General features: G+C 70.5%; 62 protein-coding genes and 1 tRNA gene (2 of these 63 cut by a window edge). 30 read left to right on the top strand and 33 right to left on the bottom strand.

What is annotated here, in order from left to right:
* Both ACBJ59_RS37005 and ACBJ59_RS37000 read left to right on the top strand, forming a co-directional pair.
* Window positions 1-1,064 carry the 3' portion of a sensor histidine kinase gene (locus ACBJ59_RS37005; protein WP_375114835.1) on the top strand. 55 nt of this gene lie to the left of the window's left edge, so only the last 1,064 of its 1,119 coding nucleotides appear in the window; its start codon lies beyond the left edge, outside the window; the stop codon is at window positions 1,062-1,064.
* Complete coding sequence (locus tag ACBJ59_RS37000) at window positions 1,061-1,708, top strand: response regulator (RefSeq protein WP_375114834.1); 648 nt, start codon at window positions 1,061-1,063, stop codon at window positions 1,706-1,708. The genes ACBJ59_RS37005 and ACBJ59_RS37000 overlap by 4 nt, the downstream gene beginning before the upstream one ends.
* On the opposite strand, the gene ACBJ59_RS36995 is transcribed toward ACBJ59_RS37000, so the two are convergent.
* Genes ACBJ59_RS36995 through ACBJ59_RS36975 form a run of 5 tightly spaced genes read right to left on the bottom strand, consistent with a single transcriptional unit; the run spans window position 1,705 to window position 7,421 of the window.
* Complete coding sequence (locus ACBJ59_RS36995) at window positions 1,705-2,709, bottom strand: ABC transporter ATP-binding protein (RefSeq protein WP_375114833.1); 1,005 nt, start codon at window positions 2,707-2,709, stop codon at window positions 1,705-1,707. The genes ACBJ59_RS37000 and ACBJ59_RS36995 overlap by 4 nt on opposite strands.
* Complete coding sequence (locus ACBJ59_RS36990; RefSeq protein ID WP_375114832.1) at window positions 2,706-3,683, bottom strand: ABC transporter ATP-binding protein; 978 nt, start codon at window positions 3,681-3,683, stop codon at window positions 2,706-2,708. Before ACBJ59_RS36990 ends, ACBJ59_RS36995 begins: the two co-directional genes overlap by 4 nt.
* Window positions 3,680-4,561: an ABC transporter permease gene (locus ACBJ59_RS36985; protein ID WP_375114831.1), complete on the bottom strand. Its 882-nt coding sequence runs from the start codon at window positions 4,559-4,561 to the stop codon at window positions 3,680-3,682. Before ACBJ59_RS36985 ends, ACBJ59_RS36990 begins: the two co-directional genes overlap by 4 nt.
* Entirely contained in the window at window positions 4,558-5,610 is a 1,053-nt protein-coding gene (locus tag ACBJ59_RS36980; protein WP_375114830.1) for an ABC transporter permease, read from the bottom strand. The genes ACBJ59_RS36985 and ACBJ59_RS36980 overlap by 4 nt, the downstream gene beginning before the upstream one ends.
* The gene (locus ACBJ59_RS36975; RefSeq protein WP_375114829.1) at window positions 5,607-7,421 is read right to left on the bottom strand and encodes an ABC transporter substrate-binding protein; all 1,815 of its coding nucleotides are present in this window, start codon (window positions 7,419-7,421) and stop codon (window positions 5,607-5,609) included. The genes ACBJ59_RS36980 and ACBJ59_RS36975 overlap by 4 nt, the downstream gene beginning before the upstream one ends.
* A gap of 147 nt (window positions 7,422-7,568) precedes the next feature.
* Here ACBJ59_RS36975 and ACBJ59_RS36970 point away from each other — a divergent pair, with 147 nt between their 5' ends.
* Entirely contained in the window at window positions 7,569-7,916 is a 348-nt protein-coding gene (locus ACBJ59_RS36970; protein ID WP_375114828.1) for a DUF2809 domain-containing protein, read from the top strand.
* Here the strand turns inward: ACBJ59_RS36970 and ACBJ59_RS36965 are convergent.
* Complete coding sequence (locus ACBJ59_RS36965) at window positions 7,913-8,752, bottom strand: helix-turn-helix transcriptional regulator (protein ID WP_375114827.1); 840 nt, start codon at window positions 8,750-8,752, stop codon at window positions 7,913-7,915. The two genes, ACBJ59_RS36970 and ACBJ59_RS36965, sit on opposite strands and share 4 nt — an antisense overlap.
* A 101-nt stretch (window positions 8,753-8,853) precedes the next feature.
* Here ACBJ59_RS36965 and ACBJ59_RS36960 point away from each other — a divergent pair, with 101 nt between their 5' ends.
* Complete coding sequence (locus tag ACBJ59_RS36960; protein ID WP_375114826.1) at window positions 8,854-9,561, top strand: SDR family NAD(P)-dependent oxidoreductase; 708 nt, start codon at window positions 8,854-8,856, stop codon at window positions 9,559-9,561.
* 43 nt (window positions 9,562-9,604) lie between these two features.
* Here the strand turns inward: ACBJ59_RS36960 and ACBJ59_RS36955 are convergent, their stop codons facing one another.
* Window positions 9,605-9,868, bottom strand: coding sequence for a heavy-metal-associated domain-containing protein (locus ACBJ59_RS36955; RefSeq protein ID WP_375114825.1), 264 nt, complete (start codon window positions 9,866-9,868; stop codon window positions 9,605-9,607).
* 118 nt (window positions 9,869-9,986) lie between these two features.
* Between ACBJ59_RS36955 and ACBJ59_RS36950 the strand changes: the two genes are divergently transcribed.
* Entirely contained in the window at window positions 9,987-10,532 is a 546-nt protein-coding gene (locus tag ACBJ59_RS36950) for a type 1 glutamine amidotransferase domain-containing protein (RefSeq protein ID WP_375114824.1), read from the top strand.
* A gap of 80 nt (window positions 10,533-10,612) precedes the next feature.
* On the opposite strand, the gene ACBJ59_RS36945 is transcribed toward ACBJ59_RS36950, so the two are convergent.
* Window positions 10,613-11,164, bottom strand: coding sequence for a TetR/AcrR family transcriptional regulator (locus tag ACBJ59_RS36945; protein WP_375114823.1), 552 nt, complete (start codon window positions 11,162-11,164; stop codon window positions 10,613-10,615).
* 97 nt (window positions 11,165-11,261) lie between these two features.
* On the opposite strand from ACBJ59_RS36945, the gene ACBJ59_RS36940 reads away from it, so the two are divergent.
* Both ACBJ59_RS36940 and ACBJ59_RS36935 read left to right on the top strand, forming a co-directional pair.
* Window positions 11,262-12,182, top strand: coding sequence for a zinc-binding dehydrogenase (locus ACBJ59_RS36940; protein ID WP_375114822.1), 921 nt, complete (start codon window positions 11,262-11,264; stop codon window positions 12,180-12,182).
* A gap of 75 nt (window positions 12,183-12,257) precedes the next feature.
* Window positions 12,258-13,787 (top strand): amino acid permease, encoded by a 1,530-nt coding sequence (locus ACBJ59_RS36935; RefSeq protein WP_375114821.1) that lies wholly within the window; start codon window positions 12,258-12,260, stop codon window positions 13,785-13,787.
* Between the two features lie 57 nt (window positions 13,788-13,844).
* On the opposite strand, the gene ACBJ59_RS36930 is transcribed toward ACBJ59_RS36935, so the two are convergent.
* The 3 genes from ACBJ59_RS36930 to ACBJ59_RS36920 all read right to left on the bottom strand — a co-directional run bounded on the left by ACBJ59_RS36930 (window position 13,845) and on the right by ACBJ59_RS36920 (window position 16,629).
* On the bottom strand, window positions 13,845-15,365 hold the full coding sequence (locus ACBJ59_RS36930) for an alpha/beta fold hydrolase (protein ID WP_375114820.1): 1,521 nt from the start codon (window positions 15,363-15,365) through the stop codon (window positions 13,845-13,847).
* Between the two features lie 139 nt (window positions 15,366-15,504).
* A complete protein-coding gene (gene lipB, locus ACBJ59_RS36925; protein WP_375114819.1) occupies window positions 15,505-16,188 on the bottom strand; it encodes a lipoyl(octanoyl) transferase LipB in 684 nt (227 codons plus the stop codon).
* Between the two features lie 60 nt (window positions 16,189-16,248).
* Window positions 16,249-16,629, bottom strand: coding sequence for a VOC family protein (locus tag ACBJ59_RS36920; protein ID WP_364127508.1), 381 nt, complete (start codon window positions 16,627-16,629; stop codon window positions 16,249-16,251).
* A 110-nt stretch (window positions 16,630-16,739) separates the two neighbouring features.
* On the opposite strand from ACBJ59_RS36920, the gene ACBJ59_RS36915 reads away from it, so the two are divergent.
* Window positions 16,740-17,510 carry a hypothetical protein gene (locus ACBJ59_RS36915; RefSeq protein WP_375114818.1) on the top strand — a complete coding sequence of 257 codons (771 nt, stop codon included), beginning with the start codon at window positions 16,740-16,742 and terminating at the stop codon, window positions 17,508-17,510.
* Between the two features lie 55 nt (window positions 17,511-17,565).
* Here ACBJ59_RS36915 and ACBJ59_RS36910 read toward each other — a convergent pair whose 3' ends face one another.
* The 4 genes from ACBJ59_RS36910 to ACBJ59_RS36895 all read right to left on the bottom strand — a co-directional run bounded on the left by ACBJ59_RS36910 (window position 17,566) and on the right by ACBJ59_RS36895 (window position 19,752).
* Window positions 17,566-17,949, bottom strand: coding sequence for a hypothetical protein (locus ACBJ59_RS36910; RefSeq protein WP_375114817.1), 384 nt, complete (start codon window positions 17,947-17,949; stop codon window positions 17,566-17,568).
* A gap of 117 nt (window positions 17,950-18,066) precedes the next feature.
* Window positions 18,067-18,261, bottom strand: a complete 195-nt coding sequence (locus ACBJ59_RS36905; protein WP_375114816.1) for a PspC domain-containing protein — start codon at window positions 18,259-18,261, stop codon at window positions 18,067-18,069.
* 64 nt (window positions 18,262-18,325) lie between these two features.
* Entirely contained in the window at window positions 18,326-18,832 is a 507-nt protein-coding gene (locus tag ACBJ59_RS36900; protein WP_375114815.1) for an HAD domain-containing protein, read from the bottom strand.
* Window positions 18,829-19,752, bottom strand: coding sequence for an AraC family transcriptional regulator (locus ACBJ59_RS36895; RefSeq protein WP_375114814.1), 924 nt, complete (start codon window positions 19,750-19,752; stop codon window positions 18,829-18,831). The genes ACBJ59_RS36900 and ACBJ59_RS36895 overlap by 4 nt, the downstream gene beginning before the upstream one ends.
* A gap of 75 nt (window positions 19,753-19,827) precedes the next feature.
* On the opposite strand from ACBJ59_RS36895, the gene ACBJ59_RS36890 reads away from it, so the two are divergent.
* Complete coding sequence (locus ACBJ59_RS36890) at window positions 19,828-20,637, top strand: NmrA family transcriptional regulator (protein WP_375114813.1); 810 nt, start codon at window positions 19,828-19,830, stop codon at window positions 20,635-20,637.
* An 85-nt stretch (window positions 20,638-20,722) separates the two neighbouring features.
* Window positions 20,723-21,553: an undecaprenyl-diphosphate phosphatase gene (locus ACBJ59_RS36885; protein ID WP_375114812.1), complete on the top strand. Its 831-nt coding sequence runs from the start codon at window positions 20,723-20,725 to the stop codon at window positions 21,551-21,553.
* On the opposite strand, the gene ACBJ59_RS36880 is transcribed toward ACBJ59_RS36885, so the two are convergent.
* The 3 genes from ACBJ59_RS36880 to ACBJ59_RS36870 form a co-directional block, all read right to left on the bottom strand.
* Window positions 21,522-22,217 (bottom strand): hypothetical protein, encoded by a 696-nt coding sequence (locus ACBJ59_RS36880; protein ID WP_375114811.1) that lies wholly within the window; start codon window positions 22,215-22,217, stop codon window positions 21,522-21,524. The genes ACBJ59_RS36885 and ACBJ59_RS36880 overlap by 32 nt on opposite strands.
* Window positions 22,218-22,297: 80 nt before the next feature.
* Entirely contained in the window at window positions 22,298-22,717 is a 420-nt protein-coding gene (locus ACBJ59_RS36875) for a hypothetical protein (RefSeq protein WP_375114810.1), read from the bottom strand.
* 136 nt (window positions 22,718-22,853) lie between these two features.
* A complete protein-coding gene (locus ACBJ59_RS36870; protein ID WP_375114809.1) occupies window positions 22,854-24,002 on the bottom strand; it encodes an MFS transporter in 1,149 nt (382 codons plus the stop codon).
* A gap of 87 nt (window positions 24,003-24,089) precedes the next feature.
* Here ACBJ59_RS36870 and ACBJ59_RS36865 point away from each other — a divergent pair, with 87 nt between their 5' ends.
* Window positions 24,090-24,428: an ArsR/SmtB family transcription factor gene (locus ACBJ59_RS36865; RefSeq protein WP_375114808.1), complete on the top strand. Its 339-nt coding sequence runs from the start codon at window positions 24,090-24,092 to the stop codon at window positions 24,426-24,428.
* The gene (locus ACBJ59_RS36860) at window positions 24,415-26,910 is read left to right on the top strand and encodes an ATP-dependent RNA helicase (protein WP_375114807.1); all 2,496 of its coding nucleotides are present in this window, start codon (window positions 24,415-24,417) and stop codon (window positions 26,908-26,910) included. The genes ACBJ59_RS36865 and ACBJ59_RS36860 overlap by 14 nt, the downstream gene beginning before the upstream one ends.
* A gap of 63 nt (window positions 26,911-26,973) precedes the next feature.
* Here the strand turns inward: ACBJ59_RS36860 and ACBJ59_RS36855 are convergent, their stop codons facing one another.
* Entirely contained in the window at window positions 26,974-28,152 is a 1,179-nt protein-coding gene (locus ACBJ59_RS36855; protein ID WP_375114806.1) for a pyridoxal-phosphate dependent enzyme, read from the bottom strand.
* Between the two features lie 56 nt (window positions 28,153-28,208).
* On the opposite strand from ACBJ59_RS36855, the gene ACBJ59_RS36850 reads away from it, so the two are divergent.
* Both ACBJ59_RS36850 and ACBJ59_RS36845 read left to right on the top strand, forming a co-directional pair.
* Window positions 28,209-29,651: an amidase gene (locus tag ACBJ59_RS36850; protein ID WP_375114805.1), complete on the top strand. Its 1,443-nt coding sequence runs from the start codon at window positions 28,209-28,211 to the stop codon at window positions 29,649-29,651.
* A gap of 97 nt (window positions 29,652-29,748) precedes the next feature.
* On the top strand, window positions 29,749-31,065 hold the full coding sequence (locus ACBJ59_RS36845; protein ID WP_375114804.1) for an FAD-binding oxidoreductase: 1,317 nt from the start codon (window positions 29,749-29,751) through the stop codon (window positions 31,063-31,065).
* 44 nt (window positions 31,066-31,109) lie between these two features.
* Here the strand turns inward: ACBJ59_RS36845 and ACBJ59_RS36840 are convergent, their stop codons facing one another.
* The 3 genes from ACBJ59_RS36840 to deoC form a co-directional block, all read right to left on the bottom strand.
* Window positions 31,110-31,982, bottom strand: coding sequence for an aldehyde dehydrogenase family protein (locus ACBJ59_RS36840; protein ID WP_375114803.1), 873 nt, complete (start codon window positions 31,980-31,982; stop codon window positions 31,110-31,112).
* A 152-nt stretch (window positions 31,983-32,134) separates the two neighbouring features.
* The gene (locus tag ACBJ59_RS36835; RefSeq protein WP_375114802.1) at window positions 32,135-33,553 is read right to left on the bottom strand and encodes an aldehyde dehydrogenase family protein; all 1,419 of its coding nucleotides are present in this window, start codon (window positions 33,551-33,553) and stop codon (window positions 32,135-32,137) included.
* A gap of 3 nt (window positions 33,554-33,556) precedes the next feature.
* Window positions 33,557-34,486 (bottom strand): deoxyribose-phosphate aldolase, encoded by a 930-nt coding sequence (gene deoC, locus ACBJ59_RS36830; protein ID WP_375114801.1) that lies wholly within the window; start codon window positions 34,484-34,486, stop codon window positions 33,557-33,559.
* A 219-nt stretch (window positions 34,487-34,705) separates the two neighbouring features.
* Between deoC and ACBJ59_RS36825 the strand changes: the two genes are divergently transcribed.
* Window positions 34,706-34,852 (top strand): hypothetical protein, encoded by a 147-nt coding sequence (locus tag ACBJ59_RS36825; protein WP_375114800.1) that lies wholly within the window; start codon window positions 34,706-34,708, stop codon window positions 34,850-34,852.
* 101 nt (window positions 34,853-34,953) lie between these two features.
* A complete protein-coding gene (locus ACBJ59_RS36820; protein ID WP_375114799.1) occupies window positions 34,954-37,806 on the top strand; it encodes an AAA family ATPase in 2,853 nt (950 codons plus the stop codon).
* A gap of 11 nt (window positions 37,807-37,817) precedes the next feature.
* On the opposite strand, the gene ACBJ59_RS36815 is transcribed toward ACBJ59_RS36820, so the two are convergent.
* The 7 genes from ACBJ59_RS36815 to ACBJ59_RS36785 form a co-directional block, all read right to left on the bottom strand.
* Window positions 37,818-38,384, bottom strand: a complete 567-nt coding sequence (locus tag ACBJ59_RS36815; protein ID WP_375114798.1) for a TMEM165/GDT1 family protein — start codon at window positions 38,382-38,384, stop codon at window positions 37,818-37,820.
* 227 nt (window positions 38,385-38,611) lie between these two features.
* On the bottom strand, window positions 38,612-39,649 hold the full coding sequence (locus ACBJ59_RS36810; RefSeq protein ID WP_375114797.1) for a UDP-N-acetylmuramate dehydrogenase: 1,038 nt from the start codon (window positions 39,647-39,649) through the stop codon (window positions 38,612-38,614).
* 11 nt (window positions 39,650-39,660) lie between these two features.
* The gene (locus ACBJ59_RS36805) at window positions 39,661-40,791 is read right to left on the bottom strand and encodes a hypothetical protein (protein ID WP_375114796.1); all 1,131 of its coding nucleotides are present in this window, start codon (window positions 40,789-40,791) and stop codon (window positions 39,661-39,663) included.
* Between the two features lie 61 nt (window positions 40,792-40,852).
* Complete coding sequence (locus tag ACBJ59_RS36800) at window positions 40,853-41,281, bottom strand: MaoC family dehydratase (protein WP_375114795.1); 429 nt, start codon at window positions 41,279-41,281, stop codon at window positions 40,853-40,855.
* A 1-nt stretch (window position 41,282) separates the two neighbouring features.
* A complete protein-coding gene (locus ACBJ59_RS36795; RefSeq protein WP_364127572.1) occupies window positions 41,283-41,732 on the bottom strand; it encodes a MaoC family dehydratase N-terminal domain-containing protein in 450 nt (149 codons plus the stop codon).
* A 216-nt stretch (window positions 41,733-41,948) separates the two neighbouring features.
* Window positions 41,949-42,113, bottom strand: a complete 165-nt coding sequence (gene rpmG / locus ACBJ59_RS36790; protein WP_019632658.1) for a 50S ribosomal protein L33 — start codon at window positions 42,111-42,113, stop codon at window positions 41,949-41,951.
* 71 nt (window positions 42,114-42,184) lie between these two features.
* A tRNA-Met gene (locus ACBJ59_RS36785) sits at window positions 42,185-42,258 on the bottom strand.
* 630 nt (window positions 42,259-42,888) lie between these two features.
* On the opposite strand from ACBJ59_RS36785, the gene ACBJ59_RS36780 reads away from it, so the two are divergent.
* Complete coding sequence (locus ACBJ59_RS36780) at window positions 42,889-43,146, top strand: hypothetical protein (RefSeq protein ID WP_375114794.1); 258 nt, start codon at window positions 42,889-42,891, stop codon at window positions 43,144-43,146.
* Here ACBJ59_RS36780 and ACBJ59_RS36775 read toward each other — a convergent pair whose 3' ends face one another.
* Both ACBJ59_RS36775 and ACBJ59_RS36770 read right to left on the bottom strand, forming a co-directional pair.
* Window positions 43,147-43,392 (bottom strand): winged helix-turn-helix domain-containing protein, encoded by a 246-nt coding sequence (locus ACBJ59_RS36775; protein ID WP_375114793.1) that lies wholly within the window; start codon window positions 43,390-43,392, stop codon window positions 43,147-43,149.
* 184 nt (window positions 43,393-43,576) lie between these two features.
* Window positions 43,577-43,858 carry a GntR family transcriptional regulator gene (locus tag ACBJ59_RS36770; RefSeq protein ID WP_375114792.1) on the bottom strand — a complete coding sequence of 94 codons (282 nt, stop codon included), beginning with the start codon at window positions 43,856-43,858 and terminating at the stop codon, window positions 43,577-43,579.
* 410 nt (window positions 43,859-44,268) lie between these two features.
* On the opposite strand from ACBJ59_RS36770, the gene ACBJ59_RS36765 reads away from it, so the two are divergent.
* On the top strand, window positions 44,269-44,745 hold the full coding sequence (locus ACBJ59_RS36765; RefSeq protein ID WP_375114791.1) for a hypothetical protein: 477 nt from the start codon (window positions 44,269-44,271) through the stop codon (window positions 44,743-44,745).
* Between the two features lie 23 nt (window positions 44,746-44,768).
* On the opposite strand, the gene ACBJ59_RS36760 is transcribed toward ACBJ59_RS36765, so the two are convergent.
* Both ACBJ59_RS36760 and ACBJ59_RS36755 read right to left on the bottom strand, forming a co-directional pair.
* Entirely contained in the window at window positions 44,769-45,584 is an 816-nt protein-coding gene (locus tag ACBJ59_RS36760) for a protein phosphatase 2C domain-containing protein (protein ID WP_375114790.1), read from the bottom strand.
* 2 nt (window positions 45,585-45,586) lie between these two features.
* Window positions 45,587-46,441 (bottom strand): sigma-70 family RNA polymerase sigma factor, encoded by an 855-nt coding sequence (locus tag ACBJ59_RS36755; RefSeq protein ID WP_375114789.1) that lies wholly within the window; start codon window positions 46,439-46,441, stop codon window positions 45,587-45,589.
* 711 nt (window positions 46,442-47,152) lie between these two features.
* Here ACBJ59_RS36755 and ACBJ59_RS36750 point away from each other — a divergent pair.
* From ACBJ59_RS36750 to ACBJ59_RS36695, 12 genes are all read left to right on the top strand, one after another.
* Window positions 47,153-47,371, top strand: a complete 219-nt coding sequence (locus tag ACBJ59_RS36750) for a hypothetical protein (protein ID WP_375114788.1) — start codon at window positions 47,153-47,155, stop codon at window positions 47,369-47,371.
* A 184-nt stretch (window positions 47,372-47,555) separates the two neighbouring features.
* Window positions 47,556-47,708: a hypothetical protein gene (locus ACBJ59_RS36745; protein WP_375114787.1), complete on the top strand. Its 153-nt coding sequence runs from the start codon at window positions 47,556-47,558 to the stop codon at window positions 47,706-47,708.
* Complete coding sequence (locus ACBJ59_RS36740) at window positions 47,705-49,039, top strand: hypothetical protein (protein WP_375114786.1); 1,335 nt, start codon at window positions 47,705-47,707, stop codon at window positions 49,037-49,039. The genes ACBJ59_RS36745 and ACBJ59_RS36740 overlap by 4 nt, the downstream gene beginning before the upstream one ends.
* A complete protein-coding gene (locus tag ACBJ59_RS36735; protein WP_375114785.1) occupies window positions 49,036-49,284 on the top strand; it encodes a hypothetical protein in 249 nt (82 codons plus the stop codon). Before ACBJ59_RS36740 ends, ACBJ59_RS36735 begins: the two co-directional genes overlap by 4 nt.
* A complete protein-coding gene (locus tag ACBJ59_RS36730) occupies window positions 49,281-49,586 on the top strand; it encodes a hypothetical protein (protein WP_375114784.1) in 306 nt (101 codons plus the stop codon). The genes ACBJ59_RS36735 and ACBJ59_RS36730 overlap by 4 nt, the downstream gene beginning before the upstream one ends.
* Window positions 49,583-51,619: an FtsK/SpoIIIE domain-containing protein gene (locus tag ACBJ59_RS36725; protein WP_375114783.1), complete on the top strand. Its 2,037-nt coding sequence runs from the start codon at window positions 49,583-49,585 to the stop codon at window positions 51,617-51,619. The genes ACBJ59_RS36730 and ACBJ59_RS36725 overlap by 4 nt, the downstream gene beginning before the upstream one ends.
* Before the next feature lie 251 nt (window positions 51,620-51,870).
* Window positions 51,871-52,086, top strand: coding sequence for a hypothetical protein (locus tag ACBJ59_RS36720; protein ID WP_375114782.1), 216 nt, complete (start codon window positions 51,871-51,873; stop codon window positions 52,084-52,086).
* A complete protein-coding gene (locus ACBJ59_RS36715; protein WP_375114781.1) occupies window positions 52,086-52,262 on the top strand; it encodes a hypothetical protein in 177 nt (58 codons plus the stop codon). Before ACBJ59_RS36720 ends, ACBJ59_RS36715 begins: the two co-directional genes overlap by 1 nt.
* Complete coding sequence (locus ACBJ59_RS36710) at window positions 52,259-52,414, top strand: hypothetical protein (RefSeq protein WP_375114780.1); 156 nt, start codon at window positions 52,259-52,261, stop codon at window positions 52,412-52,414. The genes ACBJ59_RS36715 and ACBJ59_RS36710 overlap by 4 nt, the downstream gene beginning before the upstream one ends.
* Window positions 52,415-52,683: 269 nt before the next feature.
* Window positions 52,684-52,854 carry a hypothetical protein gene (locus tag ACBJ59_RS36705; RefSeq protein WP_375114779.1) on the top strand — a complete coding sequence of 57 codons (171 nt, stop codon included), beginning with the start codon at window positions 52,684-52,686 and terminating at the stop codon, window positions 52,852-52,854.
* Window positions 52,855-52,936: 82 nt separating this feature from the next.
* A complete protein-coding gene (locus tag ACBJ59_RS36700; RefSeq protein ID WP_375114778.1) occupies window positions 52,937-53,131 on the top strand; it encodes a hypothetical protein in 195 nt (64 codons plus the stop codon).
* A protein-coding gene (locus tag ACBJ59_RS36695; RefSeq protein ID WP_375114777.1) for a hypothetical protein crosses the window boundary here: on the top strand, window positions 53,131-53,310 show its 5' portion. 48 nt of this gene lie beyond the right edge of the window; 180 of the gene's 228 nt are visible here — the first part of the coding sequence; the start codon lies at window positions 53,131-53,133; the stop codon falls past the right edge of the window. Before ACBJ59_RS36700 ends, ACBJ59_RS36695 begins: the two co-directional genes overlap by 1 nt.

Genomic DNA, 53,310 nt, shown 5'->3' with positions numbered 1-53,310 from the left:
ACGGGCAGGCCGGGGTCCCGTCGAGCCTGCCGGCCCCGGTGCTGGTCGCGATCGCCGCCGTCGCGGGCGTAGCCGCCTGGCACGTGCGGCGGTCCTGGTGGCCGCTGGCCGTCGTGGGCGCGATCACGTACGCCTGGCTCGTGATGTGGGCGCCGCTGCTGGTCGCCTCCTTCTACGCGGGCCGCACGCTCAGCCGCCGCGGCCTGGTCGGCTACATCGCCGGCTGCCTGGTGGCGTGCGGGATCTCCGCGCTGGTCGGGGAGTGGCAGAACGGCCTGCACGAACTGCTGACCGCGAGCCTGGGCAACGCGCTGTTCATGGCGCTGGGCATGATCGGGCTGCCGCTGGCGGTGGGGCTGTGGACGCGGGCCAGGGGCGAGGTGCTGGAGGCGGCCAAGGAGCGCGCCGAACGCCTCGAACGCGAGCAGGTCATGCGGGCCGAGCAGGCCAGGGCGCAGGAGCGGGCCAGGATCGCCAGGGAGATGCACGACGTCGTGGCGCACCGGGTCTCGCTGATCGTGCTGCATGCCGGGGCCCTGGAGGTGCGCACGGGCGACGAGGAGGCCGCGCGGGCCGCCGCGCTGATCGGCGGGATCGGCCGGGAGGCGCTGGCCAACCTGCGCGACGTGCTCGGCGTGCTGCGCTCTCCCCCGCACGGGACGCTCGACGCCGGCTACCGGCCGCCGCCCACGCTCGGTGACCTCGACCGGCTGCTCGACCAGTCCCGTGCCCTGGGCATCGCGGTGACCAGGCACGACGAGGGCGATCCGCGGCCGGTGGAGGCGACCGTGGAGCGGACCGCGTACAGAGTGGTGCAGGAGGCGCTCACCAACGTGCACAAGCACGCCGGGGACGCCGGCACGGACGTGCGCATCCGCTACGGGAGCGGGGAGCTGGAGGTGGAGGTGCGCAACCAGGCGCCCGGAGCGCCGCGCGAGGAGCTGCCCGGCGCGGGCTGGGGGCTGGTGGGGCTGCGGGAGCGGGTCGAGCTGCTCGGCGGCACGCTGCGGACCAGCGCCGAGGACGGCGGCGGCTTCCTCGTCAGCGCCAGGATCCCGGCGTGATCAGGGTGCTGCTCGTGGACGACGAGGAGCTCGTCCGGTCGGGGCTGCGGCTGATCCTGGAGGCCGCGGGCGACATCGCGATCGCCGGGGAGGCCCGCGACGGCGACGAGGCCGTCTCGGCCGTGCGGCGGCTGCGGCCCGAGGTGGTGCTGATGGACGTACGCATGCCGGGCACGGACGGCCTGATCGCCGCCGCCCGCCTGCTCGCCGAGCCCGACCCGGCCAAGCTGATCATGCTGACCACGTTCGACCTCGACGAGTACGTGCACGAGGCCCTGCGCCTGGGCGCGGTCGGCTTCCTGCTCAAGGACACCCCGCCGAGAGAGCTGGCCGCCGCCGTCCGCACGGTCGCCACCGGCCAGGCCATGCTCTCCCCGTCGGTCACCAAGCGCCTGATCGCCTCGTACGCCGACCGCGCCCCCTCCCGCGCGGAGGCCGCCCGCCGGCAGCTCGCCGGGCTCACCGGCAGGGAGGAGGACGTCATCAGGGCGCTGGCCCGCGGCCTGTCCAACGCCGAGATCGGCCGCGAGCTGCGCCTGACGGAGGCCACGGTGAAGGCGCACGTCAGCCGGGTCCTGGCCAAGCTCGGCCTGGCCAACCGGGTCCAGGCCGCCATCCTGGTCCACGACGCCGACCTCGGCTAGGAGGTCACCTCGGCGTAGTGGCAGGCGGTCTGCGCCCCGGGCACCGCGGGCAGGATGTCCAGCGGCTCCGAGCGGCACCGGCCGTCCACCCCGGCCTCGGCCGCCTTCCCGGAGGCCAGCACCTGGCAGCGGGCGTGGAAGCGGCAGCCGCCGGGGATCCTGGTCGGGTCCGGCGGCTCGCCGGTCAGCACCACCCGCTCGGGCGACTCGGGCAGCACCGACATCAGCGCCTGCGTGTACGGGTGCCGCGGCGCGGTCAGCACCTGCTCCACCGGCCCCGACTCGACGATCCTGCCCAGGTACATCACGGCCACCCGGTCGGCGATGTTCCAGGCCAGGCCCAGGTCGTGCGTGACGACCAGCGCCGACAGGCCCAGCTCGTCGCGCAGCTTGAGCAGCAGGGCCAGGATCTCGCCGCGTACGGAGGCGTCCAGCGAGGCCACCGGCTCGTCGGCGACCAGCACCTTCGGGTTCAGCGCCAGCGCGCCCGCGATCACCACGCGCTGCCGCTGGCCGCCCGACAGCTCGTGCGGGTAACGCAGGAAGAACCGGTCCGGCGGCCGCAGCCCCGCCCTGGACAGGGCCGTGGCCACGACGTCCCGCTCGTCCGGGAGGCCGTGGATGCGCGGCCCCTCGGCGACGGCCTCGTACACCGTGTGCCGGGGGTTGAGCGAGCCGGTCGGGTCCTGAAGGACGAGCTGCACCTGCCTCCGGTACGCCTTGAGCGCCTTGGAGCCGTAGCTCAGCGCGGCGCCGCCGTAACGCACCTCACCGGAGGTCGGGCGTTCGAGGCCGAGCAGCGTGCGGGCGAGCGTGGTCTTGCCGCAGCCCGACTCGCCGACCAGGGCCACGATCTCGCCCTCGCCGATGGCCAGGTTCACGCCGTCCACGGCGCGGGCGCGGCGGCCCCGCGAGGAGAACTCGACGTGCAGGTCTCGGGCCTCCAGCAGGGTCGCCCGGGTCGTCCCGACCGCCTCGGCGGTGGTCCGCGTCTCGGTCATGAGGCCTCCTCCTTCGCCCTGACGTGCACACAGGCCGCCGTACGTCCGGCTCCCGCGGGCCACAGGTCCACGTCCAGGCTCGCGCATTCGTCCAGCGCGACCGGGCAGCGCGGGTGGAACGCGCAGCCGCCGGGCAGTTGCATCGGGTCCGGCGGGTCGCCGCCCAGGCCCTTGGGGGCCATCCGCGAGGCCGGGTCGCCCACCGTCGGGAACGCCGCCGCCAGGGCCCGGCTGTAGGGGTGGCGGGCGTCGTGGAACACCTCGCCGGACGGGCCGTGCTCGACGACGCGGCCGGCGTACATGACGGCGAGCTGGTCGCACACGTCGGCCAGCACCGACAGGTCGTGCGAGATCATGATCAGCGAGATGCCGTGCTCGGCCACCAGCTCCTTGATCAGGGTCAGGACCTGCGCCTGCACCATCACGTCGAGCGCGGTGGTCGGCTCGTCGGCGATGATCAGCCGGGGCGAGCAGGCCAGCGCCATCGCGATCATCACGCGCTGCCGCTGCCCGCCGGACAGCTCGTGCGGGTAGCTGCGCGCCCGCCACGCGGGCAGGCCGACCTGGTCGAGCAGCTCGGCCACCCGCTTCCGGGCGGCGTCGGGCCTGGCCAGGTTGTGCACCAGCAGCGGCTCGGCGATCTGGTCGCCGATCCTGCGTACGGGGTTCAGGCCGTGCTGGGCGCCCTGGAAGACGATCGACGCCTCGGCCCACCGTACGGCCCGCATGCGGCCCCAGTTCATGGTGAGCACGTCCTCGCCGTCGAGCAGGATCCGGCCGCCGACGCGCGCGTCCTTGGGCAGGAGCCGGAGGAGCGCCATGGCCAGCGTCGATTTGCCGGATCCCGACTCGCCGGCGACTCCGAGTGCCGCTCCGGAGTCGAGCGTCAGCGACACACCGCGCACGGCGGGCACCTCGCCCGAGGCGATCCGGTACGTCACCGACACGTCATCGAGCTCTAGCAAGCTGCTCATGCGCCCCTCCTGAGCCGGGGGTTCAGCACGGCCTCCAGGGCCCGGCCGACCAGGGTGAACGCCATGACGACGACGAGGATGGCCAGACCGGGGATCAGGATGTACCACCAGGCGCCCTGCGTGGCGGCGCCCCAGTCGTACGAGCCGCGCAGCATGGTGCCCCACGAGGTCTTGTTCGAGCTGACCCCGAGGAAGGCCAGCGTGGATTCGGTGACGATCGCGCTGGCGACCTCGAGGGTGGTGCTGGCCAGCAGCAGCGGCGCCACGTTCGGCAGCACGTGCCGGGTGGTGATGTGCCAGTGCCCGGCGCCCAGGGCCTTGGAGCGCTCGATGTAGGGTCTGGCCTCCACGGCCAGGGTCTGGGCCCTGATCAGGCGGGCGGTGGACGGCCAGGTGGTGATGCCGATGGCCACGATGATGGTGAACGTGCTCCCGCCCAGGATGGCCGCCAGCACCAGGGCCGTGACCAGCGACGGCAGCACCAGGAACCAGTCGGTGACCCGCATGAGCACCCCACCGGACCAGCCGCGGAAGTGCCCGGCGGCGATGCCGACGACCGTGCCGATCACGATGCTGAGCAGGGCGGCGAGGAAACCGATGAGCAGCGACGTGCGCGAGCCCCACCAGACCATCAGCAGGATCGAGCGGCCGGACTCGTCGGTGCCGAACGGCTCGCCGAGGCTGGGCGCCGCCCAGCGCTCCCCGGTGCCCTCGATCACGCTGGTCACGCTCTCGTCGATGAACAGGGGCGCGACGAGCGCGAGCAGCACCGCGACGACGAGGACCACCAGCCCGGCGATCCCGGCCCGGTGGCCGCGGAAGTCGGCCCAGAAGCGGCTCAGCGCCTGCTTCTTGCGGGCCGTGGCGACACTCGTCATGCGGACCTCACCCTCGGGTCGAGCATGTGGTAGACCACGTCGGCCAGCGTGTTCATGACGATCACCGCCACGGTGATCAGCATGAACGTGCCCTGCATGAGCGTGAAGTCCGGCACCCTGACCGCCTCGTAGAACAGCTGGCCGAGGCCGGGCCAGGTGTAGATCGTCTCCACCGTGACCGCGCCGCCGACCACGAAGCCGATGCGCATGAACACCAGCGTCACCGTCGGCAGGAGGGCGTTGGGCACCGCGTGGCGGCGGCGCACCTCGTCGTCGCGCAGCCCCTTCGCCCTGGCCACGGTCACGTAGTCCTGGCTGACCTCCTCCAGCAGCGAGGAGCGCATGACCAGCAGGTACTGCGCGTAGACCACGGCCACCAGCGTCAGGCACGGCAGGACCATGTGGGAGGCCACGTCCAGCACGTACGCGAACCCGTCGGGCGCGTCCACGCTCTCGATGCCCCGGAACGGGAAGATGCCGGGGATGGGCCCGATGCCGACGCCGAGCACCATCATCAGCAGCAGCCCGAGCCAGAACGTCGGCACCGACCACAGCAGCAGCGACGCGCCGGTGGAGAACCGGTCGAACCGGCTGCCGTGCTGCCATCCGGCCCGCGTGCCCTGCCAGATGCCCAGGCTGACCGCGATGACCAGGCCGGTGCCGGCGAGCAGCAGGGTCGGCCCGAGCCGCTCGCCGATCAGGTCGAGCACCGGCCGCTTGTACTCGTAGGAGGTGCCCAGGTCGAGCCTGAGCGTGTCACCGACGAAGTCGAGGAACTGGTCGATCAGCGGCTTGTCCAGGCCCAGCCGCCGCCGTTCCAGGTCGAGCTGGGCCGGGGTCATGTTGCGCCCCTGGGCCAGGTTGCGCACGGGGTCGCCGGGCAGCAGCCGGAACACGAAGAACGTGCCGACGATCACCATGGCGATGCTGAACAACGCCCCACCCGCCTTCGACAGCGCGTACTGCAGCGTGCCGCGGCGGGTGGGGCGGTCGTCACCAGGGCCCGCCGCCTGGACGGCGGGCCCTGCTGTTTCCAGCGGAGTTGTCATTCGCGTTCGTCGGCGGTGCTCTTGCGCCGCCTGGTCAGGAGGAAGGCCGCCAGTCCGATGACCACCACGGCTCCGGCGACGCCGCCCCAGATGAGGCCGGTGTTGGAGTCGCCGCCGGCGCTGCCGCTCGCCGCCGTGGCCTTGACGTCCACGGTGTAGAACGGCCAGTAGCCGCTGCCGCCGTACAGGAGGCCCTTGTCCTCGGGGATCGGGGTGATGCTGGTGATCCGGTCCTTGCGGTAGCCCTCGAGGTCATTGGTGTAGTAGATCGCGATGACGGGAGCGTCGGTGTAGAGCCGCTCCTGCATCTGCTTGATGATCTCGGCGCGCTTGGGCCGGTCGAGCTCCTTCTGCTGGTCCTTGTAGAGCTGCTCGAACTTGTCGTCGCAGTAGAAGGACTCGGTGCCGCCGCCCTCGCCCGTCGCGGTCGGCCGGCGGCTGCACAGGTGCGTGGCCAGGACCTCTTCGGGGTCGGGGTTGACCGACCAGCCGCTGATCGCGATGTCGAACAGGCCGGTGACGCCGGTCTCCTCGCTGAACTTGCTGGAGTCGAGCTTCTTGGTGGTCAGCGTGACGCCGACCTCCTTGAAGAAGCCGGTCAGGTATTCGGCGAGCTTGTCCTCGATCGGCGTGTCGGTGTGGATGCTGAAGCGGAACTCCAGCTTGCGGTCGCCGTCGGGCATCGTACGGACGCCGTCGGCGCCCTTCTTGTAACCGGCGTCGTCGAGGATCTGGTTGGCCTTGGCGACGTCGTAGGCGACCTTGGTGTCGCCGGTGGCCTCCCAGAAGAAGTCCTTGTACATCGGCGGCACGATCGAGCCGTCGGCCGGCTTGGCCAGGCCGTTCTGCACCTCGTCGACCAGCTTCTGCTTGTCGATGGCGTAGTGCAGCGCCTGGCGCACCTTCGGGTCCTTCAGCGCCGGGTGACCGTCGCCGAGGGGCTTGTCGTCGCTGGTGGTGGCACCGTGGTTGATCTGCAGGTACGCCGCGCGCCGGCCCTGGGTGTTCCACGCCTCGATGTTCGGGTCGTTCTGGATGGCCTCGAACTCCGGCGGGTTCAACCGGCCGATCAGGTCGATGTCACCGTTCTTCAGCCCGGCGATCGCGGCCTGCGGGTTGTCGTAGAAGATGACCTGCAGCTCGTTGATCTTCGGCGCGCCCCGCCAGTAGTTGGGGTTGGCCTGCAGCTTGACGTACTGGTCCTTTTTGTGCTCGACCGCGATGTACGGCCCGCTGCTGACGCTCGGGTACTTCTCGGCGTCGTAGTTGGCCATGTCGGTGACCGACTCCCAGACATGCTTGGGCATGATCGGGACCGGGTTCTCCAGCATGGACGCCTGCGGAGCCTTGAGCTTGATGACCAGGTCCTGGCCGTTGGCCGTGACGCTCTCGAAGTTCTCCACCGCCGGGCCGTTCGCCGTCTTGGCGGCCTCGTCGGTCATCATCTTGTTGAACGTCCAGGCGGCGTCCGCGGCCGTGACCGGCTGGCCGTCGGACCACTTGGCCGTGCGGATCTTGAAGGTCCACGTGAGCCCGTCCTCGGACGTGGTCCACGACTCGGCCAGGTCGGGGCTGGGCTGCAGCGTCTTGCTGTCGGGCACCGTGAGATAGCCGTACATCCAGCGGTGGATCGACGTCGAGACCAGCCGGACCGCGAGGAACGGGTTCATCGAGTCCATGGACTGTGTCGCGCCGACGCGTACGATCTTCTTCCCCGCCGCCGGGTCCTGGGCAAGGGCCGCGGTGGTGCCCTGACCGGCCACTAATAGCGCGACGCCCAGCACAGCCAGGCGCGCGAACCATTTCCTCATAAGTGCCTCACCTTCAGGCGGGGGATTCCTGTGTAGAGAAAGGCACACCATACGGAGACCGCGTGTCAACGAGTGGCGGAAAATTGTTTCATTCTCGTTTCCTTCAGCGGTGTAAATTTTCAGTGCCCATGGCACTACTGTGACCTGGTGCCCCGTCCTCTCTCCGGCCTGACCGTCGTCGCGATCGTCGCGTGCGGGCTCGGGATCCGGGCGCTGTGGGACGGCCCCGTGCCCAAATACGCGGGCGACGCGCTCTACACGGCGATGATCTACGCCGTGGCGGTCTTCGCCGCGCCCCGGGTGCGGCCGTGGGTGGCCGCGGCGGTGTCGGCCGGGCTGAGCTGGGTGATCGAGTTCGCCCAGCTCGGGGAGATCCCGGAGGTGCTGCGGCCGCTGCTGGGCAGCACGTTCAACCCGCCGGACCTGCTGTGGTACGCCGTGGGTGCCGCCGCGTCCTGCGCCGCCCACCTGCTGTGGCTCAGGCGCCGGAGCTAGCCGACGAGCGTCTGCGTGCCGAGGACGGCGAGGAGCGCGAGCCGTTCGGCGTCCCGCGTGCCGGGCTCGGCCGTGTAGACCATGATGCGCAGATCGCTGCCGGCCACGCTCAGCACGTCGCAGTCCAGCGCCAGCGCCCCCACCTGCGGATGATCTATGACCTTGCGCGCGGCCTGCTGCCGGCCGACGACCCCCGCGTCCCACAGCTCGGCGAACCGGGCGCTGTCCGCCCGCAACCGGGCGATCATGCGGCGCAGCTGCCGGTCCGCCGGGTAACGGCCGGCGGTGTCGCGCAGGTCGGCGACCAGCCCGGCCTCGAACGCGCGGCGTTCCTCCGGCGTGTGCCGGACCCGGCTGCCCAGGCCGGCGAAGTTGCGCCACACGCCGTTGCGCTCGTTGCCGCGCCACCCGGACGGGTCGCCCATCAGCGCCGCGTACATCGGGTTGGCCAGGAGCAGCGTCCAGGCCGCGTCGTAGACCCCGACAGGCGTGCCGGACAGCCGGTCCAGCAGCCGCTGCACGCTCGGGGTGATGTACGCGGGCACCGTCTCCGGCCCCGGCGGCACCAGCCCGGCCACCCGGAACAGGTAGGCGCGCTCGTCCCCCGACAGCCGCAGCGCCCGCGCCAGAGCCTCGACGACCTGCGGCGACGGGTTGGCCGCCCGGCCCTGTTCGAGGCGGGTGACATAGTCGGCGGAGATCCCGGCCAGCAGCGCCAGCTCCTCGCGGCGCAGCCCGGCCGCGCGCCGGTGCCCGCCCGCCGGCAGCCCGGCCGACTCGGGCGCGACCCGGTCGCGCCAACGACGCACCGCCTGCCCGAACTCCCGCACCGCCATGCCACCAGTCTGCCCCGTCGACCGGCGTTCGTCCTGGTACCCGTGGTCCCAGGAAAACCGGACGAGTGGCTGGTCAGGCCGGTCGGCCGGAGGCTGGGCACATGACGACGACACTCATCACAGGTGCGAACAAGGGACTGGGCTTCGAGACCGCCCGCCGGCTCATCGCCGCGGGCCACACCGTCTACGTGGGCAGCAGGGACGCCGGACGCGGCCGCCTGGCCGCCGAGCGGCTGGGCGCGCGGGCGGTCCTCCTCGACGTCACCGACGACGCCTCCGTGGCCGCCGCGGCCAAGGCCGTCGAGGCGGACGGCGGGCTCGACGTGCTGGTCAACAACGCCGGCATCGAGGGCCGGACGGGGAGCGGCGGCGTGATCGGCGCCGCGGAGCTGACCGCCGACCGGATGCGGACGCTGTTCGAGACGAACGTCTTCGGCGTGGTGCGCGTCACGCACGCGTTCCTGCCCCTGCTGCGGCGCTCCGCCGCGCCCGTCGTGGTGAACGTCAGCAGCGGCCTGGGCTCGATGGCCCGGGTCACCGCCGCCGGCACGCCGACGTACGCGTATCCGGGGGTCGCCTACCCGGCGTCGAAGGTCGCGGTCAACATGCTGACCGTGCAGTACGCCAAGGCGTTCCCGGAGCTGCGGATCAACGCGGTCGAGCCCGGCTTCACCGCGACGGACCTGAACGGGAACACGGGCACGCAGACGGTCGAGGAGGGGGCCGAGATCATCGTCCGGATGGCCCTGATCGGCCCCGACGGCCCCACCGGCGGCTATTTCGACGCCGAGGGCCCGCTCCCCTGGTGACCCCGCACGGCCGGCCCGCGCCCGGGCCGGCCAGGGGCTCACCTCAGTGGCAGCCGCCCGTGCCGCAGCACGATCCGCCGGCCTGCGGGAGCAGGTCGACCTTGCCCCCCAGCTCGTAACCGGCCTCCACCACGGCGGCGTCGATCAACGCGACGTCGAGCGGCGCCGCGCTCGTCACGGTCACCGCCCCCGCCGCCAGATCCACCTCGACGCCGCTCACCCCGGCCACCTTGCCCACCTCAGCGGTCACCGCGCTGACGCAGTGGCCGCAGGTCATGCCCTCAACCTGGTACGTCGTGACGGTCATGGATCTCTCCTCACTCTCGGCTCCTTGACGGCACTATATACCCCCCCAGGGTAAATACGCATACTTCAGCCACCCTCGGAAAGAGGGGTGGAAACACGCAGCCCAAAGGGGAGTACACATGCTGGACGGCAAGACCATCGCTTTCCTGGTCGCCCCTGAAGGGGTCGAGCAGGTGGAGCTCACGGAACCCTGGAAGGCGGTCAAGCAGGCGGGCGGCACGCCCAAGCTCGTCTCCACCGCCTCCGGCCGGATCCAGGGGTTCAACCACCTGGACAAGGCCGACAAGTTCGCCGTCGACGAGACGGTGGCCAACGCGGAGGCCGCCTCGTTCGACGGCCTCGTCCTGCCCGGGGGCGTCGCCAATCCGGACTTCCTGCGGACGGTGCCGGAGGCCGTCCAGTTCGTCCGGGCCTTCTTCGACTCGGGCAAGCCGGTGGCCGCCATCTGCCACGCGCCCTGGACCCTGGTCGAGGCGGACGTCGTCCGCGGCCGTACCCTCACCTCCTGGCCCAGCCTCCAGACCGACCTGCGCAACGCCGGGGCGACCTGGGTGGACAAGGAGGTCGTGGTGTGCACGGACGGGCCGAACATGCTGGTCACCAGCCGTAAGCCGGACGACCTGAAGGCCTTCTGCCAGGCCGCCACCGACGCCTTCGGCGGCTGACCCGAGCGCTCGGGCCAGGGCTCAGCCCGGAGCTCAGGCCAGAGCTCAGGCGAAGGCCCGGACGAGGGCCAGACGAGGGCTCAGGCGAGGATGGCGCGGGCCAGCCCCCGAACCGAGGACTTGAGCCGTGCCACCCCGCCCTCGGCCATCACGTGCCGGGCCAGGTCCGCGTCGAACGACCCGAGCAGGGCGTGGGCGGCGAACTCCGCGTCCAGACCCGGCCCGGCCTGGGCGATCAGCGCCGTCACGTGCGCATGCCACCGCAGATAGGTGGGATCGCGGTACTTGTCCTCGGCGCACGCCCGCTCGTGCGCCGCGAAGAGCGCCAGATTGCGCTGCGCCAGCTCGGCCAGCTCGTCCAGGAAGGCGAGCAGCCGCTCCTCCGGCGGCGAGCCGGGCCCGAGCGCCGACCCCGGCGACTCGATGGCCTGTGCCAGCGCCGAGGCCCGCTCGGCGAGCAACTCCTGGAACAGCCCGGTCCGGCTGCCGAAGCGCCGGAAGAGCGTCCCCTTGCCGACCCCCGCCGCCGCGGCCACCCGGTCGAGCGAGATGTGCTCGGCGCCCCGGGAGGCCAGCAGCTCTTCCGTCGCACGCAGGATCGCCTCCCGGTTGCGGGTCGCATCCGATCTCACGCACACCCTCCTCGGTTGCAAGCGGACCGCCGGTCCTCATAGTATCCCGCCATCGAAGCGGACCGACAGTCCGCATGCTCGGAAGGTGGAGTGAGACATGCGCGCATTGGTGGCCGGCCCCGGAGCCAGGGGACGCCTGGCGGAGGTTCCCGAGCCCGTGCCCGGCACCGATCAGGCCCTGGTGGAGGTGCGCCACGTGGCCGTCAACCACAGCGAGCTCCGCCACATGGACCGGTTCCCGGCCGGCACGGTGCTCGGCTACGACGCCGCCGGGATCGTGATCCGCCCCGCCGAGGACGGCACGGGCCCGGGGGCGGGCGCCAGGGTGGCGGCGTTCGGGGCGGGGGCGTGGGCGGAGCGGGCGGCGTTCGGGACGGACTCGCTGGCCGTCGTACCCGCGGGGGTGAGCATGGTGGCGGCCGCCGCGCTGCCGATGGCCGGCATCACGGCCCTGCGCGCGCTGCGGGCGGCCGGCGTGGGTCCGGGCTCCCGCGTGCTGGTGACCGGCGCGTCCGGCGCGGTGGGACGGCTGGCCGTACGGCTCGCCGCCCTGGCGGGCGCGTACGTCATCGCCTCCACCCGGCGCCCGGCCCCCGCCTGGGAGGGCCTCGTGGAGCCGGTGACCGGCCTCGACGGCATCGACCCCGTGGACGCGGTCATCGAGCTCGTGGGCGGCCCTACGCTGGTGGCCGCGTGGGGCCTGCTGAAGCCCGGCGGCAACCTCCAGAGCATCGGCTGGGCGGCCGGGCAGGCGGCCGTCTTCCCGCCGGACTCCACCTTCTCGCTCGGCACGGCGAGGTCCCTGCACTCCTTCGGCGACGTCGCCGCCCCCGCCGCCGACCTCGCCCACCTCCTCGGCCTGATGGCCGCCGGCGAGTTGTCCGTAGAGGTCGGCTGGCACGGATCCTGGGAACGCCTGGAGGAGGCCCGAGCGGCCCAGCTCGACCCCGCGACCACCGGCAAGATCACCCTGGCGGTCGGCCACCACCGGGCTGACGAGATCGAAACCCTCGTGTAACGCCTTGTCCCCTGGCGCGAAATGGTCTAGACGTAGACCAAAAGGAGCGTCCTCCACGCCCCCAGGGAGACCTCAATGACCACTGAAGAGGATTCCAGGCGACTCGCCGAGCTCGGCTACAAGCAGGAGCTGGCCCGCACCTGGAGCGGTTTCTCGAACTTCGCCATCTCCTTCTCGATCATCTCCATCCTCGCCGGCTGCTTCACCACCTTCGGACAAGCCTGGAACAACGGCGGCCCCATCGCCATCTCCTGGGGCTGGCCGCTGATCTCCCTGTTCATCCTGATCATCGGCTTCTGCATGTCGGAGCTGGTGTCGGCGTATCCGACGGCGGGCGGCATCTACTGGTGGGCCGCCAAGCTGGGCAAGCCGATCCACGGCTGGTTCACCGGCTGGCTCAACCTGATCGGCCTCATCGCCGTCACCGCGTCCGTCGACTACGGCTGCGCGACCTTCCTCAACATCACCCTCAACCGGCTGACCGGCGGCGCGTGGGAGGCCACTCTCCCGCAGGCGTTCCTGCTGTTCGTGATCATCCTGGCGCTGCACGCCCTGATCAACATCTACAGCCACAAGCTGATCTCGCTGCTGCAGAACATCTCGGTCTGGTGGCATGTGGCCGGCGCCGCGATCGTGGTCGCCATCCTGATCTTCGCCCCGGAGAACCACCAGTCCGCGAGCTTCGTCTTCTTCGGCACCAACAACAACTCCGGCTTCGGCGACGGCTCGGACGGGCTGCCCTTCTGGCTGTACGTGCTGCCGCTCGGCTTCCTGCTCACCCAGTACACGATCACCGGCTTCGACGCCTGTGCCCACGTGTCGGAGGAGACGCAGGGCGCGGCGAAGAGCGCGGCGCGCGGCCTGTGGCAGTCGATCTTCTACTCGGCCATCGGCGGATGGATCCTGCTGCTGGCCTTCCTGTTCGCCGCCACGAACGTGGACGAGATCAACAAACAGGGCGGATTCGTCGGCGCCATCTTCGAGACCGCGCTCTCGTCCCCGCTGGCCACGGCGATCTTCGCGATCTCCACGATCGGCCAGTTCTTCTGCGGGATGAGCTGCGTGACGTCGATGTCGCGGATGACGTACGCGTTCTCGCGCGACGGGGCGGTGCCCGGCTGGCGGCTCTGGTCCAGGGTGGACCGCAACCGCACCCCGGTGAACGCGATCATCGCCGGCTGCGTCGCGGCCGCGCTGATCACCCTGCCCGCGCTCTACGCCCCTCCCGGCCTGACCACGCCGGTCGCGTTCTACGCCGTCGTGTCGATCGCGGTCATCGGGCTCTACCTGGCGTTCCTCATCCCGATCTGGCTCCGGCTGCGCATGGGCGACGCGTTCCAGCCCGGCCCGTGGACGCTCGGGAAGAAGTACAAGGCCCTGTGCTGGATCGCCTGCGTCGAGATCGTGATCGTGTCGATCTACTTCATCATGCCGTTCTCGCCGGCCGGCGTGCCGGGCAACGCGGACTTCGCCTGGACGTCGGTCAACTACGCGCCCATCGCGGTGGGTGTGGTGCTGATCGGGATCGCCCTGTGGTGGGCGCTGTCGGCCCGGCACTGGTTCACGGGTCCCCGCCGCACGATCGACGAGGTCCCCGCCAAGTAGGAGCTGATAGGTGCAAAGCCGTGGGTACGGCCCGGGCGGGCCGTACCCACGAGCAGGTCAGGCCGGAACGCCCCAGCTGAGCCGGTCCGTCGGCCACGTGCGCTGCGGCTGGCGCTTGAGCAGGCTCTCCTCAGGCGTGCCCACGGCGCAGCGGGTGCCGTGCGGGGGCACCTTCAGCGAGATGAGGTACTCGTCGATGATGTCCGTCTGGCACTTGTCCTTGCCGTAGATGCGGTGCCCCCAGCCCTCGTACGTGAGCAGCACCGCCTTGGAGCCGAGCTGGCGGGCCGCGTTGGCCGACCAGATCCACGGCGTGGCGGGGTCGTGCAGCGAGTTCCCGAGCAGCAGCGGGGCGTCGCCGGTGTACTTCAGCGAGTGCGGCGGGTTGGTGGTCGGGTAGTTCATGCAGATCGGCAGGTCGTCGATCGGGTACGGGTGGTACCGCGTGTCGGGCGCGAGCCGGTTGGAGACGTGCATGAGCGCGGCGTACTCCGTGTAGTTGCGCAACCGGAGGTTGTAGTCCTGGCAGAGGATCGCGGTCGGCAGGTACGCGACGTCCCCCTCCACCGGGCCACGACCGGGCAGCGGCGGCACCCAGTCCGGCGGCTCCCCGCCGGCCAGCCAGTTGATCGTCTGGCTCAGCGTGTGCCAGTCGGGCCCCTCGTTGCCCAGCGCGGCGTTGTAGATGACCTGCAGCTCGGTCATCTTCTGGCCCGTGCTCGGGTAGGTCAGCTCACCGCGGCGGGCCTTGTCCAGCAGGTCCTTCCAGATCGCGCGGATGTCGCGGCCGTGCAGGACACAGCTGGGGTCCTGGTCGCACCAGCCGACGAACTGGTCGAACGCGTCCTCGACGGCGAGCGCCTCCGTGGCGAGGAAGCCCTCGACACCGAGGCTGTGGTCCATGTTGCTGTCGAGCGCGAGTGCCCGGACGCGGCGCGGGAACAGCTCGGCGTACATCTGCCCGATCAGGGTGCCGTACGAGATGCCGTAGAACGTGAGCTTCTCCTCGCCGAGGGCGGCGCGGAGGGCGTCCATGTCACGTGCGACGTCGACGGAGTCGACGTGGTCGTACAGAGCACCGGTACGGGCCCGGCAGTCCGCGTGCAGCTTCTTCGTGAAGGCGTTCCAGGCGTCGAAGTCGGCCTGGCTCTTCATGACGGTGTGCGGCATCTGGTTGTAGACGGACGCCGAGCAGATCACCGGATTGCTGCGACCGACACCCCGGGGGTCGAAGCCGACGATGTCGAAGCGCCGCTGGAGCTCCTCGGTGTAGGAGCCGGGGGCGCCGTAGACGGCCTCCACCCCTGACCCGCCCGGCCCCCCGGGGTTGATCACCAGAGATCCGACCCGCGCCGCGGGGTCGGTGGCCTTGCGCCGGGCCACGGCGATGTCGACCTTCGGCCCGTCCGGCTTGGACCAGTCGATCGGGACGGTCAGCTTGCCGCACTCGGCGCTGGGCTCCTCCTCACAGGGCGCCCAGGCGATGCTCTCCGTGCTCTCCGTGGTCGTGCCGGTGGCCGCATTGGCCGCCGAAATCGGTAACGCTGTCGCCAGCGCCAGGAGAGCGGCGGCGAGCATGGAAACTCTTCTTCGCACAATGCTCCAATCTTCAGTCGATCCCCCCGTCGGGGCGTGTGACCAAAGCGGATCATTGCGTATTTCGGCGGATGGGCAGGAAGGAATGACAATATTTCCTCCCTGAGGATGACCTCGGCCGTCAGGTCGCCTCGAACGCCTCCGCGGCGGCGGCCCGCACGTCGTCCATGGTGACAGCGCCCATGGTGGCGGCGTCGGTGGCGGCGTCCTGCGTGGCGGCGGTGGCGCCCAGCTCGCGCTTGAGCGAGGTCATGTCCACGTCCGGCATCCCGCAGGCGACGGCCCAGTCCCACGGCGTCAGGTCGCCGTCGACGTTGAGCGCGAACCCGTGGCTGGTGACCCCCCGGCTCTGCCGCATCCCGATCGAGACGATCTTGCGCCCGGTCTCGGCCGTCCAGACGCCGGTCAGCAACTCGGACCCCGGCGGCGTGTCGCGGCGCTCGGCCGGCAGGCCCAGCTTGCCCAGCGCCGCCACCAGCCGCAGCTCCACCTCGCGCACGTAGTCGACGATGCCCTCGCCCTCGTCGAGCTTGACGATGAGGTAGCCGACGAGCTGGCCGGGCCCGTGGTAGGTGAGCTGGCCGCCGCGACCGGTCTCGACGACGGGGATGCCGCGGCCCGGGTCAGGCAGGTGGGAGACCGGGGTGCGGCGCCCGATCGTGTAGACGGACGGGTGGCTCAGCAGCCAGAGCGTGTCCGGCCGCTCGTCCCGTTGGCGCTGCCCGACCATGTCGGTCATGCGCTCCATCGCCTTGTCGTAGTCGACGAGCTCATCCTGGATGAGCGTCAGCGGCCTAGCCCTCATGTCTCGAGGATATGCCGGGTCCCGGACCCGGGAGCACGGCCCCCGGACCCCTCGGTGGCCTCAGTAGGTGGAGACCTCGATGAGGTTGCCGTCGGGGTCGCGGAAGTAGACCGACGTGATCGTGCCCTGCGCCCCCGTACGCGGGACCGGGCCCTCCTCGACCGGTACGCCGCAGGTCTCGAGGTGCCGCACGACCTCCTCGATCGGGACGGCGCTGATCAGGCAGAGATCGGCGGATCCGGGCGTGGGACGGGCCGCCTTCGGGTCGATCTCCGCACCCGCCCGATGCAGGTTGATCTTCTGGACGCCGAAGCGCAGGGCGTGGCGGCCGCCCTCGAACGCCACCGGCTCCATGCCGAGGACCCGGCTGTAGAAGGCCATGGTGCCGTCGATGTCGGTCACGGTGAGGACCAGGTGGTCGAGATGGTCGATCCGAATCACCCGCCCAATCTACGAGCCCGGGGGGACGGCCGCGCCGGGAGGCGGGGAGGAGAGGAGTGAACCGACAGGCGGGCGAATGGCGTCCAAGGCGGTGTGAGACCCACGGCTGGGTGCCGGCCCCGTCCGGCCTCGACGGCGCCGCGGACTCGCTGGTGCCCGGCAGCCCGGTCAGCGCGCTGATCTGCGCATATCCGGGAAACACCCGGTCGGGCGGGCTGGCCGGATCGCGGACCCTGACCGGCCAGGCCAGGGCGATGGCCCATGACCTGGGCTACCTTCCGGTCGGCACCGACGGCGCCGAGATCGCGTGCACGCTGATGGCCGGACCGGCGACGAACTACCTCGTCCGGTTCGCCTACCCCGACGGCCGGGGGTTGTGGCTGGGCAGCGCCGAGGAGGTGAACTCCTGCGTGACGACCACGAACGGCACGGCACTCAGCCACGTGTACGTCGGCGACAGCCTCACCGCCGCCTACCGTACGGGGACGTGGCGCCTCGACCAGCCCGAGCGGCCCTGCCCGGGCTCGCTCGGCCGGCGCGGGCAGGACGCGCGGATGGTGCCCGAAGGACCGGTCAAGGTCGTGGTGTGCCGGATCGGCCGGCACGACGAGCCGGCCCGGCGGACGGAGTACGGGGCGAAGCAGGCCCATGAGCTGGCGGCGGCGCTGAACTCGGTGGCCGCCGGGCCGAGCCGGAACGCCTGCCACCCGCTCCGCGGGGTGGGCGGCGGCCGGTTCGAGGTGCTCTTCGGCTATGCGGACGGCCCCCCGGCCTCCGTCCGCGTCACCACCGCCTGCCGGCCCTCCGCGAACAACGGGCTGCTCGAAGGCCATCTGGACGACACCGTCCGCGACCGGGTGGCGCAGCTCGCGCCACCATGACAATGGCGCGCCCGCGGAAATCCGCGAACACGCCATCATTCACCGCCGGAGCTTTCTACGCCCTGCCCCATTTACGTTCGGAGCAGCGGTCCAGACCCCGGTAGGCGACGCAGACCTTGATTCCGATGTAGGTCTTCTCCGGCGGGTCGAAGGTGTGGAACCAGCGCGTCCCGCACGACTTGTTCCAGTAGTGCCGCACCTTGCCGTATCCGTAGACGTGCAGGACCACGGCCCGCCGGTCGTTGCAGCTCTTGTCCCAGAGCTGGAAACGGTCCCCGTTGTGGTGGAAGGCGCCATAAGCTCCCCCGACCTCCGCGCTGACGTTCTTTCCGGCCGACTCGGCGGCCCAGGCGGGCCCGGCCGCGGCCGTCAGCGGCATCCCGCTCGCCGCCAGTACGGCCAGGCTCATCGTCATTCTTCTGGCGATTCTCCTGGACATTTCCTCTCCTGTCCCCGTTTGCTGGTACAGAAGAGCTTTGTCCAATGAGGCCGGAACGTCATTGATGACCCGTGCACATGGGTTTGCGACCGGTGCACGGACCATTCCCCCCAGCGATTATGCGGCCGTCCGGTAGCCCTTCGGCTCTTCCGGGATGAGGATCCACATCACGACGTAGACCACCCAGAGCGGCCCCGGAATGAGCGACAGCAGCAACCAGAGGATCCGTACGAGGGTGGGCGGCAGCCCCATCTTGTCGGCGAGACCGCCGCAGACGCCGGCCAGGATCCTGTGCTCTCGTGAGCGGTACATGCTGTTCCTCCGTGTGGTTTTTCGACCTGTCTGGAGAACGGATGGCCGGCTCCAGGGACTCCCGTCAGGAACCCTGAGAAAACCCTGTAAGGGTCAGCCACTCATGTGCCATGCCCAGATGTCGGCTGGTCAGTCCATGCCTGGGGTCCACATGGATGAGCAGGAAATCGTCGAGCCCCTGATGCACCCTGAGGTATTCCTCGTCCTCCGCCCACACCTGGTCGTCGAACCAGACGAACGGCCGCCGCCCCGCGTACTCCGCCACGTGCCGCGTCTTGAACATCTCCCCGTGCTCGCTCGGCGTGTCCGGGCTCATGGAGATCACGGGAAGCGAGGGCAGGCCGATCCTGGGCGCGATCCAGTCGTTGGCGTGGTGCTCCCAGGTGGTGGCCCAGACCAGCTCGGAGCCGGTGGTCAGGGCCAGGTCGAGCAGCCGGCGGCCGTGCCGGGGGTTCAGGTGCACGGTGTAGACGTCGGTGCCGACCGTGCACCTGTACCGCCGGAAGTCCGGGGTCGGCCGGCCCATCGGGTTGAGCACGCCGTCCACGTCGAGCAGGAGCAGGGGTTTCACCTGACGGCTCCGACGCCCCGATACTCCTGCGGGCTGATGCCCCGTACCCGCTTGAAGGCCGCGCTGAGCGCGAACGGGCTGCCGTAGCCGACCTTCCTGGCCACGGAACCGATCGTGGCGTCGGGCTCGCGCAGCAGGTCGGCGGCCAGCGCCAGCCGCCAGTCGGTGAGGAAGGCCATCGGCGGCTCGCCCACCAGCTCGGTGAAGCGCCTGGCCAGCGAGGCCCTGGACACGCCCACCTCGGCGGCCAGCGTGGCGACCGTCCACGGGTGGGCGGGGTTGTTGTGCAGCATGCGCATGGCCTTGCCCACCACGGGGTCGCTCATCGCGCGATACCAGGCGGGCGCCTCGTGCGTGGCGAAGTGCGCCCGCAGCACCGCGATGAGCAGCAGGTCCAGCAGCCGGTCGAGGACCGCCTCCTGGCCCGGCTCATCCTTGACGATCTCCGCGCCGAGCAGCGAGATGATCGGGTCGCCCGGCTGCACGATCAGCTGGGGCAGCGCTTCGAGCAGCCGCCTGCTGACCTCGCCCTCCAGGTTGTAGGTGCCGGTGAGCAGCACGGTGCCGCCCTCCGGGTCGTTGCCCCAGGTCCGCACGCCCAGGTCCATGGCCTGGTAGAGGGACACGCCGTCGAGCGTGGTGCAGTGCTGGCCGGGGTGGATGACGATCTGCGGCTCGGTGCGGGGGTCGTCGGCCACGGTGTACGGCTCCGGCCCCCGCGCGATCGCCACCTGGCCCGGCTCCAGGTGCACGGGCTCGCCCCCGTCGAACGTGATCCACGACTCGCCCCGGACCTGCGCCATCACCGACAGCGGGGCCTCGTCCTGGATGCGCAACGACCAGGGCGGATCCAGGATCGAGCGGAGCAGGAAGGCGCCGCGCGCTCTCGGGCCGTCGAGTAGCGCCGCGAGCTGGTCCATGGGCTAGACGATCGCATATGGGATTGCGCTTCTCAACCATGGAGAGTCTTATCGGTATGGGGACTTACTAGATGCATGACGATTTTGGTGCTCGGCGGCACCGGTAAGACCGGCCGCCGCATAGCTGACCGGCTCACCGCGCTCGACCTGCCCGTACGGATCGGGTCCCGCTCCGGCACGCCGGCCTTCGAGTGGCAGGACCGCTCCACCTGGCCCGCCGCTCTCGACGGCGTCACGAGCGTCTACCTGTCCTACTACCCCGACCTCGCCTTCCCCGGCGCGTACGACGACATCAAGGCGTTCACGGAGCTCGCCGTGCGCACCGGCACGCGGCGGCTGGTCCTGCTGTCCGGGCGGGGCGAGCCGGAGGCGCAGGCCAGCGAGCGGACCGTCCAGGAGTCGGGCGCCGAGTGGACGGTGCTGCGCTGCAGCTGGTTCATGCAGAACTTCAGCGAGGACTTCCTGCTCGGCGCGGTCCTCGACGGCGTCATCGCGCTGCCCGCCACGGACGTCCCCGAGCCGTTCCTGGACGTCGAGGACATCGTCGACATCGCCGTGGCGGCGCTCACCCAGGAGGGGCACGCGGGCCGGCTGTACGAGCTGACGGGGCCACGGCTGCTGACGTTCGCGCAGGTGGCCGCCGAGCTGTCCGCGGCCACCGGCAGGGAGATCACGTTCGTCCCCGTCACGACCGACGAGTACATCGCCTCGGCGGTGTCGCACGGGGTCACGCCCGAGGAGGCGGCGGGCCTGAGCCATCTGTTCACCGAGATTTTGGACGGCCGCAACGCGAGCATCACCGACGGCGTGCACCAGGCGCTCGGCCGCCCGGCCCGCGACTTCGCCGACTTCGCCCGGGCCAACGCCCAGGTCTGGAAGCGCTAGCCCCTGGCCCCGCGAGAACACCTGCGGGGCCGCCGATTCCGCTAACCTCACCCTCGTCACTCCCGCGTGCTCGAAAGGTGTAGTCGTGATCGGCTGGCTTGAAGCGGTGGTTCTGGGGTTGATCCAGGGGCTCACGGAGTTCCTGCCGATCTCCTCCAGCGCCCACATCCGTGTGGTCTCCGCTTTCGCCGGCTGGCAGGACCCGGGGGCGGCGTTCACGGCGGTCATCCAGCTCGGCACGGAGACCGCCGTGCTGATCTATTTCCGCCAGGAGATCTGGGAGATCGTCTCCACCTGGACGCGCTCCCTGTTCAACAAGGAGCTGCGCGGTCACTGGGCAGCGCGCATGGGCTGGTTCATCATCGTCGGCACGCTGCCCATCGGCATCCTCGGCCTGACGCTGAAGGACCAGATCGAGACGAGCTTCCGCGACCTGCGCCTGGTGGGCACCACGCTGATCGTCTTCGCCCTCATCCTGTGGTTCGCCGACCGCACCGCCCGCAACAAGCTCACGCTGGAGAAGCACCTCAGCTTCACCCACGCCGTCATCTACGGCTTCGCGCAGTCGCTGGCCCTGATCCCGGGCGTCTCCCGCTCCGGCGGCACCGTGACCGCCGGTCTGCTGCTCGACTACCGCCGCGAGGACGCCGCGAAATACTCCTTCCTGCTGGCCATCCCGGCCGTGCTGGCCTCCGGCCTGTTCGAGCTGAAGGACATCGGCGAGGGCCCGGCCCCCGAGTGGGGGCCGACGATCCTCGCCACCGTCATCTCGTTCATCGTCGGCTACGCGGCGGTGGCCTGGTTCCTGCGCTACATCAGCACCCACCGCTTCACCATCTTCGTGATCTACCGGATCATCCTCGGCTTCTTCGTGATCCTCGCCGTCACCGCAGGCTGGATTCCGGCTCAGGGCTGACGCGCGCCGCCGCCGGATAGTACGCCGCCCACGCCTCGTCGCCCATGCGCAGGATCTTCAGCCCGGTCCAGCCCAGCCCGGCGACGGGGACGACCCAGAACGGCACGGTCAGCGGCCCGTACGGCACCAGGAACCCGCCGAGATATCCGGCGGCCACCACCAGCGGCACCCACCATCCGACGAACCCGGCCCGCCACACCGCCACGCACAGCAGCGGCAGGCCGATGAACCCGAAGAACATCCACGGCATCTGGAACCCGAACACCACTCCGGGCAGGTTGAGCATCTCGTCGAGGATGCGCTGCGTCTCCTCCGGCGAGTAGTGCTGCCCCAGCCACCACTCCACGGGATCGCTGAGCAGCAGGCCGGACAGCTGCAGATAGCCGAGCACCGTGAGCACCCCGCTCACGTGGCCCAGCCGCGTGGCCTCGCGCCTGGTCAGATGCACCAGGCCGAGCACGGCCACGGCCATGAGCATCCAGCTCCAGTGGTAGAGGACGGACTGGGTCTGGGCGAGCGCGGGGTTCGCGCCGTAGCTGACCGACTCCCGGTCGTCGCCCCAGGTGCCGGGATCGACGACGACGGCGACGGCCTGGAGCAGCGGGGCCACGATCAGCAGGACGCCTGCCGTGACGCGGCGAAAGGTCACCTGGTCCTTGAACATGCCGCCGACCGTAGGCTCGCCCGCCCCGGGACGTCGTCCGCCTGTGGGGCGACCGGCCATCCCCTGGAAGGCGGAGAAGATCAGAGCGAACGGGGATAGCGGCTGCACAGCGCGAAGACGACGGCGAAGAGGGTCCAGGCGGTGACGTACGCGACCGGGTGGGCCCAGGTGTCGCCCATGAGGTCGGCCAGCGCCTGGCGGCCCTCGAAATAGATCGCCAGCCCCGCCACCGCCCCCGGGACGGCGCCCCACCACCGCTGCCACCACACCTCGTACGCGACGACCTCGAACACCACGAGCGCGACCGGCCCGAGCAGCAGGAACTTCAGCCCGGGCGGGTGGGACAGGAGCGCGGCCAGCACCATGACGGCCACCGCCGAGCCGCCCGTCAGCAGGACGACGGCGGCGAAGGGCGCGGGCTCGTTGCGCGGGTCCTCGACGGGCGAGGAGTCGGGAACGCCGGGTGCGGGATCGTCGCGCGGTTCACGGTCATCTGGCACAACCGCCATTCTGGCCGACAGCACCGCGCGGCGAACCCCTACCAAAGGAGGTCACACAGCTACCGGAGTACGTGGCGCCACGGGGCGGCCCGGCCCCGGCGACACAAGCCCACCCGGTCGCGCCCGACGTCCGGCGCTACCTGGCCGGCACGCTCACCTTGGCGGAGATCGCCACCCCCCGGTAGGTGACCAGCGTGAACAGCAGCGCGACCAGGGCCAGCCCCGTGGCCAGCACGACCACGCCGATCCGGCCGTAGGTCTCCAGCGCCGCCCCGCCGGCCAGCCCCGCCACGAACAGCCCGAAGTACTGCGCCGACGACAGCAGCCCCAGCCCGATCGGCACGCTGCCCGGCACCGCGGTGACGGTCCTGAACTGCTGGGCCGGCGCGACCATCCAGCCGACCGCGCCCCACAGGAACCCCCACGCCATCGCGACGGGCAGCGCCACGTTGGCGACGGGGATGAGCGCCAGGAACACCACGGACGCGCTCAGGCCGAACAGGATCATCCGGCGCGGCCCGTACGCGTCGGTGAGCCGCCCGCCGAGCATGTTCCCCACGATGCCGCCCAGCCCCCACGCCCACAACAGCGCGGGCAGCGGCAGGTCGAACATCGACCCGATGTACGTGTACGCGCTGAACCCCGCCGCGAACATCAGCAACTGCGTGACCATGACCGCCAGCACCCGCCGGTCCCGCAACGGCTCGAACCGCTCCCGCAACCGCCCCGACGCCGGGATGTGCACCTCGGGCACCAGGGCCGCGACCCCGACGAGCCCGAGCACCCCGAGCCCGGCGACCATCCACAACGTGGCCCGCCAGCCCGCGGCCTCCCCCAGCCACGTGCCGAGCGGCACCCCGATGGCCGACGACACGCTCAATCCGCCCATCACCAGCGCCAGCGCGCGCCCGCGCCGCTCGGGAGCGGTCAGCGCGTTCGCCACGGCCGACGACGTGGGCGTGAACATCGCCGCCCCCGCCGCCGCGATCACCCGGGTCAGCATGACCAGCGGGTACGTCGGGGCCAGCGCGGTCAGCGTGTTCCCCGCCACGAACACGCTGAGGGCCACCAGCAACAGGGTTCTGCGCGACATGCGTGCGGTCAGGGCGGCCAGCAAGGGCGACAGCACCGCGTACGCCAGCGCGAACACGGTCATGAGCTGCCCCGCGGCGGACCGGGAAACCCCCAGGTCCGCGGAGATGGGCGGCAGCAGCCCGGCCGTCACGAACATGCCCGTACCGATCGCGAAATTACCGGCGGCCATCGGATAGAGCCGTGAACTCATGAACCCTCCAGCAAAAAGTTGGACGCACATCAAACTGTCTTATAGTTGGATTGTTGTCAAACAATGGGACGGAGGTAGGCTTCAGCCATGCGCCTGCTACCTCATCCAGCCACGGAGAACATCGAGCTCACAGAGGTCCTGCGGGCGCTCTCGGATCCCGTACGCCTGGAGATCGCCGTCCGCCTCGACGCCGCCGGGGAGATGACGTGCACGGTGGCCGGGGACGATCTCGGCGTGCACAAGTCGACCGCCTCGCACCACTACCGCACGCTGCGCGAGTCCGGCGTGGTCCTCACCAAGCAGGAGGGCCGGCTGAAATACATGAGCCTGCGCCGCGACGACCTGGAGGCCCGCTTCCCCGGGCTGCTCGACACGGTCCTGTCCGCCGCCCGCAGGGTTCCCGTCGCGGCCCATGCGGGTCGCTGACGCGGCCGCGGGGCTGCCCATCCGGCACGTCCTGCCCGAGCTGCTGGCCACGCTCGACCGGCACGGCAGCGCGGTGCTGACCGCCCCGCCCGGCACCGGCAAGACCACCGTGGTCCCGCTCGCCCTGGCCGAGACGGGCCTGCGCGTCCTGGTGGCCGAGCCGCGCCGGCTGGCCGTCCGCGCGGCGGCCCGCCGCATGGGCGTCAGCCACACGATCAGGGGCGAGCGGCACGTGGGCGCGAACCCCATGGTCGAGGTGGTCACCACCGGCGTGCTGCTGCAACGCCTGCAGCGGGACCAGGAGCTGGCGGGGGTGGACGCGGTCATGCTCGACGAGTGCCACGAGCGCCACCTCGACGCCGACACGGCGCTGGCCTTCCTCCTCGACGTACGCGACACGCTCCGCCCCGACCTGCGCCTGCTGGCCACCTCCGCCACCGCCGACGCCGCGCCGTGGGCCGAGCTCATCGGCGGGCCCGTCGTCGCGGCCACCGGCGACGCCCACCCCGTCGAGACGATCTGGGCCCCGCCGTCCCGCCCGGTCGCCCCGCCGCACGGCCTGCGCGTCGATCCCGCGTTCCTGTCCCACGTGGCCTCGGTCGTCCGCCGGGCGCTGGCCGAACGGGACGGCGACGTGCTGTGCTTCCTGCCCGGCGTGGGCGAGATCGCCAGGGTGGCCGGGATGCTGGCCGGTGAGGTGGAGCAGCTCCTCCAGGTGCACGGCCAGGCCCCGCCGCACGTCCAGGACGCCGTGCTGTCGCCCGGGACGGGCCGCCGGGTGGTGCTGGCCACGTCGGTCGCCGAGTCGAGCCTGACCGTGCCCGGCGTGCGGGTGGTGGTGGACTCGGGGCTGGCCCGCGAACCGCGTACCGACCACGCCCGCGGCCTCGGCTCCCTCACCACGGTCCGGGTCTCGAAGGCGTCCGCCACCCAGCGCGCGGGGCGGGCCGGCCGCGAGGCGCCCGGGACGGTCTACCGCTGCTGGTCGGCGGCCGACCACGCGCGCCTCGCCGAGCACGCCCGGCCGGAGATCGCGCTCGCGGACCTGACGGGGTTCGCCCTCCAGGCCGCCTGCTGGGGCGCTCCCGGCGCCACGGGCCTGTCCCTGCTCGACCCGCCCCCGCCCGCCGCCCTGTCCGCCGCCACCCGCACCCTGACGGCCCTCGGCGCCCTCACCCCCGCTCCCTCCCGTACGCCCCTCCCCGCCGCCCCCGCCCCGCCCGACGGCGGGCCCGGGATCGACGGCCCCGGGGAGCCGGAGAGCGCGGCCGGACCCGTCCAGGTGACGGACAGGGGCCGCCGGATGGTGCTGGCCGGGGTGCACCCGCGCCTGGCCAGAGCCCTGCTCGACCTCGGCCCGGACGCCGCCGAGGTGGTGGCCCTGCTGTCGGAGCAGCTGCCCCGCGACGCGCCCGACGACCTGGTGGAGGTCTGGCGGCTGGCCCGCCGCGGCGGCACCGGTTTCGCGTCCCGCTGGCGCCAGGAGACCAGCCGCCTGCGCCGCGCCCTGCCCCGTTCCCGGCACAGCGGTGGCGGGAACGGTGACGCGGTGGCCGGGATGGCCGTGGCGCTGGCGTTTCCGGAGCGGGTGGCGCGCCGGCGCGGCGGCGGCTACCTCATGGCGTCCGGCACCCAGGCCCAGCCGGCCGAGGGCTCCAGGCTCCAGACCGCCGAATGGCTGGCCATCGCGATCGCCGACCGCCCCACCGGCTCGGCCTCCGCCCGGATCAGGCAGGCCGTCGTCATCGACGAGGCCACCGCCAGGCTCGCGGTCGGCACCACGGTCGAGGACGAGGTCAGCTGGCGCGTCCCGCCGGGCGGGCGCCGCGGCGACGTGTCCGCCCGCAGGGTCGAACGCCTGGGCGCGATCGAGCTGTCCGCCACCCCGCTCAAGGACGCCGACGTGCGCGAGGCCATCCTGTACGGCCTGCGCACCGAGGACGTGCTCACCTGGACCGGGCAGGCCAGGAACCTGCGCGACCGCCTGGCGTTCTGCCACCGCGCGATCGGCGCCCCCTGGCCCCCGATGGACGCCCTCGCCGACCTGGCCGACCAGTGGCTGGAGCCCGAGCTGTCCAGGGCCCGCCGCCGCGCCGACCTGGAACGCATCGACGTCGCGGGCGCGCTGAAGCGCCTGATCCCGTGGAGCGAGCGCCTGGACCAGGTCGCCCCGGAGCGCATCGAGGTCCCGACCGGCTCCAACATCCGCGTGGACTACTCGGGCGAGCAGCCGGTGCTGGCGGTGAAGCTGCAGGAGCTGTTCGGCCTGCAGGAGACGCCGCGGATCGCGGGCGTGCCGGTGCTCGTCCACCTGCTCTCCCCCGCGGGTCGCCCGCTGGCGGTCACGGCGGACCTGGCCTCGTTCTGGCGTGACGGCTACCGCCACGTACGAGCGGAGATGCGCGGCCGCTACCCCAAGCACCCCTGGCCGGAGGACCCGCTGACCGCGCCGCCCACCCGCCGGACGAAGGGACGCTCATGACGGGCCGGGGCGCCGGCTTCACCATGGTCGGCGCCCCTCCGCGTCTGAGTCAGACCCTGAGGCTCACGGCACGAGGCCGTCCAGCGTCGGGTTCTCGACGACGGGATAGCGCTCGCTCCCGACACCCACGTCCTTGAACCCGCTGGAGGTGGCGACGCAGACGACGGGCCCGTCGAAGTCGCGCCGCAGCCTGCGGTGCCCGGCCAGCCCGGCCGCCCCCGACAGCTCCTGCCACATCCCCTGCCGGGCCAGGTCGTGCTGCGCCCGCCGCATCTCCTCGTCGGTCACGAGCACCGCCTCGCCGCCGCTGTCGCGCACGGCCGCCACGCCCCGGTGCCCGCCGACCGGCCCCGCCAGGCTGTAGGCCTCGGTGGGCCCCAGCTCGACGATCGCGGCGGGCGCCCCGGTGGCCAGCGCCTTGGCATGGGGCCCGCCGGCGGCCGACTCGCAGGAGAACATCCGCGGCGCCTTCTCCGCCAGCCCGAGCAGCCGCAGCTCCACGAACCCCTTCCAGATGCCGTACAGCAGCTCGGCGTATCCGGTGGGCACGAAGACCGCCGCGGGTACCTCCCCGAGCTGCAGGAACAGCTCGTACGCGATCGTCTTGTAGCCCTCGGGCCCGAACGGGTGCCCGGTGTGCGTCACGGTCTGGTTGCTGACCGGGTGGTAGCCGAGCCGGTCGACGACCTCCCGCAGCAGCGGCCAGCGCGCCTCCACGGGGACGGACACGACCTTGGCCCCGTACGCCCGCGCGAACGCCTGCACGGCCGGCGGCGACTCCGCCGAGGCCAGCACGATCGCGGGCAGCCCGGCCCGGGCCGCGTAGGCGGCGGCGGAGGCCCCGTGGTTGCCGGAGGAGGCCACGACCACGCCCGGCGCGCCGCATGCGACGGCGGCGCTGACCGTGACGCGGTTGAGCCGGTCCTTGTGCGACCACGTCGGGTTGCGCGACTCGTCCTTGATGTAGACGTCACCGAGCCGAACCAGCGGCGTGCCGCCCTCGCCCAGCGTGGGCGCCTCCAGCGGCGGCAGCAACGGCGCCCACCGCGCGAGGTCGGGACCCGGCTCCTGGCCGAACAGTCCCCGATCCACCTTCGCGTAGTCGTAGACGACCTCCAGCGGATAGGCCAGCTCGGCGGTGCTGGTCTTGGGGCAGCCCCGCGTCAGTGGCGGGAACAGCGGGAACTCGGCCGAGGGGTCGCCCAGCGAGCGCTGGCGGAGGGCAAGCGAAGGTTGGTTCACGTGGATCGACCCTATCGAGCCTCGCAACCTAGAGTGAAAAGCTGCACACTCTAGTCATGTTGTGGGCAGGCAGGTCCGCCATCGAGATCGCGAGGGCCGTCCGGCACGGGGATGTCAAGGCCGCCACCGTCGTCGAGGAGCACCTTCACGCCATCTCGGAGCGGGATTCCAGAGTAGGGGCGTTCCGGCTGGTCAGGGAGCAGGCCGTGGACGAGGCGCGGCTGCTGCAGAAGCGGCGCGACCTGACCGACCTGCCGCTGGCCGGCGTGCCGGTGGCGGTCAAGGACAATCTCGAGGTGGCCGGGGAGGCCACGCGCGGCGGGTCGGCCGCCACCTCCGACGCGCCGGCGCCCGAGGACCACGCGACCGTGGCCCGCCTGCGGGCGGCCGGCGCCGTGGTCGTCGGCCTGACGAACCTGCCGGAGCTGGGGCTCGTGGCGTTCGGCGACAGCGCGTACGGCATTGTGCGCAACCCCTGGAACCCCTCCCGCACGGCCGGCGGCTCGTCGGCGGGCAGCGCGGCGGCCGTGGCGGCGGGCATGGTGCCGCTCGCGCTCGGCAACGACGGCATGGGCTCGCTGCGCATCCCGGCGGCCTGCTGCGGCGTGCTGGCCATCAAGCCGGGCACCGGCCTGGTGCCGCCGCCGGCGAACGACTGGGAGCGGCTCACCGAGAACGGCCCGCTGGCCACGACCGTCCCGGACCTGGCGCTCGCGCTGTCCGTGCTGGCCGCGGACCCGTCGCTGGCGGAGGCGTGGCGCGGCGGCCGTCGGGTCGAGCCCCCGCCGCGCATGCTGCGCTCGGTCTGGGCGGACGACGACGAGGTGTGGGAGCCGCAACCGCCGCCGGCCAGCCCTGAGCCGTTCGACCTGCGGGTGGCCTACGCTCCCCAGCTGCTGCCGCCCGGCCTGCCGATGGACAAGGAGTTCCGGGCCGCGGTGCGCGGGGCGGCCGAGACGCTGCGGCTGGCCGGCCACACGGTGGTCGAGCACGAGCGCAGGCTGCCGGCCTGGCTCGGCCCGGCCACGATCGCGACCTGGCTGGTCAGGGCCGCCGAGGCCGCCGAGGGCCTGGAACGCGGGCGGCTGGAGCGCCGCACGCGGGGGCTCGCCCGCGCGGGCCGGGTGCTCGGCGCGCTCAAGCTGGACGGCGTACGCGGGCGGGAGCGCTGGAGCGGCTACGGCGCCGACCAGTGGTTCGGCGACGCGGACGCGCTGATCACGCCCGCCCTGGCCGCCATCCCGCCGAAGGCCGAGCGCTGGGGCGAGCGCGGCTTCCTGCGCAACGCGGGGAGCAACGTCCGGTACGCCCCCGCCACCGGCGCCTGGAACATGTGCGGCTGGCCCGCCATCACCGTCCCCCTCGCCACTCATTCCAGCGCGCTGCCCATCGGCGTGCAGCTCATCGCCCCGCCCGGCGGCGAGCCCCACCTGCTGGGCCTGGCCGCCCAGCTCCAGGCGGCCCACCCGCCGCTCCGGCCGCCCGGCTTCTCGTTCTGATCCATAACAATCGCTTCTGTCGATCAGAAGATCTATCTCTTGGACTTATAGGTTTCGCCTCGGCACCCTGGAAAGGAGACGTAAAGAGGGATTAATCATGCGATCTTTGCTGCACCGGAACGACTCCAGATACGACGCCGAACGAACCGGCTTCCACCTCCTCTCCTCCCACCGGCCCGACCTGATCGTCCCCGCCGCCACCCCCGAAGAGGTACGGCAGGCGGTGGCCCGCGCCGCGGCCGAGAGCCTGCCCGTCGCCGTCCAGGCCACCGGGCATGGCGTGCCCCTCCCCGCCTCCGGCGGCCTGCTCATCACCACCGGCCGGATGAACGCCGTCACCGTCGACCCGGCCACCGCCACCGCGCGGATCGAGGCCGGCGTGCGCTGGGACCAGGTCATCGCGGAGGCGGCCCGCCACGGCCTGGCCCCGCTGTCCGGCTCGTCCCCGGTCGTGGGCGCGGTCTCCTACACGCTGGGCGGTGGCCTCGGCCTGCTGGCCAGGCGCTACGGCTACGCCGCCGACCAGGTGCGGGCCGTGGACGTCGTCACGGCCGACGCCGAGCACCGCCACGTCACCCCCGACAGCGACCCCGACCTGTTCTGGGCGCTGGTGGGCGGCCGGGGCAACTTCGGCGTGGCGACCGCGCTGGAGATCGGCCTGGTGCCGGTCGAGCGGTTGTACGGGGGCGCGCTCTATTTCGGGACCGACCTGGTCGAGACCGCCCTGCACACCTGGCGGGACTGGACCGGGTCGCTGCCGGACGAGATGACCTCGTCGATCGCCGTCATCCCCTTCCCCGACGTCGAGCAGGTGCCGGCGCCCTTCCGCGGCCGGACCGTGGCCCACGTCCGCATCGCGTACACCGGGGACGTAGCGGAGGGCGAGGAACTCGTCCGTCCCCTGCGGGCGATCGGCCCCCGGCTGGTGGACACGGTGGGCGAGCTGCCGTACACCGCGTCGGCCGCCATCCACAACGACCCCACCGAACCGGCCGGCTACTTCGCCACGCACTCCCTGCTGCGCGAGCTCCCGCCGGAGTCCCTGGACGCGCTGCTCGGTGTGCGCGGCGTGATCGAGCTGCGCCACCTCGGCGGCGCGCTGGCCAAGCCCCAGGGCGCGCCCAACTCGGTGGGCCACCGGGACGCGGCCTACTTCGCCGCCGTCCTGTCCCCCGGCCTCGCCCCCGGCACGGACCCGCGGGCGCTGCGCCCGGTCCACGAGGCCGTCAGGGAGGCGCTGTCACCGTGGGCGACGGGCGGCCGGGTGCTGAACTTCCTGTACGGCGAGAACGCCGGCCCCGACGAGGTGCGCAGGGCGTACGAGCCGGCCGACTACGAGCGCCTGACCGAGCTGAAGTCCCGCTGGGACCCGGCGAACCTGTTCCGCCTGAACCACAACATCCCCCCGGCCTGAGCGGGCCGGAGGGACGCTGTGGTCAGATGCTGGTCAGATGTTGATCAGATGCCGACCGGGTGCCAGACGGTCTTCGTCTCCAGGAACCGCGTCATGCGGCCGATCCCCGGATCGGCCGCCCAGTCCTCCTGGACGGGCCGCAGGACCCGCTTGAGGTTCTCCGCCGCCGCCTGCTCGCAGCGCACCGCCAGGTCGGCGTCGGCGACCCCGGTCAGGTCGAGCCCGTTGACGTCCATGTGCGCCGCCAGCCACGGGGCCAGCTCGGCCTGCTGCCCGGTGAGGATGTTCACGACCCCGCCCGGCAGGTCGGAGGTGGCCAGGACCTCGGCCAGGGTGATCGCTGCGAGCGGCGAGGGCTCGGAGGCGACCACGACGCAGGTGTTGCCGGTCACGATCACCGGCGCGACCACCGAGACCAGCCCGAGCAGCGGGTCGGCGGGCGCCACGACGGCCACCACGCCGGTCGGCTCGGGCGAGGACAGGTTGAAGTAGGGCCCGGCCACCGGGTTCGCCGCCCCGTGCACCGAGGCGATCTTGTCGGACCACCCCGCGTACCAGACCAGCCGGTCCACGGCCGCGTCCACCTGCTCCAGCGAGGCCCGCTTGCCGCCGCCCACCTCCTCGGCGAGCTGCGCGCGCCGCCCCTCCAGCATCTCGGCGACGCGGTAGAGGATCTGCCCCCTGTTGTACGGGGTCGCGCCCGACCAGCCGGGGAACGCCTTGCGCGCGGCCACCACGGCGTCGCGGGCGTCCTTGCGCGAGGCCCGCGAGGCGTTGGCGAGGAAGTCTCCCTTGGCCGAGGTCACGGGGTAGGACCTTCCACTCTCAGAGCGCGGGAACGCCCCTCCGATGTACAGCTTGTAGGTCTTTCTGACGGACAACCTACTCATCGCCCCGACCCCTCCACGTGGACTCATGCGACATCTGGACCGGCGCGAAGACCTGCCCGCACCGGCTCACGCCGCAGCGGTGGGCGTACCAGCCGGTGCGTACGGGCCGGCCGGCCCGGGCGAAGGCGTGCCCCCTGGTGGCCTGGGCCCGCCGTTTCCCGCGACCGGCGCGGCGGTGGTCACACATCAAGGTAGGCCTCCAGCCCGTGGCGCCCGCCCTCGCGGCCGAAGCCCGACTCCTTGTAGCCGCCGAAGGGCGAGGCCGGGTCGAACTTGTTGAACGTGTTGGCCCAGACCACGCCGGCCCGCAGCCGGTCGGCCATCCACAGGATGCGCGAGCCCTTCTCGGTCCACACCCCCGCCGACAGCCCGTACGGCGTGTTGTTGGCCTTCTCCACCGCCTCGGCCGGCGTGCGGAAGCTCAGCACCGACAGCACCGGCCCGAAGATCTCCTCGCGGGCGATGCTGTGCGACTGCGCCACCCCGGTGAACAGCGTCGGCGGGAACCAGAAGCCCTTGCCGGGCAGCTCGCAGGCGGGCGACCAGCGCTCGGCCCCCTCCGACTCGCCGAGCTCGCTGAGCCGGCGGATCTTGGCGAGCTGCTCGGCCGAGTTGATCGCGCCGATGTCGGTGTTCTTGTCCAGCGGGTCGCCCAGCCGCAGCGTGCCCAGCCGGCGCTTGAGCGCGGCCAGCAGCTCCTCCTGGACCGACTCCTGCACCAGCAGCCGCGACCCGGCGCAGCACACGTGGCCCTGGTTGAAGAAGATCCCGTTGACGATCCCCTCCACGGCCTGGTCGATGGCGGCGTCCTCGAACACGATGTTCGCGGCCTTGCCGCCCAGCTCCAGGGTGAGCTTCTTGCCGGTGCCCGCGACGGTCCTGGCGATGATCCGGCCGACCTCGGTGGAGCCGGTGAAGGCCACCTTGTTCACGTCGGGGTGCGCCACCACGGCCGCGCCGGTCTCGCCCGCGCCGGTGACGATGTTCACCACGCCGGGCGGCAGGCCGGCCTGGCGGCAGATGTCGGCGAATAGCAGCGCGGTCAGCGGCGTCGTCTCGGCCGGCTTGAGCACCACCGTGTTGCCGCAGGCCAGCGCCGGCGCGATCTTCCAGGCCAGCATCAGCAGCGGGAAGTTCCACGGGATCACCTGCCCGGCGACGCCGAGCGGCTTCGTGCCGAACCCCCCGTATTCCAGCTTGTCGGCCCAGCCCGCGTAGTAGAAGAAGTGGGCCGCCACGAGCGGCAGGTCCACGTCGCGGGACTCGCGGATCGGCTTGCCGTTGTCGAGCGTCTCCAGGACGGCCAGCTCCCTGGCCCGCTCCTGGATGATCCGCGCGATGCGGAAGAGGTATTTCGCGCGCTCGGCGCCCGGCAGCGCGCTCCAGACGCCGAACGCCTTGCGCGCGGCCTGGACGGCGCGGTCCACGTCGTCGGAGGAGGCCGTGGCCACCTCGGCCAGCGTCTCCTCGGTGGCGGGATTGACGGTCTTGAAGGAGGGGCCGGAGCCGTCGACGAACTCACCGTTGATGAACAGCCCGTAGGAGGACTTCAGGTCAACGACGTCGCGCGACTCGGGGGCCGGTGCATATTCGAACATCGTCTAGTCCAGGGTGAAGTAGTCGGGACCCGCGTAGCGGCCGGTGGCCAGCTTCTGGCGCTGCATCAGCAGGTCGTTCAGCAGCGAGGAGGCGCCCAGCCGGAACCAGTCGGGGGTGAGCCAGTCGTCGCCGACCGTCTCGTTGACCAGCACCAGGTTCTTGATGGCGTCTTTGGTGGTGCGGATGCCGCCCGCCGGCTTCACGCCGACCTGGCGGCCGGTCGCGTCGCGGAAGTCGCGCACCGCCTCCAGCATGATCAGGGTCACCGGCGGCGTCGCGGCCGGGGCCACCTTGCCGGTGGAGGTCTTGATGAAGTCGCCGCCAGCCAGCATCGCCAGCCAGGACGCCCGGCGCACGTTGTCGTAGGTGGCCAGCTCGCCGGTCTCCAGGATCACCTTCAGGTGGGCCGGCCCGCAGGCCGCCTTCACCGCGACGATCTGCTCGTAGACCTTCATGTACTGCCCGGACAGGAACGCGCCGCGGTCGATCACCATGTCGATCTCGTCGGCGCCCGCCGCCACCGCCAGCGCGGTGTCGCTCACCTTGACCTCCAGCGAGGTGCGCCCGCTGGGGAACGCGGTGGCCACCGAGGCCACCTTGACGCCCGTACCCTTCAGCGCCTCTACGGCCACCGCCACCAGGTCGGGATAGACGCAGACGGCCGCCACCGAGGGCGCGTCGCCGCCGGGCCGCACGGCCTTGGCGCACATCGCGCGCACCTTGCCGGCCGTGTCGGCCCCTTCCAGGGTCGTCAGGTCCACCATGGAGATCGCCAGGTCGATGGCCTGCGCCTTGGCCGTGGTCTTGATCGAACGGGTGCCGAGCATCGCCGCCCGCTGGTCCGCGCCGACCCGGTCAACCCCGGGCAGGCCGTGCAGGAATGCTCGCAGCGCCGCGTCGGACGAGGCGACGTCCGCGAGCGAGGTAGTCACAGTTGACACCTAGACAGCATCGCCGACCAGGGCCTCTACCTCCAAACCGGACCACCTTAGGGCGCTCCTAGGGCATTGGAGCCCAGGTCCTAGGTATGCCGTAGGCGTTCGGGCCCGTGAAAGGCCCCGGAGATAAGGCATCCACCCGATGCGCCGGGCCGGGCCTTAGCCCGAGTCTTAAAGGTGTCAGGAAGAAGCACGAAATCGCAGGAGAAAAAGATGCATCCCGAGATCGAATACGAGCTCATGAAGAACCAGGCGAGCGAACTGCGCAAGGCCGCCGCCGAGCACCGCCGCGTACGGGAGGCCCAGAAGGGGAACAAGGCCGAGCGCCGCTCCTTCTTCGGCAAGCGCCGTTCCTCATGACCGCCCCAAGAGAGCCCGGCCACAATCTCCTTCGTGGCCGGGCCTCAATACCCCCATAAATCCGTCGTAAGCATCGGATGTGGCATGACATGCTGGATGACATGCGGGGACGATCTGTCAGTCCCGTCTTCGTCGGGCGGGAAGAGGAGCTGGCGGCTCTCTCTGAAAGTTTCGACGAGGCCCGAAAAGGCACGGTGACGGCCGTCCTGCTCGGAGGCGAGGCAGGAGTCGGCAAGACCCGGCTCGTCCAGCGCTTCGCCGAGCACTGTACGGCCGGCGGCGCCCACGTGCTGTTCGGGGGCTGCGTGGAGCTGTCGACCGAGGGCCTGGCGTACGCGCCGTTCACCGCCGCGCTCCGGCAGCTCGTCAGGGAGCACGGCCCGGCCGCCATCGCCGGGCTGCTGCCCGACGGCGCCGAGCGCGACCTCGCGCGGTTGCTGCCCGAGTTCGGCGAGCCCAGCGGCGACGGCGAGACCGACACCGGCCGCGCCCGCCTCTTCGAGCAGTTCCTCACCCTGCTGGAACGCCTCGCGGACAGCCGCCCCACCATCCTCGTCATCGAGGACATCCACTGGGCCGACCGCTCCAGCCGCGACCTCATCGCCTTCCTCAGCCGCAACCTGCACGCCCCGCAGGTGCTGATCGTCATGACCTACCGCTCCGACGACCTGCACCGCCAGCACCCGCTCAGGCCGGTGCTGGCCGAGCTGGGCCGGGTCCACGGCGTGCACCGGCTCGACCTGCCCCGCCTGTCGCGGGACGAGGTCGCCCAGCAGATGACCGCGATCCTCGGCAAGACCCCCGAATACGCCAAGGTCGAGAAGGTCTACGAGCGCAGCGAGGGCATCCCCCTCTTCGTCGAGGCCATGCTGGACAGCGGCGACGAGTGCACGTTCCCCGAGTCCATGCAGGACCTGATCCTCAGCTCCGTCGAGCGGCTGCCCGAGGAGACCCAGCGCGTGCTGCGCGTGGCCGCCGCCGGCGGCATCCGGGTGGGCCACGCGCTCCTGGCCGCCGTGAGCGGCCTGTCCGACGTCGAGCTGGAGACCGCGCTGCGCCCGGCCATCGCCGGCAACGTGCTGCAGATCGCCGACAACCGGGCCTACGTCTTCAGGCACTCCCTCATCCGCGAGGCCGTCCACGACGAGCTCCTGCCGGGCGAGCACCAGCGCCTGCACGCCAGGTTCGCCGAGGAGATCTCCAAGGACCGCGAGCTCGTCCCGCCCGGCCGCGCCGCCGTCGAGCTGGCACACCACTGGTACGGCGCCCGCGACGACCGCTGGGCCCTGATCTCCGCCTGGGAGGCGGCGCGCAAGTCGTACAAGGCGTTCGCGTACACCGAGGCCCTCCCGCTGCTCGAACGCGTGCTCATGCTCTGGGACCGGGTGCCCGACGCCGCCGAGCTCATCGGCACCGACCACACCGGCGTGCTGGAGCGGGCCTCCGAGGCCGCCAACGCCGGCGGTGACGTGGACAAGGGCGTCAAGTTCGTCAAGGCGGCCCTGTCCGAGCTGGACGAGGCCCAGGAGCCGGCGCGGGTGGCCCAGCTCATCGCGCGCCGGGCGGCGTTCAAGAACTCCAAGGGCCAGATCGGCGTCATCGACGACCTCAGGCACGCGCTGCGGCTCGTGCCCGACGACAGCCTCGACTGGGCCGAGGTCGTCATGCCGCTGAGCCGCCACCTGATGCTGAGAGGCGAGATCGACGAGGCCGGCGAGCTCATCGCCGAGGGCCTGCGCTGGGTCAGGGAGCACGGCGAGCGCTGCCTCGAAGGCGACCTGCTGCTGAACCTGGCGCTCGGACACTCGCTCAACGGGCGGCTCGAGACCACGATCGCCATCAACGAGCAGGCGCTGGAGATCGGCCGGAGCGAGGGTTCCGGCCGCCTGACCACCCGGGCCATGGGCAACACCATCGACGTGCTCATCGACATGGGCCGCGCGGACGAGGCGCTGCGCATGGCGGAGGACGGCTGGCGGATCGCCAAGCAGTACGGCCGGTTGCGCGGCAGCGGCCTGTTCATCCTGAACAACTGGGCCGAGGTGCTCGACGCGCTCGGCCGCTGGGACGAGGCCATCGAGGTCGTCGACATGGCGCTCAGCCACGGCCCCGTCCTGCGCACCAGGTACTCCCTGCTGCGCGTCCGCGCCGACATCGCGCTGGCCAGGGGCGAGCTGCAGCTGGTCGAGGCCATCCTGGCCGAGATCGGGGTGTTCAAGGAACGCCCCCAGGAGTTCGTCCAGGACATCATCAGCAACGCCCGCCTGCGCATCGGCTGGTACCTGACCAGGGGCGAGCCGGGAGCGGCGCTGGGCGAGGCCGAACGCGTGCTCTCCTACCCCAAGCAGTCGAGCAAGGCCATGCTCGGCTGGCGGCTGCTCTCCCTGCTCCGCACGGTCTGCGACGCCGCCGAGGACGTCGAGCTGGAGCGGACCGCGGCGGTGCGCGGGCACGCCGCGGAGGTGGCCGCCGAGCTGTCGGTCATCGGGCCGGTCGTGGAGGCGTACCGGCTGTCGTACTCCGGCGACTTCGACGCCGCGGCGGCGGCCTGGGAGCGGCTCAGGCGCCCGCACAACCAGGCCAAGGCCCTGCTGCGGGCGGCCACGGCCGCCGCGCGGTGCGGCGATCGGGAGGGCGCGGCGACCCGGCTGAAGGCGGCGCTCCCGCTGGCGCGGGCGCTGCGCGCGACCCCGCTGGTGGAGGAGATCGAGGTTCTGTCGCGCCGGGTGGGCGGCCTCCAGCCGGCGCAGGAGCCGTCGGAGCTGCTGACGCCGCGCGAGCTGGAGGTGCTGCGGCTGGTGACGCAGGGACGTACCAACCGGGACATCGCGGCCGAGCTGTTCATCTCGGCGAAGACGGTGAGCGTCCACGTGTCCAACATCCTGGCCAAGCTGGGCGTCACCACGCGGGGCGAGGCGGCCGCGGCCGCCCACCGCCTGTCGCTGCTGTCCTAGTCGCTGCTGTCCTAGAGGAGGGCCTCACCCAGCAGCACCACACCGAAGATGGCGAATCCGGCCGCGGCGCCGTACTTGATGATCCGCTCGGGGAGGTGCCGGCCCAGCAGCCGCCCGACCAGGATGGCCAGCGCGTCTGCCGCCACCATGCCGACCGTGGAGCCGATCCAGGTGCCCACCCAGCCGTGCTGGGTGGCCAGCGTGATGGTGGCCAGCATGGTCTTGTCGCCCAGCTCGCTCAGGAAGAACGCCACGGTCACCGCGATCAGGGCGTTCCTGGTGGTGCGCTGGGCCTTGCGCGACTCCTCCTCGGTCAGCTCGTCACCGCGGAGCGTCCACGCGGCGAAGCCGATGAAGGCGAGGCCGGCCACGACGGAGATCGCCGTCGTCGGGAGCGCGTCGCCGATCAGGCCGCCCACCGCGACGCTGAGCAGGTGCACGACCGTCGTCGCGATCGTGATGCCCAGAATCACGGTCCAGGTCTTGAAACGGGTGGCGAACGTCATCGCCATGAGCTGGCTCTTGTCGCCGAGCTCCGCCACGAAGATGGCGACGAGGCTGATCCAGAACGCTTCCAAAGGGGGTCCTCTTCCGCGCGACCAGGCCGGAAGCAGGCACCCGGGGAGTTTTTCGGGCACGACTTCGGCCCGGCAGCGTCTTTGTCACATGACTGCCAGGCCGAAGGTCTCGTCCGCCCGTATGAGGCCCGCGCGACCGGGCGCCGAAGCGCCAGTGTGTCGATCACGCGATTGGGACTACTCCCCTTCGGTAATTCCAGAACACCATAACAGCCCCAGCAGGGTGCCTATTCCCCAAGGGTGCAGCCCACCAGCACCGGCTCGTTGACCAGCGTGACCCCGAACTTCTCGCGCACCCCGTCACGCACCTCCCTGGCCAGGGCCAGCAGGTCGCCGGTGGTGGCGCGCTCGGCCGGGTTGGTGAGGGCGAGGGTGTGCTTGGTCGAGATGCGTACGGGGCCGCGCTCGTAGCCCTTCGGGTAGCCCGCCTGCTCGATCAGCCACGCCGCGGGCACCTTGACCATCCCGCCGGGCAGCTCCCAGCGCGGATGCCCGGGAGCGCGGACGGCCAGCTCCTCGGCCTCCGCCGGCGTGAGGACCGGGTTGGTGAAGAACGAGCCCGCGCTGCGGGTGTCGGGATCGGCCGGGTCGAGCACCATGCCCTTGCCCCGCCGCAGCCCCAGGACGGCCTCCCGGGCCCGGTCGAGGGGCACCCGGCCGCCCGCCTCGGTGCCCAGCCGCCTGGCCAGCTCGTCGTAGACCACCGGGCCGGACAGCTCCGAGATGTCCAGCGCGTACGTCACCGCCAGCACCACATATCGCGCCAGGTCGCGCTTGAAGACGCTGTCGCGGTAGGAGAACCCGCACTGCCGCGCCTCCAGGTCCACCACGTGCCTGGTGAGCCGGTCGTAGGCCCGCACGCACCTGATGGTCTGGGACACCTCCTGCCCGTAGGCGCCGACGTTCTGGATCGGCGTCGAGCCCACCAGACCCGGCACGCCGGACATGCACTCGATGCCCGACCAGCCCTCGGCCACCGCGCGGACCACCAGCCGGTCCCAGTCCTCACCCGCCTCGACCGTCACGACGGCCTGCTCGCCGTCGCGCGAGACGGCCAGGCCCTCGGTGGCGACCCTGATGACCAGCCCGTCGAACCCCTCGTCGGACACGACCACGTTGCTGCCCCCGCCGAGCACCAGCGTGGGCACGGCCTTCCGGTCGGCCTCGGCGATCAGGGACACGAGCTGCTCCGCCGAGGTCGCCTCGGCGAAGTCGCGGGCGGGCCCGCCCAGGCGCAACGTGGTGTACGGCGCGAGCATCTCCATGAGCAACTAGCTTATGAGGCGCGCAGCATGCGCAGCACCCCGTCATAGTTGCGCCGGGACTCCCGGTCCGAGTAGGCGGAGGAGACGTCGTGCCGGCCCAGCAGCGCCACGGGCAGCGGCTCGTGGGGCACGACCAGGTCGCCGGGCAGGGCCAGCGAGAGCTCCAGATCTGCGTACCGGCCGTAGCAGGCGTCCTCGGGCAACGCGCCGATCGCCTGCGCCCTGCGTACGGCGATGAGCTCCCCGACCAGCGCCAGCACCTTCCCGGGGCCCGCCGTCCGCCACTCGGGCCCCGTGCCGCCGGGCCCTTCCCGCCACTCCGGAATCACGCCCACACTGGTCCGCGCCGCGCCGCCGTCGGCCGCCTCCACGCCCTTCCAGCCGGCCGCCATCGCGCCCTCCACCACCGCCGCGACCAGCGGGGTCAGGGCGTCGCCACGCAGGACCACGTTCGTCTCCATCAGCACGTGCACCTCGGCCTCGTCCAGCCGCAGCAGCTTGCCCCGGCTCTCGCCCCAGGTCGCCGTGCCGCCCCGCCAGTGCGGCGCCTCGGCCACGTGCCAGCCGGCGATCCGCTCCGGGTGCCGCTCGCACAGCTCGTCCAGCACCTCGCCGGCCCCGTCCACGTTGCCCAGGTCGAGGGCGAGCACCCGCGCCCCGGTGTGGTCGATCACCGACTGCAGGCACGCCCTGACGTCCTCCGGCCAGCCGTCCACGAGCAGGCCCACGCTGACCGTGACGTCCTTGGTCTCCACGCGCTGCCGCTCGGTGTTGACGCCCAGGTCGTCGAGGCGGTTGGTGGCCAGCGTGCCGTCCCAGACGCGCTGGGCGTGCAGCATGCCGTACCCCGGGTCGCCGTGCTGCCCAGGGTCGCCGGAGAAGCCCAGCTCGGCGGCGGGGTTCAAGCTGGCGTGCGCTCCGCCGGCGCGGGTGCCACGTGACCGGGCCCCGGCCGTGCCGACCCCGGTCGCCGGGCCACCCGCCGGGGCGCCCGTCCCGGCGACCGGCGGGCCGCCCGTCGTGTCGCGCCCGGTGCCCGAGCCACCCGCCACCTGCTCGGCCCGCGCGGGCCGCAGCCGCCCCGGGGGCTTGCCATCGGTCACGGCGGAGACGGGGATCGATCGAACCGTGGGCCAGACCATGCGCGCAGCATCACTCATACGGACACGCGCTACCCGCGAGCCGCCCGCCATATCATCCGGCTCAGGAGAGCTGGACCACCGCCCTGGCCTTCGACAGCACGCGCGCGTCGCCCGACCTGGCGGTGAGCCCGACGACCACCCTCTTGTCCTCGAGCTTCTCCTCCACCACCCCGCTGACCGAGATCGTGGCGCCCTGATCGTCGTCGGGCACGACCACCATCGACGAGAACCGCACCCCGAAGTCCACCACCGCGCCGGGGTCGCCCGCCCAGTCGGTGACGAACCGCCCGGCCTGCGCCATCGTGTACATGCCGTGCGCGATCACGTCGGGCAGCCCGACCATCCTGGCGAAACGCTCGTTCCAGTGGATCTGGTTGAAATCCCCCGAGGCTCCGGCGTACATCACCAGGTTGAGCCTGCGCACGTCGTAGTCCACGGCCGGGATCTCCTGCCCGACCTCGACCTGGTCGTACTTCACCGTGGCGGTCATCTCAGCCGGCCCCTCCACGCTCGACGATCGTGTTGTACGTGACGCACACCGGCTCGCCCTCGACCGTGGACACGTCACTCCTGACGGTCAGCAGCTCGTTGCGGCCGGCGGTGCGGATGTCGGTGATCGTGGCGGTCGCGACCAGCTCGTCACCGGCGTGGATGGGGCGGGCGTACTCGAAGCGCTGCTCGCCGTGGACCACCATGGCGAGGTTCAGCCCCAGGTCGGGGTCGACCAGCGCCTCGCCACCGGCCTGCAGGCTGAACACGATGGGGAACGTGGGCGGCGCGATCACGTCGGGGTAGCCGGCCGCCTGGGCGGCCTCCCTGTCGCGGTAGAGCGGGTTGTGGTCGCCGATCGCGGCGGCGAACTCCCTGATCTTCACCCGGCTCACCTCGTAAGGAGAACTCGGCGGGTAGGTTCTGCCCACGAAGTCACGGTTCAAGGCCATCAATGCTCCCTCGCGTCCGTCCCAGCGCTGCTGAGGCCGACGCTAACAGAACAAGGTTCGGCTGTCGCCGGTCATGGCGTGCTCTTTGCCAGGGCGCGGATCAGGCCCCCGCCCGCCGGGCCCGGCAGGGGGACAGACACGACGAACCGGCGCCCTGCGTGGGGACGCCGGTTGTGCGATATGGAGGATGTGGGGCAGAAGCCCTGCCCGGAGAACCTAGCGGGTCTCGCGGTGCGCGCGGTGGCAGCGGCAGTTGGGGCAGTACTTCTTCAGCTCAAGCCGATCCGGGTCGTTGCGCCGGTTCTTCCGCGTGATGTAGTTGCGGTGCTTGCACTCCTGGCAGGCCAGCGTGATCTTCGGCCTAACGTCTGTGGCAGCCACTTGGGAGTGCCTTTCTACGTTCGGGACATGGACACGCCCGTACCCAGGCCGGTGGACCTGGGATTGGGCAGTAGCGGAGGCCGGACTTGAACCGGCGACACAACGATTATGAGCCGTTTGCTCTGCCTGACTGAGCTACTCCGCCTTTGAGCCGGAACGACCCGGCCCGTAGAGGATACCCGACACCGTGAGCACATTCGTAACTCACCCGATCGGGTGGGGTGCTCCCAGTATGCCTCAGGAACCCCCGACAACCGAAATCAATAAGCGACAGCCCCGTCTGCCGCCTCCATGCGGGACATCAGCGTAGCAGCGGGCAACATCCACCGCGAACCCCCACACAGCCGCCCGCAACAGCGAACGCCCGGCTCCAAGACTCTTGGACCGGGCGTCTTCTCTGCAGGATGCGAGCCCCCAAACGGAATCGAACCGTTGACCTTCTCCTTACCATGCAGATTCGCACATCCTGGCGAACAGGGCCTATGCGCGTAAGAGCAGGTCAGGCTGGCAGTCTTTGGCAGACTCGGGCAGATCGCAGAGATCGTTAGCCCGGTTCCATCGCGAACTTATCGCGAACCCATCGCGAACGCGAACCGGAACCCCTCGGCCGTCACACTCCGTACGCCCCGACGAGACCACTGACGGCCGATCGACCGTCGTGGAAAGTTCAAGCAACATCTTCCATTCACGTACGTGAACAACGCATGCTGTCAGTTCCCGGCACGGGGGAGACAGCCGGGACAAGTGGAACATCAGCAGCCAGGGGGGCTCCTGTATGACAATGCTGCCGCCAACGCCCATCACCGCCCAGATGCGGGACTTCGAACGCCGCCTCCGCATGCTCGAGCACATGCACCCTGCCTGGACCATCCGGCGCCGCCCCCACACGTGGATCGCCGTCCGCATCACCCCACCGAACGCCGAGCAGGCCGCCGCCGGCATGCGGCAGTTCCTCATCGAACCCAACCTGGACGCCCTCGTCGCCGCGCTGGCCGGCCAACTCCTCATCGCCCAGACACCCGACGCGGCGTGATCACGCCTGCGGCCACTCCTCCCGCGGGGTGACGAACGTCCCCTGCGACTGGACCATCACCACGAGCCCTTGCTCCTCGAGGTGCTCCAGTGCGTGCAGGGCGGTGTTCTTGCCCACCTCGAACTCCTGCATGACGTCACGGATGGACGGCATGCGCGTCTGGGGCGGGTACTGGCCACTCTCGATACGGGTCCGAAGAGTCGCCGCGACCTCCTCCCACAAGTGCGATGGCCGCCACTTGATCATGGTCGGAACCGTAGCGGTCCCCAGCAGTCCCCAGCAGACCGGGGAAATCCCAGGTACACCCGGGTATACCTAGGTCTTCCCCGGTGTACCCCGAACATATGTGTGGTAAGAAAGCAAAAGCGGCGGCGCAGGAATCAGCATCCCATCCGGAGCTGTCGGGCCTGCGTCGCCGCACGCCACGCCCCTAAGCGTCTGTGGACTCCCCGGGCGCGGGCGGCAGCACATCTACGACGTAGGTACCTCGACCGATCGCCGTCTTGATCAGCCCTCGTTCGCGGAGTTCCTTCATCGCCCGGCGCACGGTCAGGTACGCGACTCCGTACTCCTCCGCCTGATCCCGTTCGGCCGGCAGGCGCCGCCCCAAGCTCAACTCGCCGGCGCGTATGCGCGCTTCGATGTGATTGGCCAGGCGTACGTAGACGTACTCGCTGCTGTCCAGCTCTGGATCGAATGGCGGAACGGTCACGGGAGCACGCTATGGCCCCCCTGAGCTGCATAAACGCATGGGGAGCCATGTAGAGCTATACATAGCCATGTGATGTCCATACGATGACGAGACCCGAGGCAAGAATGCGTCGGGCCTGATCAGCGCTGCGAACGCTCGATCAGGCCCTGTCGGACGACGGAGGTCCGAGTGAGCGAATCGTACCCATCACAAGACGCTGGCACGATATGCGCCTACTGCAGCAAGCAGATCGTCCGTGAAGAGGTGGGATATCGGTCTACCGAACGCGACCCGGCCGTGGACCGTGTCCTTTGTGTCGACTCCCCAGAGTCGGACGTGGCAAGGAAGCGCCACCGCCCCGCTGAAGGAATGCGGGCCATAACGCCCTGGGTCTCGCCCGCCAAGCTGGATCTCAGGACCGGAGACCCCACATGAGCGCGCTCCTGTGTCTCGCCTGCGGCGCCCCGGTGGAGGAGAAAGCGAACGGCCGCTGGGAGGGCCAAGACGGCAGCACCGACTGCCCCCGCCGGGATGACGGCCACCTGGTGGAGCAGGTCGTACCCGACCCGCCAGAGGACCAACAAGCAGCCCTTCGCGACATGGTCGACTACCACGCGCCCAATATGAAGGCGTGGAAGTGGCAAATCGAGTTCGACGCCGACGGCGGATGGTGGCTGACGGAGAACGGCCGCCGACGCCGGCGCAATAGACGTCCGTGGCGACCCACGAGCGAGCCCGAGGCTTTCATCGTGATCACGCTGCTGTACGTGCTCAACGACGCCGGGCCGGTCCCGCTACCCGAGGAGTACGCTGCCGCGCTCGTCAGACACAGGCGCTCCGTGGAGTCGGAGCGCAAAGCCTTCGAGAAGTACGCAATGAGCTGGTTCTACAAGCACATGATGCGCTGACCCACCCAAACGCGAGGGAGCACTTACATTTCCACGACGGCCACCGTTGCGTCGTCCGACACCTTGAACCGTGGCCATCGCGTTCCTGCTGGGTCAGTCTCCTCGATGCTGCGCACGTGGCGGATTAGTCCTCGGGGTCCGTGTTCTTGCAGGTAGTCGAGGCACGCCGCCCAATCCATCTGCTGGAACGTATCGACCGCTCGGCTCGCCCCGTCCGTGAATATCGCCACCCGCCGGACATCGCCGACTGGCACCTGTCCAACGAAGGCGTGGAAGGCTGCTTCCCGTTCGACAGCGGCCACCCAGTAGCCGCCCGGGACGTTGCGCTTCTTCAACTGCTCGACCGACATGCGAGCCACAGCTGCCTGGTGCTCTGGCGTGCCGATGGCCTCGTCACGAGTAGCCGCCAGCGCTTCAGGCGCCGCCTGGTCGACGCGGCTGTCCGACACAACATGGATTTCGTGGCCGGTGTCGATGACGATCACAGTGTCAGCCAGCACCAGGTAGTCCAGGACACCGTCCCCGCGACGACGGACCATGGCCACAGCTGCCGCAGGGACACCAGGGCTCGCGAGGTTGCACGACTCGCGATGCAACTCCGCAACCTGATCGATTGCCGTGGCGAGAACGTTCTGCATGTCTATCGCCTCCCCGAGAAGTACAAAGAGGCGGCCACCTATCTGCTGCGTGAACCAGGAGACTGGGTGGGTACAGCCGGGGGATGCGACCCGAGGTGCGGTAACTCCATCAAGGACGATCACAGCGTCCGGGCTTGCCGCCACCCAGTCCTCGTTGACTCGATCCGCTGAGCCGGCGAGCGTCTCGAACGCGATGTTCAAGGTCATCCTTCATGCTTGTAGACCGGGGTGATCCTCTCGCTGGAGATGATCGCGTGGGTGTCGGGATCATAGCGGCACTGGATCAGCATGGAGAAGCGTCGGTGCCGCACCTCCCGGTACAGCGATCCGAGCTCATGGCTCAGGTAGTGGACGACTCCGGCGGCGCCGGCGGCGTGGATGCCCGCGATGTAGAGGAAGTATCCCTTCCGGTCGGGGCGCGGCAAGCGACCAAAGTACGCGATGTCTCCGGGCTCGTCGCTGTCCTCGGGCGACCGGTAGGTGATCTTTTGTTCTTTATCGATCAGAAACCAGCCGGAATCGTCTTTTTCGAACCCAAGATTGTCGTCAGATGCCAACACTTCGGCGATGGTGTCAGAGTGGCGCGGACCGCAAATGACAACGAGCCCGTTCCTGTTCAGGCGGATCATTCCTGGGGGCTTCACGACCTCGTAGTTTGAAGTCAAGCCGAGATCCTCCACCAGGTTCCGGAGATCGTCGTACGCCTTCATGTCGTCGATGGAGACCACAGGCCCCGGCTTGGGCTTCCCGCCCTCCCGCTTCTCAGCTACCGCAACGATGACCGGATCTACCTTTACACCGAAGAACGCCCGTTCGGGAGCTGGGGCGCTGTTCATGACCTGGCTCATCCTGGCGCTGGTCAGGCCCGCCTGCCGGGCTATCGCGTTCTGAGACATCCCAGCCGCTTTCAACTCCTCAACCTCCTCCCGACGGAAACGGCCGAGTTCTGCGGTCAGGCTCTGTATCTCTGCGATTGCGGCACCAGCGTTCTTGATCCGCTCGATTGGATCGTTGTCGTCCGCCACGAGGGCTAGTACCGCTTCAGCATCAATGAACATATATGTCCTCTTTTGGGGGTTTCGATATCACTAAGGGGCCTTAGCAAGTCCACTCATACGCCTTGACGGCACAGATGTCGAGGGTTACCTTCTAAGCAGAACACGCTAACACCGCTTAGCGAAAGTCAGTAGAAGGGGAAGCAATAACGCATCCCTTTTCCCGGCTGCCCAACAGCCAGTAATTGCTCTCCGATCGAGGGGCCTCGCCATGCATTCGTGCGACCCGTTCGCGATTGCGTTTGGCGATGTGCTCTCACCCTCGTGGCTACTACCCGGACATGGCGAGGGCGGCCCTCATCCGCCAAGACTCAAGCCGCCCGTCGCATGTCTTCCAGGCCGTTACCGCATGGAAGGACAGCCTCATCATGACACAACCCGCGTTCAACACCGCCCTCTCCCTGGACACGCTGCACGCGGTCCATGTCACGGCCGACGTTTGGCGGGCGAGAGGACTTGTTCAGGATGCGGACAACCTCCTCATCGTGGCTGGCCTTGCCACTCCCAGGCCGGCGCCGATCAGGAACGTGTACGAGCTCGACGTCTACCGCTCTCGACGTCAGGCGGTAGAGCGATGACTGTCGCCGAGATGCAGGCTGCTCTGGCTGAGCTGGAGCGGGAGATGAAGTCTCCTCCACGAGCTCTGGCTCACACGCTGGACAACAGCCGCTGCACCGACCCCCGCTGCTCCTCCTGCCCGAAGCGGAGGACCCGGTGACTGCCCTTCTCACCTACAGCCAGGCCGACGAACTCACCTGCTGGGACACCCTCTCCTGGGACGACCGGCAGGCCAACATCACCGACCTCTGGTCCGCATTGGACCCGAGGGTTGCCCGAGCCCGCTTGACGGTCGTGGAGACGCTGCTCGCCGTTGTCGACATCGAGCTCGGCGAGATGCAGAACACCGTCGACCGCATCGGCTCGCGCTCATGATCCAGGCCCGGCTGTCGTCTCTCCCAGCGCCCGCGGCAGCCGGGCCTTCCCTCTACTCCCGTCCAGGGGCTATTCCAGCCGCTGGCTCCTGGACGGGCACTTACTCCCCCGCCCGTGGCGGACGTGTCCGGACCAACCGTCTCGATGCGACGGGCGGGGGCTCACAACCCAAACGGAGCATTCGATGACCCTGGAAGAAGAAGCGCTGGAGCGGCTCTCGAAACGCATCGCCGCTCTGAACGCGCTCGACAGCGCGATGGTCACCGCCCTGCCCGTTGAGGACACCACCGACGCCGAGGACGACGAGCCCGGCAACGAGACCAGGAGTACGACGTGATCCCCCAGACTGAGCGGTTCAACGGATCCGCTCCGCCGCCCCAGCGGTCGAGCCGGGCCGAGCGGATGCGAGAGGCTGCCGCCGCCAAGGCCGAGCGGGACAGGATCCGCGACGAAGCCCGACGCGCGCGTGCCCGCCGCGCCGAGGAGTGGGCCGCAGAACGCGACCAGCTGCGTGCCGGCCGCCGCCGCACCCGCAAGACCGCGAACGACGAGACCCGCCGGGAACGCGTCGCCGCCTGGCATGCCCGTCTTCTCCGCTGGTGGCGCGTCCTCGTGCTGGTGGGCGCGATCGTCGGCGTGAACATCGTGGCCGTGTTCGGGCAGGTGACCGCCTTCCAGGCCGCGCCGTTCAGTTGGCCCGCGCCGGGCGCGTACGCGGCTGCGGCGGTCATTGAGTCGATCGCCATCTACGTCGGCTGGCACGCCCACATCGCCCTCATCGAGGGCGACTCCGTCTTCCGGCTCCGCCTCGCCTCCTACGGCATCGCCGCCGGGGTGGCTGCGCTCAACTACCACCACTACGCGCCCACGTGGGCGGTCGAGGACCGGGCTGTCATGTTCGGGATGGCCTCCCTGCTGTCTCCGTGGCTGTGGGCCATCCATTCCCGGCATCTGCACCGACAGGACCTGCGACGGCAGGGATTGATCGACCCGCGCGCCCCCAAGTTCAGTCTGCTGCGGTGGCTGCTGCACCGGGCGGAGACGTGGCAGGCGCTGAAGTGGGCGGTACGTCACGGCGAGCAGTCCCCGACCGTCGCGATCGTCGCGGTCCAGACCGAGGAGACGACCAGCGAAGCTGACCGGCTGCTCGACCAGACGCGTGACCAGATTCTGACGGCTCAGCGTTCGCTGATCCAGACGCAATCCGACGTGATCACGGTCATGCGGCTGGTCACTCCGCCCGAGCCGCCGGCGTCCGCCGAAGTGACCAACGACCGTCCGGCCCTATGCCCTCCCGACGACCCCGAGGAGGCGCCTGTGCCGGTCACCGAGCCGGACACTTCGCCGGCCGTCGAAAGTGACCAGGCCAGTGATCGGGAAAGGCCCGACGACCAGGACAATCGCGAAGCCGAAGCGTGGATCCGACGCCGGATGCGCGGGGGCCGCACCCCGACGCAGAAGGAGATCTGCGACAAGTACCCGTTCAGCAAGGGCTGGGCCCGGCTCCGTGTCCAAGCGGCGCGCGACGAAATGACCGCGAAGGGCTACCGCTTCCTGCCCGGCAACGTCGTCCAGCCGCCCACCGACGCGGACACTTCCGCCGACCCTGGCGATGACCGGGAAGCGACCGACGAAGTGTCCACCACCCCGACTGGAGACCAGTCATGAAGTCCAACCTGCGGGCCCTGCCGTACCTCATCGACTGGCTGACCGAACTGGTCGCCCTCCTGGCGACCGCGGCTGTCGCGCTGGCGTTCCTTTCGTGGCCGTGGCGGCTCATCGCCCCGCTCGTGGTCGCGGTCGCGTGGGGTGGCCCGTTCGTCTGGGGAACCGTCCGGCTGTGCCGTCAGGCGTCCCGTAACCGCCGTCGTCTCTCCCCGCCCACCCCGAACACGAGAAGGGACCAGTCGTGAGCACGTTCTTCCTCGTCCTGCTGTCGGCTGTGGCCCTCGCCTTGTGCGCGGTCCGCGATGACTCCCCCACCGCGCAGACCTACCAGCAGATGTGGACGTCGCTGCGCCGGCTCGGCTGGCGGCGGGTCGTCTGGCTCGCGGTGCAGGCGGTGGTGGGGGTGGCGCTCGTCCTGCTGATGGCCGCGCTGCGGAGCAGCCTGTATGGGCTGCTCGCGGGTGTGGCGGCCGGCGCGTCGTGGCTGGCGTCGCTCATCGCCCTGCACCGGGCGTCCGTCTACACCGGCTTGGAGTTGCGGTCGTGACCAACGCTGACCGTCACCTGTGGCCGGTGCCCGACCAGCCGGACGCACCCGACCCGGAGGACGACATGCCGGACAGCCACGAGCTGGCCGTACGCGAACCCGCCGGCGAACTGGAGCCGCTGGAGCCGACCCGGGTGTGGTCGCCGCGCCGCACCATCGACGTGGTGGTGGCGCCGTTCTCCCGGCAGTTGGACGTCGTCCGGGACGAGCACGGCGGGCTTCTGGGCGCCGCGGCCAAGGTGTCGAAGGCGAGCGCCTTCTACGGGATGCTCGGCCTCGGTAGGGCTGCTGGCGGCTGGTGGCGGTGGGTCACCGCGGCCGAGTACAACCAGGTCCTGGCGACGCAGCCGCAGATGGTGCAGACGGAGCGTGCCCGTCGACGTACTGTCTCGCTGTACACGCTGGGTGCGGGGGTCGCTGGGGACGGCGCGTTGGTGCTGTTCCTGGACTGGCCGTGGTGGGGCGCCCCGTCGATTCTGCTGGCTGTCACCGCCGCTGCCGGCGGGGTGACCGAGGTGTTTGTCCGCCGCGCCAAGCGGGAGCAGGTCGAGACGGACGCCAGCGAAGCGGCTGCCCGCGACATCGGCACCCGCCCTGCTGGTAAGGCGGTGCGGGCCCTGTTCATAGCCCAAGGCGTGAAGATCGCCAAGCGGATCGAAGACGTCCGCGTCATCACCCCCGGCGTGGTCCGTGACGGCGACGCCTGGATATGCGAGGTGGAACTGCCCGGCGGTGTCGTCTACGACGACGTCATCAAAAAGCGGGTCAACCTGGCCGGCGCAGCAGGTCGCGGCGCCACTCGCTTCTTCCTGGACCGCGTGCCCGACCATGAGGGGCGCGTCCGCATCTGGGCGCCCGACCGGGACCCGCTCGCCGGGCCGCCGGTGCCGTCACCCCTCATCGGCAGGGACAAGCCGTTCAACGTGTGGACCGAGCGGGTCTACATGGGCCGCAGCCCCCGCGGCCAGCTCGTCGACTTCGCCCTGCCCGGGAAGGCGATGCTGACGGGCGGCGAACCCGGATCCGGCAAGAGCGTCGCCGACGACCAGGTGCTGTGCGCCGCAGCTCTCGACCCGAACGTGCCGCTCATCCTGGCTGACGCCAAGCGGGTGGAGTTGGCGGTGTACAAGCGGGTCGCCGTCGAATACCTGACCCGGCCGGATCCTGAGCTGTACCTGGACATGATCGAGCGGCTGGTTGCGGAGATGGATCGCCGCTACGAGGTGATGGAAGACGCCGGCGTCGTGAAGATTACGGCCAAGAATTGGAAGCGTCTCGGCTGCCCGTTCACCGTGTTCCACACCGACGAGGTGCAGTTCTTCACCACCAGCAAGCTCGGCGGGAAGGACGGCCCCATCACGGTGGGGCTGGCCGACCTGGTGGGCCGCGGACGGGCGTCGGGCATCTTCACGTCCATCGCCACGCAGCGGCCGGCCGCGGAGGTGGTGCCGACCAGGTTGCGGGACATCATCACGATGAAGCTGGCGATGATGTGCTTCACCAACGCCGCGTCCGACACCATCCTCGGCCAGGGCATGGCCAGCAGGGGCTACTCCGGCGCCCACTTCAACAAGGACCACAAGGGCGCGGGCTGGCTGCACGCCGAAGGGTCGGAGCCGGTCCAGCTTCGCACTGGCTACCTCAACAAGCCCGACGAGGGAGAAGGCGGCAACGACGACGTCAGAGACATCGTCGAGGTTGCGTACCGTCTGCGCGCCGCCGCGGGGACGCTCCCCTACTCCGAGTCCAACCCGGACGTGATCCTCACCAAGACGCTGCTGGACATCATCGGCTCTGCGGACGGGATGTGGACGCAGGATCTCCTCCCGCGATTGAACACCGTCGAGGACTTCGCCGACATGACCGCCGGCGAGCTCGCCAAGCGACTTCGAGCAGTCGCCGGCGACGATCCCGACGCCGGGCCGAAGGGGCTGTGGCTGCCGGGCGAGGACGGCAAGGCGACCTCCCGCAACGGCTACGAGCGGACCTACGTCCAACGCTGCCTACAGAGGCTGAAGGGCGGCGGAAGGTGATGTGCCTCAAGACCCCGAAAAGGGTCAAGACCGCAGGTCACAGGGTCAAGAGGTGGCTCAAGAACCCAGGACCCATGGCTCAAGAACTTGAGCCAAAACCCAAGATCCTTGAGTCTCCGGGTCAAGTCCTTGAGCCCGCCTTGAGCTAGCTGAGCGGTGGTTGCGGAGACCTTCCCGAACCCTTCGGGAGGGGTGTCCGGAGCAACTGCTCCCACAATCCCCACATAGTCGATCAAGAAAGAGGAGATTCGATGCGCGATCGCATGAGCCCCGAGCAGTTAGCCCGAGCCAAGGGCAAGTCCGACAACACCAACCGCCGCAACGCGCTCGCTCACATCGCCAACGGCTACGGCGTCACCGACACCGAACGGCGAATCGCCGAGGACATCCTCGACGAAGAGGTGGGCGCCTTCAGGGCCTGGCGGCTGAAGGGTCAGGCCAAGAAGAAGGCCCGGGGCTCGTTCTGATGGGCGTCTTCGCGAAGCTGGCCGGCCTCACCGTCGTGCTCGGCGGCGGGTCCGTTCTGGCCCTGTGGCTGGCGTTCGTCAGCGTCCCCCTCGCCGTGCTGGCGTTGATTGCCACGGGCGGGCTGACGATCGGATGGATCGCGTTCATCATCCGTGCCGAGCAGGTGCACCGATGATCCACCGACGCGACCTTGACGTCGCCCTCACCGGAGCTGAGAAGGCCGCTCAGGTCCAGATGGAACGCGGCCTGCTGGCCGACGCCGCCGTGAGCCGCTGCATGGCTTCCCACTACAAGCAGGAACTCAACGAGCAGGAGACCCAGCGATGACCGCTACGGTGCCGCCTTCGGAGTATGCCGCCCGCTGGTCGGGTGGGGTTCAGCACGTCCCGGTGAACTGTCCCGGCTGCCGGCTCACGGTGCGGGTGGAGGGCGTCTCTACCGCGGCGCAGGCGCGCGAGCTTCTGAAGCGCGACCCCGAGCACCAGCACTGAGCGGTGGTTGCGGGTGCGCTCTCCTGGCCTCGTCCCTCGGGTCAGGAGAGCGGCCCGGAGCATCCGCTCCCCCTTCTGCAGATCACACACGAAAGGACTTCAGTCATGGGTCACGGCAAAGCCAAGAAGGCGCTCACGTACGTCGCCGCAGCGTTCGCCCTGTTCTACCTGTTCTCCCGCCCGGCGAGCGCCGCCGCCGCGGTGGACGGCGTGTTCAACGGGATCATCACCGGCGCAAACCAGTTGGCCGTGTTCTTCAACGCGTTCGTCGCCTGAGCGGGGTGGCTGTTGCGGGTGCCCGCCACGACTACGGGGGCGTGGCGGGTGCCCGGAGCAGCCACACAACGAGAGGAGCGCAATGAAGTACGCCGGAGACATTTCCTTCAAGTACGGAAAGAACGCTAACGGCGACGGCTGGGTCGCCATGTTCTCGTGCCCGTCCCCGGGCTGCGGTGCAGACGCGACGGCGACCAGCGCCGTCGAGAACGGCCCCTACACCGGCTGGTGCAGCAACGGCCATCCCCTTCACATCAACAACGTCCGGAACCCCTGATGGGCTGGTTCAGCAGCAAGCAACCGACGAACCCCGACCCGACACCGATACGGCGCGACCAGGTGCGCAACGCGCTCAAGCTCGGCATGGAGTGGTACGGGGGCGACCCCGACGGCGACGACTTCGAGGCCAACCGGAACCGGTACTACCAGGCGCTGAAGAAGTGCACGAAAGCGGAG

It is taken from the genome of Nonomuraea sp. MTCD27, from assembly GCF_041950495.1.
GTDB lineage: Bacteria > Actinomycetota > Actinomycetes > Streptosporangiales > Streptosporangiaceae > Nonomuraea.
Note: the sequence above shows the minus strand (reverse complement) of the source record. Positions and strands in the feature narration are given on the sequence as shown.

Coding starts and splice junctions, on each gene's coding strand:
- ACBJ59_RS36870 (WP_375114809.1), bottom strand. CDS start 24,002: ATGAGTTCACGGCTCTATCCGATGGCCGCCGGTAATTTCGCGATCGGT.
- ACBJ59_RS36710 (WP_375114780.1), top strand. CDS start 52,259: ATGATCCACCGACGCGACCTTGACGTCGCCCTCACCGGAGCTGAGAAG.
- ACBJ59_RS36795 (WP_364127572.1), bottom strand. CDS start 41,732: ATGGCCTTGAACCGTGACTTCGTGGGCAGAACCTACCCGCCGAGTTCT.
- ACBJ59_RS36820 (WP_375114799.1), top strand. CDS start 34,954: ATGCGGGGACGATCTGTCAGTCCCGTCTTCGTCGGGCGGGAAGAGGAG.
- ACBJ59_RS36910 (WP_375114817.1), bottom strand. CDS start 17,949: ATGTCCAGGAGAATCGCCAGAAGAATGACGATGAGCCTGGCCGTACTG.
- ACBJ59_RS36960 (WP_375114826.1), top strand. CDS start 8,854: ATGACGACGACACTCATCACAGGTGCGAACAAGGGACTGGGCTTCGAG.
- ACBJ59_RS36745 (WP_375114787.1), top strand. CDS start 47,556: ATGACCCTGGAAGAAGAAGCGCTGGAGCGGCTCTCGAAACGCATCGCC.
- ACBJ59_RS36700 (WP_375114778.1), top strand. CDS start 52,937: ATGAAGTACGCCGGAGACATTTCCTTCAAGTACGGAAAGAACGCTAAC.
- ACBJ59_RS36865 (WP_375114808.1), top strand. CDS start 24,090: ATGCGCCTGCTACCTCATCCAGCCACGGAGAACATCGAGCTCACAGAG.
- ACBJ59_RS36935 (WP_375114821.1), top strand. CDS start 12,258: ATGACCACTGAAGAGGATTCCAGGCGACTCGCCGAGCTCGGCTACAAG.
- ACBJ59_RS36720 (WP_375114782.1), top strand. CDS start 51,871: ATGCGCGATCGCATGAGCCCCGAGCAGTTAGCCCGAGCCAAGGGCAAG.
- ACBJ59_RS36940 (WP_375114822.1), top strand. CDS start 11,262: ATGCGCGCATTGGTGGCCGGCCCCGGAGCCAGGGGACGCCTGGCGGAG.
- ACBJ59_RS36825 (WP_375114800.1), top strand. CDS start 34,706: ATGCATCCCGAGATCGAATACGAGCTCATGAAGAACCAGGCGAGCGAA.
- ACBJ59_RS36780 (WP_375114794.1), top strand. CDS start 42,889: ATGACAATGCTGCCGCCAACGCCCATCACCGCCCAGATGCGGGACTTC.
- ACBJ59_RS36755 (WP_375114789.1), bottom strand. CDS start 46,441: ATGTTCATTGATGCTGAAGCGGTACTAGCCCTCGTGGCGGACGACAAC.
- ACBJ59_RS36990 (WP_375114832.1), bottom strand. CDS start 3,683: ATGAGCAGCTTGCTAGAGCTCGATGACGTGTCGGTGACGTACCGGATC.
- ACBJ59_RS36810 (WP_375114797.1), bottom strand. CDS start 39,649: ATGGAGATGCTCGCGCCGTACACCACGTTGCGCCTGGGCGGGCCCGCC.
- ACBJ59_RS36880 (WP_375114811.1), bottom strand. CDS start 22,217: ATGTTCAAGGACCAGGTGACCTTTCGCCGCGTCACGGCAGGCGTCCTG.
- ACBJ59_RS36835 (WP_375114802.1), bottom strand. CDS start 33,553: ATGTTCGAATATGCACCGGCCCCCGAGTCGCGCGACGTCGTTGACCTG.
- ACBJ59_RS36975 (WP_375114829.1), bottom strand. CDS start 7,421: ATGAGGAAATGGTTCGCGCGCCTGGCTGTGCTGGGCGTCGCGCTATTA.
- ACBJ59_RS36765 (WP_375114791.1), top strand. CDS start 44,269: ATGAGCGCGCTCCTGTGTCTCGCCTGCGGCGCCCCGGTGGAGGAGAAA.
- ACBJ59_RS36805 (WP_375114796.1), bottom strand. CDS start 40,791: ATGGTCTGGCCCACGGTTCGATCGATCCCCGTCTCCGCCGTGACCGAT.
- ACBJ59_RS36860 (WP_375114807.1), top strand. CDS start 24,415: ATGCGGGTCGCTGACGCGGCCGCGGGGCTGCCCATCCGGCACGTCCTG.
- ACBJ59_RS36735 (WP_375114785.1), top strand. CDS start 49,036: ATGAAGTCCAACCTGCGGGCCCTGCCGTACCTCATCGACTGGCTGACC.
- ACBJ59_RS36950 (WP_375114824.1), top strand. CDS start 9,987: ATGCTGGACGGCAAGACCATCGCTTTCCTGGTCGCCCCTGAAGGGGTC.
- ACBJ59_RS36980 (WP_375114830.1), bottom strand. CDS start 5,610: ATGACAACTCCGCTGGAAACAGCAGGGCCCGCCGTCCAGGCGGCGGGC.
- lipB (WP_375114819.1), bottom strand. CDS start 16,188: ATGAGGGCTAGGCCGCTGACGCTCATCCAGGATGAGCTCGTCGACTAC.
- ACBJ59_RS36995 (WP_375114833.1), bottom strand. CDS start 2,709: ATGACCGAGACGCGGACCACCGCCGAGGCGGTCGGGACGACCCGGGCG.
- ACBJ59_RS36930 (WP_375114820.1), bottom strand. CDS start 15,365: ATGCTCGCCGCCGCTCTCCTGGCGCTGGCGACAGCGTTACCGATTTCG.
- ACBJ59_RS36985 (WP_375114831.1), bottom strand. CDS start 4,561: ATGACGAGTGTCGCCACGGCCCGCAAGAAGCAGGCGCTGAGCCGCTTC.
- ACBJ59_RS36890 (WP_375114813.1), top strand. CDS start 19,828: ATGACGATTTTGGTGCTCGGCGGCACCGGTAAGACCGGCCGCCGCATA.
- ACBJ59_RS36895 (WP_375114814.1), bottom strand. CDS start 19,752: ATGGACCAGCTCGCGGCGCTACTCGACGGCCCGAGAGCGCGCGGCGCC.
- ACBJ59_RS36775 (WP_375114793.1), bottom strand. CDS start 43,392: ATGATCAAGTGGCGGCCATCGCACTTGTGGGAGGAGGTCGCGGCGACT.
- ACBJ59_RS36905 (WP_375114816.1), bottom strand. CDS start 18,261: ATGTACCGCTCACGAGAGCACAGGATCCTGGCCGGCGTCTGCGGCGGT.
- ACBJ59_RS36840 (WP_375114803.1), bottom strand. CDS start 31,982: ATGAGTCCACGTGGAGGGGTCGGGGCGATGAGTAGGTTGTCCGTCAGA.
- ACBJ59_RS36845 (WP_375114804.1), top strand. CDS start 29,749: ATGCGATCTTTGCTGCACCGGAACGACTCCAGATACGACGCCGAACGA.
- ACBJ59_RS36800 (WP_375114795.1), bottom strand. CDS start 41,281: ATGACCGCCACGGTGAAGTACGACCAGGTCGAGGTCGGGCAGGAGATC.
- ACBJ59_RS36965 (WP_375114827.1), bottom strand. CDS start 8,752: ATGGCGGTGCGGGAGTTCGGGCAGGCGGTGCGTCGTTGGCGCGACCGG.
- ACBJ59_RS36715 (WP_375114781.1), top strand. CDS start 52,086: ATGGGCGTCTTCGCGAAGCTGGCCGGCCTCACCGTCGTGCTCGGCGGC.
- ACBJ59_RS36955 (WP_375114825.1), bottom strand. CDS start 9,868: ATGACCGTCACGACGTACCAGGTTGAGGGCATGACCTGCGGCCACTGC.
- ACBJ59_RS36850 (WP_375114805.1), top strand. CDS start 28,209: ATGTTGTGGGCAGGCAGGTCCGCCATCGAGATCGCGAGGGCCGTCCGG.
- ACBJ59_RS36705 (WP_375114779.1), top strand. CDS start 52,684: ATGGGTCACGGCAAAGCCAAGAAGGCGCTCACGTACGTCGCCGCAGCG.